Consider the following 57671-nt stretch of genomic DNA (forward strand, 5'->3'; position numbering starts at 1 on the left):
TTGCGCCAATGAGCAAACATGCATAACCTGATCGCACGTGAGTGTGTCCGCAAAGGATACGCAGGCCTTGGCCTCACCGAAGCCTGCAAACTGAAAACCGTCTCCTCAAGGCGGTTTTTTTTCGCCTCGAAATTGGTTGACCGCTTTCCCGCAACATCCAGTGAAAGTTCGCCCCCGCCTGATCGCCCTTCCCCAACTACCCTTCAAAAACCCGCAGGAAGCGGTCCCCGATTCAGCTCAAGGAACGACCATGTCCCTCTCCATCGTCCACAGCCGCGCCCAGGTTGGCGTGGATGCTCCCGCTGTCACCGTCGAAGTCCATCTCGCCAACGGTCTGCCCTCGCTGACCATGGTCGGCCTGCCTGAAGCGGCGGTAAAGGAGAGCAAGGATCGCGTGCGCAGCGCGATCATCAATTCCGGGCTGCAGTTTCCGGCGCGGCGGATCACCTTGAATCTGGCGCCGGCGGACTTGCCCAAGGATGGCGGGCGCTTTGATATGGCGATTGCCCTGGGGATTCTGTCGGCGAGTGTGCAGGTGCCGTGTCTGACGCTGGATGATGTGGAATGCCTTGGTGAACTGGCGTTGTCCGGCGCTGTGCGGCCGGTACGCGGGGTGTTGCCGGCGGCACTGGCGGCGCGCAAGGCCGGGCGGGCACTGGTGGTGCCGCGGGCGAATGCCGAGGAAGCGTGCCTTGCTTCGGGTTTGAAGGTGTTTGCGGTGGATCATCTGCTGGAGGCAGTGGCGCATTTCAACGGGCATACGCCGGTCGAGCCTTATGTCTCGGACGGGCTGATCCATGCGGCGAAACCTTATCCCGACCTCAATGAGGTGCAAGGACAGATGGCCGCGAAACGGGCGCTGCTGATCGCGGCGGCGGGCGCACACAACCTGTTGTTCAGCGGGCCGCCGGGGACCGGCAAGACCTTGTTGGCAAGTCGCTTGCCGGGCCTGCTGCCGCCACTCTCCGAATGCGAGGCGCTGGAAGTGGCGGCGATTCAATCGGTCGCCAGCGGCGTGCCACTGACCCATTGGCCGCAGCGACCATTCCGTCAACCGCACCATTCTGCATCGGGGCCGGCGCTGGTCGGTGGCAGCTCGAAACCGCAACCCGGCGAGATCACCCTCGCCCACCACGGTGTGCTGTTTCTCGACGAGCTTCCGGAATTTGATCGCAAGGTGCTGGAGGTGCTGCGCGAGCCGCTGGAATCCGGGCATATCGTGATTGCCCGAGCCAAGGATCGCGTACGCTTTCCCGCGCGTTTCCAGTTGGTGGCGGCAATGAATCCTTGCCCCTGTGGATATCTTGGCGAGCCGAGCGGCAAGTGCTCTTGTACACCGGACATGGTGCAGCGCTACCGCAACAAGCTATCGGGGCCGTTGCTGGATCGGATCGATCTGCACCTGACGGTGGCGCGGGAAGCGACGGCGTTGAATCCGGCAGTGAAGCCAGGCGAGGACAGCGCCAGTGCGGCAGCCGTGGTGGCCGAGGCACGCGAACGCCAGCAAAAGCGTCAGCGTTGTGCCAATGCGTTCCTCGATCTGCCAGGCCTGAAGCGGCACTGCCAGTTATCCACAGCCGATGAGAAATGGCTGGAGTCAGCCTGCGAACGGCTGACCTTGTCACTGCGCTCAGCCCATCGTTTGCTCAAGGTCGCCAGAACCCTGGCAGACCTTGAGCAAGTCGATGCAATCAGCCGTGAGCATCTGGCCGAGGCGCTGCAATACCGGCCGGCGACGCCTTAATGCTCGGTCAGATCCACCAGCGGCGCCTGTCGCACTTCGGTTTCACGCCCGGCCTGGATTTCGCTCACGCGCTTCAAGGCGTTATCCACAGCGCCTTTGTCTGCCAGCAGGCTGTAGCTGATCTGAAACTGTTGGCTGGCCTTTGGCGCAATGGTCGGCACCAGATTCAGCGGACGCTGATAGCGGCGGTTGTAGGAAAAGCTGGTGCCCGGCTCAAGCCCAGTGACATAGCCCTGCCCTTGGGTATCGGTATTTTTCCACAGGGAAAACACTGGCAGCTGCTGTGTATTGAAGCCAACAGAGACACCGAGGCTGCCAGCCTTGTTGTGCAAAACAGTCAGGGTTTCGCCTTTTGCGTCGGCGTAGGGCACGACGTTATAGACGGTTTCGTCGTAGTCCTTGGTTGGACCGCGATAAGTCTGCCAGTCCGCCAACTCGGCTTTGGCCTTGTCGTTGAACGGCGAGACCTGTTTCACCGGCGCCGCGAACCGCGCGCCCTGCTCAAGGAACGGTGTACTGAAGTTACTGTGATACAGCGCCTGGTATTCCTTCGGATAATCGCCGTTGTTGGTCAGCGTATCGTTGAGGGCAAAGCGCACGCTGCCCGGCTCGGTGACCAGCTCAGTGACGACCGAGAAGTCGACTTTCTTGAACGCCTGTTCCTTCAGTTCACCGCGCAGACTGATGGCGTAGGGTGGTTTTTCATCGATGTGCAGCGTGACAGTGCTGGCCGGAATGTTCGCGGCGCGGCCGTGCAGGGTCAGCAACTCGCCATTGTCCATACCGGGATGGCCGACCCATTCGTAACCGCAGCGGGTCACCAACTCATTGAAGCCTTCCAGCCAGCCCAGGCCACCGCGTCCATTGAGTTCGATGAAGGCCGGGTTGACCACTTCCTTGACCGGCGAATCCCAACCCATGCGCACGTTACCAACCGACGCCTGCAGGACATTCATGCCGCGGGTCGGCACCACCGAGAGTTTCATCGTGCCGTTATCGATATCGACGATGCTGACACCTTCCTGTCGTCCGCCGTGCAAGGTTCGCAGACTCACGGAGAAAGGCTTGTCGGTTTTCAACCCGAGTTGCTCACTGGTAATGCTCCAGTTTTGCGCGGGCTTGTTGGTATCGAGGAGTACGTAATCCCAGGCCATGGCGTGGGAAGCAGCAGAGAGTGCGCCGAATGCAACGGCGAGTTTGAACGGGGTCATGGCAGCAGCCTTTATTGGAGTTGTGCCATTTTTATAGCGCTGCGGAAACGTTTCAGCAAGAAAAGATGAGAGACATATAGGATGATTTGCCATGGATCGGCGGCGTTGCATTCGCGAGCAGGCTCGCTCCCACAGAGTATTCGGGTGCTCAAACGATTTATGAGCTACCCCGGAAACTGTGGGAGCGAGCCTGCTCGCGAAAGCTATATCAAGGCTGTATCAACGGAAGCGATCAACCTCGGAACGCAAATCCGCCGCCAGCTTTTCAAGCTCTTTGGCGGTGACCGCGAGGTTCGACACCACCTCACGCTGCTCACTGTTGGCCAGCGCAATGCTCTGCAGGTTACTGCTGAGCAAAGTAGCCGTGCTGCTCTGCTCCTGGGTCGCGGTGGTAATCGCGGCGAACTGCTGCCCTGCCGAACGGCTCTGCTCATCGATCCGCGCCAGCGCCGACGCCACGTTGGCGTTGCGCGACAGTCCTTCCTGCATCAGCAGGTTGCCCTGTTCCATGGTGCTGATGGCATTGCCGGTTTCCTGCTGGATGCTGTGAATCATCCCGGAGATTTCATCAGTGGCCTGACGGGTGCGCGACGCCAGGTTACGCACCTCATCGGCGACCACGGCAAAACCACGGCCCTGTTCACCGGCACGGGCCGCTTCGATGGCCGCGTTGAGCGCCAGCAGGTTGGTCTGTTCGGCAATCGAGGTGATCACACTGACAATGCCGCCGATTTCCTGGGAACGCTGGCCAAGGGTGTTGATCACGGTAGCCGTGGTGTTCAGCGCGCCAGCGATTTGCTCCAGCGAGGAAGAGGCCTCGTCCATGGAAGTACGACCGATCTGCGTCTGCTGAGCGTTTTCCTGGGCCAGACGCTGGGTGGCACCCATGTTGTCGGCAATGTTCAGCGAGGTGGCGCTGAACTCTTCAACTGCGCCGGCCATGCTGGTGATTTCGCCGGACTGCTGCTCCATGCCTTCGTAGGCACCACCGGACAAACCGGACAATGCCTGGGCGCGGCTGTTGACCTCTTCCGAGGAGCGGCGGATGTGTTCGACCATCGTCGACAGCGCCTGGCTCATCTGGTTGAACGCACGGGACAACTGTCCGATCTCGTCGTTGCTCGACACGTTCAGGCGCACGCTCAGATCACCTGCGCCCAGCGCTTCGGCCTGACGCACCAGATCACTCAGCGGTGCCAGTTTGCTGCGCAGCAGCCAGACCACCGAACCGACCGCCAGCAGCATCGCGAGCAAACTGCCGATCGCCAGTTGGGTGCCGACGCTCCAGGTCACCGCGCGAATCTCGGCTTTCGGCATGCTCGCCACTACCGCCCACGGCCCACCGTCAAATGGCACCGAAACGCTGTAGAAGTCTTCGTTCTTGTCGCCCCAGAACTGACCTTTGCCAGGGGTCTTGGCCAGAGCGCCAATCACCGTAACCGCCTGATCCAATGCCTGGACGCCCGCCGGGGCCACCAACCATTTGTTCTGCTCATCCAGCAGCGCCAGCGAACCGGTCTGGCCGATGCGGAAGCGCTTGAGGTTGTCGAACTGGGCGTTCTGCGCATCGGTGTAATCAAAACCAACGAACAACACCGCAATCACTTTGCCGCTGCCATCGCGCACCGGGGTGTATTGGGTCATGTAGGAACGATCGAACAGCAGCGCGCGGCCGACGTAACCCTGACCCGCCATCAACTTCGCGTAGGCCGGGTGTGCGTGATCGAGCAGAGTGCCGATAGCGCGCGTGCCGTCCTGTTTGGTCAGCGAGGTGCTGACCCGCACGAAGTCTTCGCCGCTACGCACGAACAGCGTGGCAACGCCGGCGGTCATCTGCTTGAACTCGTCGACTTCCTTGAAGTTGTTGTTCAACACTTCGCTGCCCAAGTGCAGGCCCGGGGTCTGGGTGCCGGCGACGTTCACCGGTTCATCCGGGTGAATGCTCAGGCCCGCGCTGAAGCGTTTCTCGAACAGCCCGCTCAGGCGCTGGGTGCTTTCGCGCAGCGTGCCGTGGAAAGTGCTCAACTGGTCGGCCAGCAGCCGCGCCTCACTGGCGAGGTGCTCTTCACGGGTGGCGAGGTTGGCGGAATCCAGCGAACGCAGGGCGAACACCGTACTGCCGCTGATGACGATCGCCAGTATCACGGCGAGCGCGAGGCCCAGCTGCGAGGCGATCCGAGCGCGAGGTTGAGACATGGACAGCTCCTGGCCGAACTTGCCGATCCTCCTTGATCGCAGCTCGGATAATTTTCTAATGGGGGTGAATCGTGGATACCTGCACGAGGGTTCCACATGCACGTATTCGGCGGTAAAGCCGAATACTTGAGCGAACAGCAGGGTTATGGCACAAGGCCGGCATTGTGGCGGCTCTAACGTTTCAGCTCAAGCGCTTGACCACCGGCAACGCCATGGCTCGCACTTCGCCTTGCAGGAAGTCGCTGAGACGGCGCAAACGTTCACCTCCCGGACGGGTTTTTGGCCACACCAGGTAATAATTCAGTCCGCTGGCGACCGCGGTCGGCCATGGCAGGCTCAGTCTTCCTTGCGCCACATCTTCGGCGACCATCAGCAGATCGCCCATCGACACCCCGTAGCCTCGCGCCGCGGCGATCATCCCAAGTTCGAGGGTATCGAACACCTGCCCACCCTTGAGCGACACCTGATCGGACAGGCCCATGTGCTCCAGCCAACTGCGCCAGTCACGCCGATCCGGGGTCGGATGCAGCAACTCCGTGGAGGCCAGCCGCGCCACATCCCACGGCTGGTCATTCAGCAGGTTCGGCGCGCCGACAGGAATCAATTCCTCGGGAAACAGCAGGCTGGCCTCCCAGTCCGGCGGGAAGTGCCCATCGCTCAGCAGCACCGCGCAGTCGAACGGCTCGTTGTTGAAGTCCACCGAATCCACGTCCATCCAGGCACTGGTCAGTTGCACTTCGTTGCCGGGCTGTAAGTGACGAAAACGGCTGAGCCGGGCCAGCAGCCAGCGCATGGTCAGGGTCGACGGCGCTTTCATGCGCAGAATGTCGTCTTCGGCGCGCAAGGTGTTGCAGGCGCGCTCCAGCGCCGCAAAACCATCGCGAATGCCGGGCAACAGCAGCCGCGCCGACTCCGTCAGTTGCAGGTTGCGCCCACTGCGATGAAACAGCTTGCAGGCGAAATGTTCTTCCAGCGTCTTGATGTGCCGGCTGACTGCACTCTGGGTGATCGACAATTCCTCGGCCGCCCGGGTGAACGAGCTATGCCGCGCCGCCGCTTCGAATGCGCGCAGGGCATACAAGGGAGGAAGACGACGGGACATACACAAAGCTCCTTTAGCGGCATCCGGCCACCCCGGCGAGGTTTACTCATGATGAGTTTTAATCATGCCACCCATCCTTTTTATCCTTTTGTGCAAACCCTGCCAAGCGCCGAGAATCGACGGTCTCTTGTTCCCTCTGATTGATGGGTGGTGATGACCATGCAGCATCCTGTGCGTACCGAACTCTGGGCCATCCTGCGGCTGGCAGGGCCGTTGATCGCTTCACAGTTGGCGCACATGTTGATGGTGCTGACCGACACCCTGATGATGGCGCGCCTCAGCCCCGAAGCCCTGGCCGGCGGCGGACTGGGCGCGGCGAGTTACTCGTTCGTGTCGATTTTCTGCATCGGCGTGATTGCAGCGGTCGGCACGCTGGTGGCGATCCGTCAGGGCGCCGGCGACATCATCGGCGCGGCACGCCTGACCCAGGCTGGGCTGTGGCTGGCGTGGCTGATGGCGCTCGGCGCCGGGTTGCTGTTGTGGAATCTGAAACCGGTGTTGCTGCTGTTCGGCCAGACCGAAACCAACGTCCATGCCGCCGGGCAATTCCTCATCGCCCTGCCCTTCGCCCTGCCCGGCTACCTGAGCTTCATGGCCCTGCGCGGTTTCACCAGTGCGATCGGCCGGGCGACCCCGGTGATGGTCATCAGCCTCGGCGGCACCGTGGCCAACTTCCTGCTCAATTACGCACTGATCACCGGCATGTTCGGCCTGCCGAAACTGGGGTTGACCGGCATCGGTCTGGTCACGGCAATCGTTGCCAACTGCATGGCGCTGGCCCTCGCCTGGCACATTCGCCGGCACCCGGCCTACGACGCCTACCCATTGCGCGCCGGCCTGTCACGACCAAATCGTCAGTACCTGAAAGAACTGTGGCGCCTCGGCCTGCCGATTGGCGGTACCTACGCGGTGGAAGTCGGCCTGTTTGCCTTCGCGGCGCTGTGCATGGGCACCATGGGCAGCACGCAACTCGGCGCACACCAGATCGCTCTGCAGATCGTTTCGGTGGCGTTCATGGTGCCGGCGGGGATGTCCTACGCGATCACCATGCGCGTCGGCCAGCACTACGGCGCCGGGCAACTGAGCGATGCGCGGATGTCCGGCCGGGTCGGCATCGTTTTCGGTGCGGTGGTGATGCTGGGTTTTGCCATGGTGTTCTGGCTGTTGCCGAATCAGTTGGTCGGGTTGTTCCTTGATCACAACGATCCGGCCTTTGCCGAAGTGATTCGTCTGGCGGTGAGCCTGCTGGCGGTGGCGGCGTGGTTCGAGCTGTTTGACGGCACGCAGACCATCGCCATGGGCTGCATCCGTGGACTCAAGGATGCGAAAACCACGTTTCTGGTTGGCCTTGCTTGTTATTGGTTGATTGGCGCACCGGCGGCGTGGTGGATGGCGTTCCACCTAAACTGGGGGCCGACGGGCGTCTGGTGGGGATTGGCGCTGGGCCTGGCCTGCGCGGCGGTGAGCCTGACGCTGGCGTTTGAATGGAAGATGAAGCGGATGATTCAGCGCGAACCTCTGTCATCAAACCAGTACACAGTCGCTCAGGCAGACTGAGATTCCCTTGTGGGAGCGGGCTTGCTCGCGAAAGCGGTGGGTCAGGCAGCCTATGCTTTGACTGACACGACGCCTTCGCGAGCAAGCCCGCTCCCACAGGGATTCATGCCTAACCCGGAGATTGCGTTCAACTGACGATTTCGAGGGCTGGCTGCTGGCTAGAGCCGAAGGTCAGGTATTCAACCAGCTCTGCCAACGGCAACGGCCGGCTGATCAGATAGCCCTGCACCTGATCACAGCCAAACCCGCGCAATAACTCCAGTTGCTCCGGGGTCTCCACGCCCTCCGCCACCACTTCCAGATGCAGGTTATGCGCGAGGTTGATCATCGCGTGCACCAGTTTGCGATTCTCTTCGCGCTGCTCCATGCCGCCGACAAAGCTTTTGTCGATCTTCAGCAAGGTGATCGGCAGGCTGTTGAGGTGCACGAACGAGGAGAACCCGGTGCCGAAGTCATCCAGCGAGAAACGCACGCCGAGACGGCCGAGGGCGTCCATGGTCTGTTTGACCAGATCGCTGCGCCGCATGACGGCGGTTTCGGTGAGCTCAAACTCCAGCCACTGCGCCTCGACCCCGCGCTCGGCAATCAGCCGGCTGAGCGTCGGCAGCAACTGGCTGTCCTGAAACTGGCGGAACGACAGGTTGATCGCCATGTGCAGCGCCGGCAGCCCGCGCTCGCGCAGTGCCTGCATGTCGCGCAACGCGCGGGAAATCACCCAGTAGCCCAGCGGCACGATCAGACCGCTCTGCTCGGCCAGCGGCACGAATTCGCTCGGCGGTAGCAGACCGCGCTCGCCATGGCGCCAGCGCACCAGGGCTTCGAGGCCGACGATCTGCCCGTCTGCAAGATTCAGCCGTGGCTGGTAGTGCAACTCCAGCTCATCGCGGCGCAAGGCCCGGCGCAGCTCACTTTCGAGGTCGGCCATGCTCCGGGCGTTGCGGTTGATGCGTTCGTTGAAGATATGGAAGGTGCAGCCCTGCGTACTCTTGGCCTGCTGCATGGCAATGTGCGCGTGCCACATCAGCGGGTCGGCACCACCCTGTGCACGGGCATGGGCGATGCCGAGGCTGGAGCCGATCAACAGGCTTTCGCCATCGACCCAATACGGTTCGGCGAGGGCTTCGGTAATGCGTTCGGCCATCCACTCGGCGCGTTGCGGCGCGCGGCGGGTGTCGATCAGCAAGGCAAACTCGTCGCTGCCCAGCCGCGCCAGTTGATCCCCGGCCTCAAGCTGACTTTTCAGCCGCGCGACGACTTGCAGGATCAACCGGTCGCCGGCCTGATGACCGAGGGCGTCGTTGGCGTGACGGAAGTTGTCGAGATCGAGATGCCCGAGGGCCAGACCACGGCCGTCGTTTTCCGCCAGGCGCGCCGCGAGCAGGGTCTGGAAGCCCTGGCGGTTGGCGATGCCGGTCAGCGGATCCTGTTCGGCCAGGCGTTGCAGGGTGTTTTCGAGGACGCCGCGTTCACGCACATGGCGCAGACAACGGCGGAGCATGCCGGCGTCGAGGGCGTCGAACACCAGCCAGTCACTGACGCCAACCGGCGCGGTGGCCGGTTCGTGATCCAGCAGCAACACCGTCGGCAGGCTGCAACGGCCCGGGGCCGGCTGCAACGCGGGAACGGTCAACAACACCGCGTGACGATTGTCTTCGAACAGACTGCTGACCGACTCCCAGCTCGGCGCACTGATCAGCACCGCCGCGCTCCCCATCGGAGCCAGACACTCGCGCAATAACGCTGTCCACGCTGGCTCTTCGGCCAGTAGCAGCAAACGCAAGGGTTCGACAGGCGTAGACAAGCTAGCTCCCTAGACTCTGCAATGATGTGGGCGGGGCATTATGCCGTTGCGATGTTCAATGACAACGATTATCAGAACGTTATTTTGTGTCACGAATGAGAACATTAGCCGCAAAATCACCGTGTATCCTCCGCGAAAGTAACAAAACCGGCAAATTTGAGTCGCGTGGTACGTCACAAGTCGGACAGAGCAGCACAAATCGCTGAGCCTGTTAAAATGCCGGCCCATTTCGTCAACGACTCCCGAATTTTCGTATGTCCCGACTCAATCCCCGGCAGCAAGAAGCCGTGAACTACGTCGGCGGCCCTCTATTGGTGCTCGCCGGCGCTGGCTCCGGCAAGACCAGCGTGATCACCCGCAAGATCGCGCACCTGATCCAGAACTGCGGCATCCGTGCGCAGTACATCGTCGCCATGACCTTCACCAACAAGGCTGCGCGCGAGATGAAGGAGCGGGTCGGCACCCTGCTGCGTGCCGGCGAAGGTCGCGGCCTGACGGTCTGCACCTTCCACAACCTGGGCCTGAACATCATCCGCAAGGAGCATGCGCGGCTGGGCTACAAACCCGGTTTCTCGATCTTTGACGAGACCGACGTCAAAGCCCTGATGACCGACATCATGCAGAAGGAATACGCAGGCGACGACGGCGTCGACGAGATCAAGAACATGATCGGCGCCTGGAAAAACGACCTGATCCTGCCAGCCCAGGCGCTGGAAAACGCGCGAAATCCGAAAGAACAGACTGCCGCCATCGTCTACACCCATTATCAGCGCACGCTCAAGGCGTTCAACGCGGTGGACTTCGACGACCTGATCCTGCTGCCGGTAAAGCTCTTCGAAGAGCACGCCGACATCCTCGAAAAGTGGCAGAACAAGGTGCGTTACCTGCTGGTCGACGAATACCAGGACACCAACGCCAGCCAGTACCTGCTGGTGAAGATGCTGATCGGCAAGCGTAACCAGTTCACCGTGGTGGGTGACGACGACCAGTCGATCTACGCCTGGCGCGGCGCACGGCCGGAAAACCTGATGCTGCTCAAGGATGACTACCCGTCGCTGAAAGTGGTGATGCTCGAGCAGAACTACCGCTCCACCAGCCGCATCCTGCGCTGCGCCAACGTGCTGATCTCGAACAACCCGCACGAATTCGAAAAACAGCTGTGGAGTGAGATGGGCCACGGCGACGAGATCCGCGTGATCCGCTGCCGCAACGAGGACGCCGAAGCCGAGCGCGTGGCCATGGAAATCCTCAGCCTGCACTTGCGTACCGACCGCCCGTACAGCGATTTCGCGATCCTCTATCGCGGCAACTACCAGGCCAAGCTGATCGAACTGAAGTTGCAGCACCACCAGGTGCCGTACCGCCTGAGCGGCGGCAACAGCTTCTTTGGCCGTCAGGAAGTGAAGGACCTGATGGCCTACTTCCGCCTGATCGTGAACCCGGACGACGACAACGCCTTCCTGCGCGTGATCAACGTGCCGCGCCGGGAAATCGGCTCGACCACCCTGGAAAAACTCGGCAACTACGCCACCGAACGCAAGATCTCGATGTACGCCGCCACCGACGAAATCGGTCTGGGCGAGCATCTGGACAGCCGCTTCACCGATCGCCTGTCGCGCTTCAAGCGCTTCATGGACAAGGTCCGTGAGCAGTGTGCCGGCGAAGACCCGATCTCGGCGCTGCGCAGCATGGTCATGGACATCGACTACGAGAACTGGCTGCGCACCAACAGTTCCAGCGACAAGGCTGCGGACTACCGGATGAGCAACGTCTGGTTTCTGATCGAGGCCTTGAAGAACACCCTGGAAAAAGACGAAGACGGCGAGATGACCGTCGAGGACGCCATCGGCAAACTGGTCCTGCGCGACATGCTCGAGCGGCAGCAGGAAGAAGAGGACGGCGCCGAAGGCGTGCAGATGATGACCCTGCATGCGTCCAAGGGCCTGGAATTCCCTTACGTGTTCATCATGGGCATGGAAGAGGAAATCCTCCCGCACCGCTCCAGCATCGAAGCCGACACCATCGAAGAAGAACGCCGCCTGGCCTACGTGGGTATCACCCGCGCCCGTCAGACCCTGGCGTTCACCTTCGCCGCCAAGCGCAAACAGTACGGCGAGATCATCGACTGCGCGCCAAGCCGCTTCCTCGATGAGCTGCCACCGGACGACCTGGCGTGGGAAGGCAACGACGACACACCGACCGAAGTCAAAGCCGTGCGCGGCAATAGCGCATTGGCTGATATACGCGCGATGTTAAAGCGCTAGAATTGACCACTTTTTTAAAGCTTAGGGCGCACAGGCGCTGAACGAGGACAGCTTCATGGAAGCATTGCAGCAGAAAATCCGCGAACAAGGCATCGTGCTTTCCGACCAGGTCCTGAAAGTCGACGCCTTCCTGAACCACCAGATCGACCCGGCCCTGATGAAGCTGATCGGCGACGAATTCGCCACGCTGTTCAAGGATTCGGGCATCACCAAGATCGTCACCATCGAAGCCTCGGGCATCGCTCCGGCGATCATGACCGGTCTGAACCTGGGCGTGCCGGTGATCTTCGCCCGCAAGCAACAGTCCCTGACCCTGACCGAAAACCTGCTGTCGGCGACCGTTTACTCGTTCACCAAGAAGACCGAAAGCACCGTGGCCATCTCGCCGCGTCACCTGACCAGCAGCGACCGCGTGCTGATCATCGACGACTTCCTGGCCAACGGTAAGGCTTCGCAGGCGCTGATCTCGATCATTAAACAGGCTGGCGCCACCGTCGCCGGTCTGGGCATCGTGATCGAGAAGTCGTTCCAGGGCGGCCGTGCCGAGCTGGATTCGCAGGGCTATCGCGTTGAATCGCTGGCCCGCGTGAAATCGCTGAAGGATGGCGTCGTTACCTTCATCGAATAAGCCACACCGCATTACCCCCTGTGGGAGCGGGCTTGCTCGCGAAGGCGTCGTGTCAGTCGAGCTATTCTTTGACTGACACGACGCCTTCGCGAGCAAGCCCGCTCCCACAGTTGGTTTTGGGGTGAGCCGTTACTGCGCGGTGGCCTTCAGGCCGGTAAGGAGCAAGCGCTGGAACAGGTCTTCTTTCAGGCCTTCCGGGTGGGTCAGTTGCATACGTTCAAGGTGTTCGGGGAACGTCGAAGCCTCCGGCGCATCCAGCGCAGCCTTGCCCAGCTCCAAGATCTCGCTCAGCTTGAACTTACTTTTCAGCCAGTTCAGCGCCCGCAGCAGATCCCGTTCGATCGCGGTGAAATCACAACCCAGCGGATACTCGGGAAACAGATTCGGATGCTTCGCGGCGATCGCCTGCAAGCGTTGCGGGGTGTTGTCGGCAAAGCGTGGATCGAGGCGGAAATCCTTCGGCAGTTTGCCGACCTTCTGCGCCTGTTCGATCAGCCCCGGTTGAAAGCGTGAATCGCTGATGTTCAGCAACGACTCGATTACCACCGCATCGGTCTTGCCGCGCAGATCGGCGATGCCGTACTCGGTGACCACGATGTCGCGCAGGTGCCGTGGAATCGTGCAATGGCCGTACTCCCAGACGATGTTCGAGCTGACCTCGCCGGCGGACTCGCGCCAGCTGCGCAGGATCAGAATCGAGCGCGCATCGTGCAGCGCGTGGCCCTGGGCGACAAAATTGTATTGCCCGCCGACACCGCTGAGCACCCGCCCGTCTTCCAATTGATCGGCCACACCCGCGCCCATCAGCGTCATAGTGAACACGGTGTTGATGAACCGGGCATCGAGACGCTGCAAGCGCTTGAGCTCTTCCTGCCCGTACAGCTCGTTGATGTAGCTGATGCGGGTCATGTTGAATTCGAGGCGCTTGCTCAGCGGCAGCTCGCGCAGGCGCTCGTAGAAACTGCGCGGGCCGAGGAAGAAGCCGCCGTGCACCGAGATGCCATCGGTCTGCGCCGACTCATCGAGGGTGCCGGCGTTGGCCTGCTCCTGAGTGTGCACGTCGGGGTAGACCTTGCGCCGGATGATCCCGGCATCCGCCAGCACCAGCAGACCGTTGACGAACATTTCGCTGCAGCCATACAGGCCTTTGGCGAATGGCGCAGTGCCGCCCTCGCGCTCGATCAACTGCGCCCACTGGCTGAGATTGATGTCGTTGAGCAAGGCTTGGTAACCAGCGTTGTCCGCCTGCCGCGCGAGCAATGCGGCCGTGAGCGCGTCGCCCATCGAACCGATGCCGATCTGCAAGGTGCCGCCGTCGCGCACCAGGGTGCTGGCGTGCAAACCGATGAAGTGATCCTGAAAACCCACCGGCATGTTCGGCGTGGAAAACAGCGTGCTGCTGTCCTTCGCGTCGATCAGCAGGTCGAAGGTGTCGATATCGACTTCGGCATCGCCGGGCATGTACGGCAGATCGGTGTGCACCTGACCGACCAGCAGAATGGTCTCCCCGGCGTCGCGGCGCTTGGTGATCATCGGCAGCAGGTCAAGGGTGATGTCCGGGTTGCAGCTCAGGCTCAGGCGATCGGGATGCTCGCTGCTGCTGGCGAGCAATTGCGCCACCAGATTGAGGCCGGCGGCATTGATATCGCGGGCGGCGTGGCTGTAGTTGCTGCTGACGTAATCCTGCTGGGCCGGCGCGCTGTTGAGCAGGCTGCCGGGCTGCATGAAGAACTGTTCGATGCGGATGTTGGCGGGCAGGCTGTCACGCTGCAGATCGGCGAGGAAATCGAATTCGGGGTAGTCGCCGAACACGCGCTCGACGAAGGGTTCAATGAAGCGCTTCTGCAGACCGTCGCCCAGCGTCGGCCGCCCCAGGCATAGCGCGGTGTACATCGTCAGCTGTCGTTCGGGCAAATCCTTGATCCGCCGGTACAGCGCGTTGACGAAGTGATTGGGCTTGCCCAGCCCCAGCGGCATGCCCATGTGGATGTGCGCCGGCAAGCGTGCAAGCACATCGTCCACTGCCTGTTCGATCGAACACAACTGCACCATCTGAAGCCTCCTGCCCGTTCCGTGAATAGGGGTAGACCGAGCTTGCCTCGACTTTGCTGCAAAGGACAGCGAAAGCCGTGAATCGCAGGCACAAAAAAACCGTCCGAAGACGGTTTTTTTCGTCAGAAGCGCGCCTTGTTACAGGCCGGACATCTTCTTGATCGCGCCCTTGAGCTCGTCATCCGAGCAATCGGCGCAGGTGCCTTTTGGCGGCATGGAATTGATGCCGGTGATGGCTTTGGCGAGAATGCCATCGAGGCCGCCCTGATGATCGGCGCGGTCTTTCCAGGCGGCGGTGTCACCGATTTTCGGTGCACCCAGCAGGCCGGTACCGTGGCAAGCGTTGCAATGTTTTGCAATCACTTCATCAGGGGATTTCGCACCGCCACCGCCGCCGGCAGTCGCAGCCACTTCCATCCCCTTGCATTCCTGCCCCTGAACGCACACCTGGCCGACCGGCTCGAGGCGCTTGGCAATGTCGTCATTCGTCGCAGCTTGAGCGCTGACAGCCCAGAGGGCCAGTACGGTTGCTGGTGCGGCCAGCATTTTCATAATTAGGTTCACGCGTTCACCCTCAATGGTGGCTATTCACGCCTGCGGCCACGGTTCGCAGGCGGGCGCAAGTATAGCGGGTAGCCCGCCACACTGAAACAACCCCATAGTCGAAGGGGTTATACCGCGCTGTGGAAAAACTCATCGGATGCCTTCACCGTCATGGCCTGGCACCTCTGTCTTTAAAAATTCGCCGGCGTGGCTGCGCTGATTAGTCGCGCGGGCGCGTCGAACGGATTACGGAAACGGTGCGGCTTGGTACTTTCAAAATAGTAGCTGTCGCCGGCTTCGAGAATAAAAGTTTCCAGACCCACCACCAGTTCCAGACGCCCTTCCACCAGAATCCCGGTTTCTTCGCCTTCATGGGTGAGCATTTCTTCGCCGGTATCAGCGCCCGGCGGGTAGATCTCGTTGAGAAACGCGATGGCCCGGCTCGGGTGCGCGCGGCCGACCAGTTTCATGGTCACCGCGCCGTCGGAGATGTCGATCAGCTCGTTGGCCTTGTAGACGATCTGGGTCGGGACTTCCTGCAGGATTTCTTCGGAAAAGAACTCGACCATGGACATGGGAATCCCGCCCAGAACCTTCCTCAGCGAACTGATCGAAGGGCTGACGCTATTCTTTTCGATCATCGAAATGGTGCTGTTGGTGACGCCCGCGCGTTTGGCGAGTTCACGCTGGGAAAGCCCTTTGAGCTTGCGGATCGATTGCAGTCGTTCACCGACGTCCAAGGCGGGAGCCTCCTGATGTTGTAAGAATATTGAGCGTTATCATGGCGACAGCGTTCAGTATTTACAACACTTGGCCCCCGTGCTGGCCTCAACCCTCGGAATAGAGCCTTGGCACGCGACGCAGGTTGCAGAAGATCTGGTACGGAATGGTGTCCGCCCACTGCGCCACTTCGCTGGCGAGGATGCTTTTGCCCCACAGTTCGACGGTCGAACCGAGGTCCGCTTCCGGCACATCGGTGAGGTCGATGCAGAGCATGTCCATCGATACGCGGCCAAGCAGGCGGCTGCGTTTGCCGGCCACCAGCACCGGCGTGCCGGTCGGGGCATGACGCGGGTAGCCATCGGCATAGCCCATGGCAACCACGCCGATGCGCATCGGCTTGTCGGTGATGAATTTGGCGCCATAGCCGATCGGCTCGCCGGCGGGCAGTTCGCGCACGCAGATGACTTTCGATTCGAGGGTCATCACCGGTTGCAGACGCTCGGCCACGGCGTTGGCTTCTTCGAACGGGGTCGCGCCGTAGAGCATGATGCCCGGGCGGACCCAGTCGCTGTGGATCTGCGGCCAACCGAGCACGGCCGGCGAGTTGCGCAGGCTGACTTCGGCAGCCAGACCCTGACGCGCCGCTTCGAACACCGCGACCTGATCGGCGCTGCTCTGCTCATGCAGTTCATCGGCGCGGGCGAAGTGGCTCATCAGCACGATTTTCGCCACTTTGCCGCTGGCCAGCAGGCGCTGGTAGGCCGCCGCGTAGTCCTTCGGATGCAGGCCGACGCGGTGCATGCCGGAATCGAGCTTGAGCCACACGGTGATCGGTTTGCTCAATGCCGTCTGCTCGATGGTTTCGAGCTGCCACAGCGAATGCACCACGGTCCAGAAATCATGTTCGACGATCAGTGCCAGCTCGTCAGCCTCGAAGATGCCTTCGAGCAACAACACCGGGGCCTTGATGCCGGCCGCGCGCAGCTCCAGCGCTTCTTCAATGCAGGCGACGGCAAACCCGTCGGCCTCGGTTTCCAGCGCCTGGGCGCAACGCACCGCGCCGTGACCGTAGGCATCAGCCTTGATCACCGCCAGCGCCTTGGCGCCGGTGACTTCGCGGGCAATTCGGTAGTTGTGGCGCAGGGCTTCTAGGTCGATCAGGGCACGGGCAGGACGCATGGCGGCAGACTTCTAGGCGGTCATGGAAATAAAAACCGGCGCCGACTGACGACGTGAACCGCCAACAGCGCCGGGAGAGGGATCTTTGAATCGGTTACGGCAACGCGGCGACGATGGAGACCTCGACCAGGATGCTCGGCTTGGCCATCTTCGCTTCGACGGTGGCCCGGGCCGGCGCGGCGCCTTTGGGCAGCCACTGATCCCACACCGAATTCATCCCGGCAAAGTGCGCCTCGATGTCATTCAGATAAATCGTCGCCGACAGCAGATGTTGCTTGTCAGTCCCGGCCAGATCGAGAAGGCGCTCGATATTGGCCAGGACTTCGCGGGTTTGTTGTTCAATCCCGGCGTTGAAGTCGTCGCCGACCTGTCCGGCCAGATACACCGTACCGTTGTGGCTGACGATCTGACTCATGCGCTCATTGGTGAGCTGGCGCTGGATTGCCATGTTTTGCGGACTCCTGAGGCTTGTTGCCGTAACGGGAAATATCGAGGCCTTCGGCGCTGATCTGCGGTTTTTTCTTCGCCATCAGATCGGCCAGCAAACGACCGGAACCGCACGCCATGGTCCAACCCAGGGTGCCGTGACCGGTGTTGAGGAACAGGTTCTTGAACGGCGTGGCGCCAACGATCGGCGTACCGTCCGGGGTGGTCGGACGCAGACCGGTCCAGAAGCTCGCCTCGGCCAGATTGCCGCCCTGAGGATAAAGGTCGTTGACGATCATCTCCAGGGTTTCGCGCCGACGCGGGTTCAGCGACAGGTCAAAACCGGCGATCTCCGCCATGCCGCCGACGCGGATGCGGTTGTCGAAACGGGTGATCGCGACTTTGTAGGTCTCGTCGAGAATGGTCGAAGTCGGAGCCATGTCCGGGTTGGTGATCGGCACGGTCAGCGAATAACCCTTGAGCGGATACACCGGCGCCTTGATGCCCAGCGGCTTGAGCAATTGCGGCGAGTAGCTGCCGAGGGCCAGCACATAGCGGTCGGCGGTTTCCAGCTTGCCGTCGATCCACACGCCGTTGATGCGGTCACCGGCGTAGTCGAGGCGCTGGATGTCCTGGCCGAAGCGGAACTCCACACCGAGTTTCACGGCCATTTCCGCCAGACGCGTGGTGAACATCTGGCAATCGCCGGTCTGGTCATTCGGCAGACGCAGGGCGCCGGCGAGGATGTCGGTGACATTGGCCAGGGCCGGCTCGACGCGGGCAATGCCGGCGCGGTCGAGGACTTCAAACGGCACGCCGGACTCTTTCAGCACGGCGATGTCTTTAGCGGCGCCATCGAGCTGTGCCTGAGTGCGGAACAGTTGCGTGGTACCGAGGCTGCGGCCTTCGTAAGCGATGCCGGTTTCGGCGCGCAGTTCATCGAGGCAGTCGCGACTGTACTCGGACAGACGCACCATGCGCTCCTTGTTCACTGCGTAACGGCTAGCGGTGCAGTTGCGCAGCATTTGCGCCATCCACAGGTACTGGTCGATGTCGGCAGTGGCCTTGATCGCCAACGGCGCGTGGCGCTGCAGCAACCACTTGATGGCCTTGAGCGGTACACCCGGCGCAGCCCATGGCGAGGCATAACCCGGCGACACCTGGCCGGCGTTGGCGAAACTGGTCTCCATGGCCACGGCTGGCTGCCGGTCGACCACCACCACTTCAAACCCGGCACGGGCCAGATAGTAAGCACTGGCGGTACCGATGACGCCGCTACCCAAGACCATTACGCGCATTTTTGTATCCCTCATCGCGGCGGGGCCGCGTACGTCTGTTGTTAGAGCAATGATGCGCGCAGTGTAAAAAAGAATGGCCAGTGCATTTCACTATATAAGCGCCTATATTTGGCGACAATTCTCGGCAAAAACCCTTTTCACGGAGGCGCATCCCCTATGCGTACCAACACTCAGACCAAACGTGAGCTGGACAAGATCGACCGCAACATCTTGCGGATCCTGCAGGCGGACGGGCGCATATCGTTTACCGAACTCGGGGAGAAGGTTGGCCTGTCCACCACACCGTGTACGGAGCGAGTGCGGCGACTGGAGCGCGAAGGGATCATCATGGGCTACAACGCCCGCCTGAACCCGCAGCACTTGAAGGGTAGCCTGCTGGTGTTCGTGGAGATCAGCCTCGATTACAAATCCGGCGACACCTTCGAAGAGTTCCGCCGCGCGGTGCTGAAACTGCCGCACGTGCTGGAATGCCATTTGGTGTCAGGGGATTTCGACTATCTGGTGAAGGCGCGGATCTCCGAGATGGCCTCGTACCGCAAGCTGCTGGGCGACATTCTGTTGAAGCTGCCGCATGTGCGTGAGTCCAAAAGCTATATCGTGATGGAAGAGGTGAAGGAGAGCCTGAGCCTGCCGATTCCGGACTGAGATTTGTGCTGCCTGATCCGGCCCCATCGCTGGCAAGCCAGCTCCCACAGGTTCAGTGATTAACACATATTCTGTGAACGACAACGATCACTGTGGGAGCTGGCTTGCCAGCGATTGGGTCGACTCGGTTCCAGCAATTGCGCTAAACCAGCACCTGCCGATTCGCCGCCATGTATTCGAAGATCTGCTTTTCAACCCGTGGATGAATCAACTCCACCGGCCCCCGCCCGTTCGGGCATGGCAGGGTTTTGGTGGTACCGAACAACCGGCAAATCAGCGGTCGCTCGCCATACACCGTGCAGCCATTCGGCCCCAGGTGTACACAGTTCAGTTCTTCCATCGCCGCATCCTGCTCGGCGCGGGTCTTGCGCGGCAGGCGTGACATTTCTTCCGGCGAGGTGGTCACCGGCCCGCAGCAGTCATGGCAGCCCGGCACGCACTCGAACGTGGGGATCTGCTGACGCAGGTCGCGAATGGTCTGGCGGTTGCAACTCATCGAAACGGTAATCCACATGAAATAGGCGGCAATTGTGCCGCAAAAGCCGAGATCCACACAGCAACGGCCGACCAGTGTTGCCCGTCTTCGGCCGTGCGGCTTATGCTCCGTCAAATTTTCTCGACACCCAGCCGTTGGATGATGCCCATGAATGCCCGCGCCCGAACCTTCGCGAGCCAACCCCACGTTGCCTCTTACTACGCCGCCAGCAGCCTGCCGCAGCCCGAGTATCCGGTGCTGCAAGGCGAGCTGAGCGCAGACGTGTGCGTGGTCGGCGGCGGCTTCTCGGGGCTGAACACCGCGCTGGAATTGGCCGAACGCGGCCTCAGTGTGGTGTTGCTGGAAGCGCACCGGGTCGGTTGGGGCGCCAGCGGCCGCAACGGCGGGCAGTTAATTCGCGGGGTCGGCCACGGCCTCGACCAGTTCAGCAACGTCATCGGCGCTGACGGCGTTCGCCAGATGAAACTGATGGGCCTGGAAGCGGTGGAAATCGTCCGCCAGCGCGTCGAGCGTTTCCAGATCCCGTGCGATCTGACTTGGGGCTACTGCGATCTCGCCAACAAACCGGCCGATCTCGAAGGCTTTGCCGAAGATGCCGAAGAGCTGCGCAGTCTCGGCTATCGCTACGAAACCCGCCTGTTGCAAGCCGATGAAATGCACACCGTGGTCGGCTCCAAACGTTACGTCGGCGGCTTGATCGACATGGGTTCCGGGCATCTGCACCCACTGAACCTGGCGCTGGGCGAAGCCGCTGCCGCACAGCAATTGGGCGTGCAGCTGTTCGAGCAATCGGCGGTGACGCGTATCGATTACGGCCCCGCAGTTCGCGTCCACACCGCTCAAGGTTCAGTGCGGGCGAAAACCCTGGTGCTGGGCTGCAACGCTTACCTCAACGACCTCAATCCGCAACTCAGCGGCAAAGTACTGCCCGCCGGCAGTTACATCATTGCGACCGAACCGCTGTCCGAAGAACTGGCGCACAGCCTGCTGCCGCAAAACATGGCGGTCTGTGACCAGCGGGTGGCGCTGGATTACTACCGGCTCTCGGCGGATCGGCGCCTGCTGTTCGGCGGTGCCTGCCACTATTCCGGGCGCGACCCGAAGGACATCGGCGCCTACATGCAGCCGAAGATGCTCGAAGTGTTTCCGCAACTGGCGGGCGTGAAAATCGACTATCAATGGGGCGGCATGATCGGCATCGGCGCCAACCGTCTGCCACAGATCGGCAGGCTCAATGATCAACCGAACGTGTATTACGCCCAGGCCTATTCCGGGCACGGAGTGAATGCCACGCACCTGGCGGGCAAGCTGCTCGCCGAGGCGATCAGCGGGCAGCACAGCGGTGGCTTTGATCTGTTTGCCAAGGTGCCGCACATCACCTTCCCCGGCGGCAAGCATTTGCGCTCGCCGTTGCTGGCGTTGGGGATGTTGTGGCATCGGCTTAAAGAGTTGGTCTGATGTTTTTTTGAGGCCCTGAATACGCCTTCGCGAGCAAGCCCGCTCCCACAAGTGACCGCGCTCCACCTTGAGAACACGGTCGAATGTGGGAGCGGGCTTGCTCGCGAAGGGGCCGAAACAGGCGCTAAAACGTCAGATCCGCCAGAACGGCTTCAACCCCTCTTCATTTGCCTGCTCTCGGGTCAACCCGACGTCCTTGAGCTGCTCCGGTGTCAGGTTCAACAGCGCCTTGCGCGTGTGCAGACGATGCCAGAACAGGCCCCAGCGACTCAGGCCGGATGGCGCGTTACGCATGGCGCTATTCCATGCACTGTCCTCCTGCCCTGCCGCCAGTTCCTGACTGCGTAACGTCAGCCGCACATCGCTCAAGCCGTTCATTTTTGTTGCTCCTGTTTACTTGGGTAGCCAGAGATTCCATGATGCGCGGGTCGGCAAAAGCATTACAGATTCAACACATCTGTATTAATTCCATACAGATTTGCCATTCCTGAGACTGAATTACCGATTTTTGCTGCATCTGTACTGGTTTAACGAATCACCTGCATCGAGGCAGTGCCATGACCCTGTATGTGAACCTCGCCGAACTGCTCGGCACCCGCATCGAACAAGGCTTCTACCGTCCTGGCGATCGCCTGCCTTCGGTGCGCGCCTTGAGCGTAGAACACGGGGTCAGCCTGAGCACGGTGCAACAGGCCTATCGCATGCTCGAAGACAGCGGTCTGGCAACGCCGAAACCCAAGTCCGGCTACTTCGTGCCGGTGGGTCGCGAGCTGCCGGAGTTACCCGCGGTCGGGCGGCCGGCGCAGCGGCCGGTGGAGATTTCGCAGTGGGATCAGGTGCTGGAGCTGATTCGCGCGGTGCCGCGCAAGGACGTGGTGCAACTGGGTCGCGGCATGCCCGACGTGACCACGCCCACCATGAAACCGCTGCTGCGCGGACTGGCGCGGATCAGCCGCCGCCAGGACATGCCCGGTCTGTATTACGACAACATTCACGGCACCCTCGAACTGCGCGAACAGATCGCCCGGTTGATGCTCGATTCCGGCTGCCAGTTGAGCGCCAGCGACCTGGTGATCACCACCGGTTGCCACGAAGCACTGTCCACCAGCATCCACGCGATCTGCGAGCCGGGCGACATCGTCGCGGTGGATTCGCCAAGCTTTCACGGCGCCATGCAGACGCTCAAAGGGCTGGGCATGAAAGCTCTGGAGATCCCCACCGATCCGCTGACCGGCATCAGCCTCGAAGCGCTGGAACTGGCGCTGGAGCAATGGCCGATCAAGGTCATCCAGATCACCCCCAACTGCAACAACCCGCTCGGCTACATCATGCCGGAGGCGCGCAAACGCGCGTTGTTGACGCTGGCGCAGCGTTTCGACGTGGCGATCATCGAGGACGATGTGTATGGCGAACTGGCCTACACCTACCCGCGTCCGCGCACGATCAAGTCCTTCGACGAAGATGGTCGAGTGCTGCTGTGCAGCTCGTTTTCCAAGACCTTGGCCCCAGGCCTGCGCATCGGCTGGGTCGCGCCGGGTCGTTATCTGGAACGGGTGCTGCACATGAAATACATCAGCACCGGTTCCACCGCACCGCAGCCGCAGATCGCCATCGCCGAATTTCTCAAGGGCGGCCATTTCGAACCGCACTTGCGGCGGATGCGCAGCCAATACCAACGCAATCGTGACGCGATGATCGACTGGGTTACCCGCTACTTCCCGGTCGGGACCCGCGCCAGTCGTCCACAGGGCAGCTTCATGTTGTGGGTCGAATTGCCGGAGGGTTTCGATACGCTGAAACTCAATCGCGCGCTGCACGATCAGGGCGTACAGATTGCCGTCGGCAGCATCTTTTCCGCCTCGGGCAAATACCGCAATTGTCTGCGGATGAATTACGCGGCCAAACCGACACCGCAGATCGAAGAGGCGGTGCGCAAGGTCGGCGCAGCGGCGATCAAACTGCTGGCCGAAGCCTGATCATTCCAGCTGAAACGTACCGAATCCCTCAAATCGCTGAAGGTCGGCGACACGACTTGAGGCATCACTGACGCGCGCTTCGATTTCCAGCTCCACCTCCAGATGGCGCCCGGCGGCGATACTGCCTGCGCGCCATGCGGTGATGCGATCGCCAGGCTGCAACAGGCCCGCCTCGCCATCATCGCGCTGCCATTGCACCGGCGCGCCATCCAGACGCGCCGCCACAATGCGTATCTGCAACCGTCCCGGTGCCCAGCGGTAATGCAGCGCATCGCTGCTCGGAGCAGCAAAGTTCCACCTGATGGCGCGCGCAGCCGGACATTGAATCCGTAGATGAACCGTGCGCACACCAAAACTGCCTTCATTGCCCGATGGCCGGGCGAGCAGCTCCGCCCGCGTCGAAACGCCATAGTCCACAGCGCTCGGTGAGAGTGTCATCTGGCAGGCCTCGCTGGCCATGACCGAGGTCGATGCCAACGATGCCAGCGTGATCAGGACAATCCATCGATGCATGCGCAATAACTCGGTCATGTAAGGTTCAAAGGCTGACAGAGCGCGTCGACGGGCTCGATCAATGCTTGCTCGTCCGGCGCTTCAGCCAGATTGAATTGCAGGTCGCAGTGCGCGCTATCCGACAGTTGCACCCGCAGCGACTGACCGGGTTTGATGTCCGGCAGAAAGATCGCCCCGGCCTCAAGCACCGTGGTCACGTATTCGCCTTGCCCGTTCTGTACGGCGAGGCCACTGGGCAACCATTGCCGGTCAAGCGTCCTGGCCTTCAACAGCACACGCCGCACGCGGGTGATGGAAAAATCCATATGCTGAACCGAGCCACGCCCGGCCTCGACCTCCTGATAACCGTCGAGCACCTCGACGTTGCGCGGCAAACTCAACGGATCGACTTCCAGCCGGGCTGTGGAATAGGCCGGCAAACTCGCCACCACCGCCCGGCCCAATCCATCCGTCCACACCGGGCCTTGCGGCGTGTACAGCTTCAGACCCGCACGGTCGCCAGCCTTGAGCACGGCAAAGGTCTCGCGCAGCGGATACGGCGACAGCGTCACACCGTCGCGATGCAACGCCATGCCGCCGCGCAGCCCCAGGTCGAATTCGCTTGCCCCGGCTCGCTGGTTCAGGCCCAGATCCAGACTGGTGTAATGCGCCAGTGCGTTGACCCGCAAACCCAGCGATGGCGCCGCAGCTTCACGCTGTTCGGCACTGGCGCTATAGGCCAGGGTTTCACTGAGCACTTCGCTCATCGACACGCCACGGCGCATCCCGGATCGCGGATCGCTGCGCAGGTAGCTGCGAGCCCTGCGCTGATCGCCCAATGGCATCCCGGCCGTCAGATAGACCGAGGTGCCCCGTCGCCTCGCGTCGGCATCGCCGATCCCCCGCTCCAGACTCAACGACAGGCTGATGCGCGCGGGCAGTGTCTGCGACCAGGACAATCCCAGGCGCATGTTGGGTGGCTCGTCCACGCTGGAGTAGCGCGACCAGGTCATGCCGAATGCCCCCCAGCGCTCGACAGTACCGTTGAGCGAAAATGTCCAGTGATCGCGCCCGGAGGCGTCGGCCCGTCCCTGCTGCTGGCTCCAACCGGTGTCCGACAGGCTGCGAAAGCCCTGGCCACGGTGCACCGCAACCACACTGGTGGACAGATTCGGCGACAACACGGCACTGACGGTCATTTGCACCTCATGACCTGCAATGCCTGTGTCTCGATCGCTGGACAGCACCTGGCGCACACCGGTGCTCAGATTGCCCGGCCATTGACGCTGCAGCCCCCAGCCTGCCGACAGATAATCCGCCCCACCGAGGAACCCGCCGCTCACGCGCAACGCTCGTGACAGACTCCACTCCCGGCCAAGGGTGGCAAATGACGGCGCCTGACGATCATCCGAACCCTGGCGTCGCACCGTGCCAAGCGCCAGATTGAAGCCGTCGGCGCGATCGAATTGTGGATCCTGCAGGCTGGCTGCCGGGACGCGAAAACGCCGCACTTGCCCTTCCTGCTCGTGCACGCTGACTTCGAGGTCGAGCTGGTTGCTCAACAACGGCAGCGCGCGCAAGGTGAAGGGGCCGCCGGGAACCAGTGTGGTGTAGATCAGCACGCCGTTCTGCCGGACTTCGATTCGCGATGGCGACCAGGCAATGCCCTCGACCTCGCCACGTGCACCCTCCTGTGCTGCGCGCATTTGCGCGAACGCACCTTCCGGCAGAATCTGCACTCCGTTGAACGATTCGCCGGCGAACAATGGCGACTGCAAGTTCAACTGGCCGATCTGCACGTTGGCTTCGTAAGCTTCCAGAGTGCGCGTGCCATAGGCATACAGATGCTCGAAACGCGTGCTGTCGGGCAACTGCGTATAGGACTGGCGACTGCGCAAGACCCAGTTGCCGGCATTCAGGCCGAACTCCGAACCCAGCCTGCGAAAATCGCTACGTTGCCCCTCGTGCTGGCTGCCCATGACCAAAACATCGTAGTTGAACACGCCGCCCACTCCGCCATTGGCGAAACTGCGTGGCTGAAATTCCGGCAATGCCAACAGGTCCGTCGGCAGCAGCAGGTCGATCTGTTCCTTGCCGGGATGCAATGCAACGGTGGACGCTGGCAGACCTTCGCCCAGCGTCAGGCACTGCTGCGGTTGAACGGGGGGCAAAGCCGCTTGCGCGCGCACACCAGCAGCCTTGAGCAAGGCCGGTTGCAGGCACGGCTCGCCCTGTTCATTGAATGTCACGAACACCCGCCCCCGTGGCTGTCCATTGACCTCAAGCGCGACCAGCCATGTGCCTTGGGAGAAACGCGGTGCCTGGCGAAAGTACTCAGCCAATGCGGGGTCGAGCCCGCGCTCGCGAAGCACCTGCGCATCGAATTCCACCCCTTCACTGGCCATCGTCATGCCGATCGCATTCGCCATCAGCAGTGCCAGTCCCTGACGGGCACACGTGCGCATCAGTGCGTAACCGGGGCATCAAAGTGATCGACCGCAAAGCCATATGTGGTCGCCGGAAAGATCCGCACTGCCATGGTTCGCACTGTTACGTTCAACGGCAAGCCGACAGACAGGCGCTCCCCTGGCAGGATCCAGGTACGCGGCAGATCCACCGCCTGCGTGCCCGGCAGCGGAACAATCGCTTTAGCCAGGCGCACCACGTAAGGACTGGGATTACTGACCAGCAAACCTTCAGCCGTGGCTGACCAGCTCAGGCGTTTCCATGGCTCGCGCTCCACTGGCAGACCGGCGGGGCGCAGGATCACCGGCAGGTTTTGCCGAACACCCAGATTGACCCGGGCACCGTCGACACCTGCCACAGGATTGATCCCCTCAAAAATCACCCGTTTCAGACGCTCGGTCTGCAATGGTTCGGCGCTCTGCAACATGAACCGTACCTGCTGCACCGCACCAGGCTCGACACGGGCAATCGGCGGACTGAACAGCAACAGCTGTTGATCGTGCGGCTCGATATTTTCGACCGTGGTGTGCAGCAGGGCCGGACGCGTTTCGGTGTTTCGCACATTCATCGTCGCTTCACCGACACCCTCATCCACCACCAGCACAGGGGTTTGCGGCACCATTCCGGCAGCGTGAACCCCGGGCATCAAAATCAAGACGAGCAGGCACAGTGGCAACGCCCGCAAGCCTGGGCGGCACATTGAAATCGGCATCGGTATTGCTCCGCAGGGGGCAGCGCACCCGGCAAAGGGCGCGCTGAATGAACCTGAAAGAACCCGGTAATGGCCGGGTTCTGACGATCAGAGGTAGAACATCTCGAAGGTCACCGAGCCATCGAGCGGGATCTCGCTGGTGATCGGCAGCGCGTTGCTCGGGCCGATGATCGGCAACAGGCTCATCGGAAACCCGTGGTGACGGGCCGCGACCGGGCCAGCTGCCACGCCGGAACCCCATGAGTAGAGCGCCGGGGCATTGCCCACCAGCGGCGAAGCAGGCAGTTGCCACGCCGGTGCTGCCAGAGTGCGTGTCATCAGAGTCTGCGGCGCACCGTCGGCTTCCGGACGACCGTGACGCAGCGCAAATCCGCCGATACGGATGCCGTTGATTTCACCCAGGCCGTAGAACAAAGCCGGATCGTTATTACCGGCACCATCGTTGATGCCCGGCAATTTGGTGGCTGTACGATTGTCTCTGACCGACACCTCGACCGATGCCTCTGCATCACAGTTGATGTGCAGCGAAATGTCGTGGGTCGGCAGCAGCGTCTGCGTGGTCTTGTTCAGGGTGGCTGCGGATATCTTGCGCAAATCTACCGTGCCGCCACCGGCAAATGCAGGGATGCACGAGGTCGGAATAATGGTTCCGATCACGCTCAGATCCACGCTCTCGGCGACCACCAGGGTGGGTAATACTGCAGCCGCGACGGCTGCCATCCATGTTGTTTTTTTCATCAGTCCCTACTTCATCGGTTATTGATCAATGGCAGTTGTTCAGCGCATTGCCTTCACAAGACGCTGAACACCGGGGCGATGATTTCGTTTTTTGCAGGATCCGTATGTAGGAATCGGCGCCGACCAAGAGCTGAAAAAACAACAAAACAAATAGTCCAAAACCACAGGCGAACTCATTCCTACTTTTGAACGACTAATTGTTTACACAGTGTGGCGAGGATCCGCCGGAAACGGTCTTGGAAATCCTCTGCGTGCCATACTCCGTCACCCCCTGCCTCCAGCCGAGAAAGCAACGTGCGACCCGGAAAAAAATTGCTCGCTGTCTGTGTGTTGTGCTCGTTGGCCAGTGGTTGCGCCACCCTCGATGCGCCGCGCGAACCCAGCCAGGCGTTGCCGGCCGCGGGCTCCGCATTCGGTCGCTCGATTCAGACCCAGGCAGCGCCCTGGCAGGGCCGTTCCGGCTTCCGCTTGCTGTCCAACAGCACAGAAGCCTTCACCGCCCGCGCCGAGCTGATTCGCAATGCGCAAACCAGCCTCGACTTGCAGTACTACATCGTCCATGACGGCGTCAGCACGCGGATGCTGGTGGAAGAACTGCTCAAGGCCGCCGACCGCGGCGTGCGCGTACGCATCCTGCTCGACGACACCACCAGCGACGGCCTCGACACGATCATCGCCACGCTGGCGGCGCATCCACAGATCCAGATCCGCCTGTTCAATCCGCTGCACCTGGGCCGCAGCACCGGCGTGACCCGCGCCGCCGGACGCCTGTTCAACCTGTCGCTGCAACACCGGCGTATGCACAACAAACTGTTCCTGGCGGACAACAGCGTGGCCATCGTTGGCGGGCGCAATCTGGGCGACGAGTATTTCGATGCCGAGCCGAATCTGAATTTCACCGACATCGACATGCTCAGCGTCGGCCCGGTGGCCGAGCAACTCGGGCACAGTTTCGACCAGTACTGGAACAGCGCGCTGAGCAAGCCGATCAATGAATTCCTCTCCAGCAAACCGAGCATCAAAGACCTGCAAAACACCCGCACGCGCCTGGAAGAGTCGCTGGATGAAACCCGTAAACAGAATCACGCGCTGTATCAACAGTTGATGACGTTCAAGACCGCGCCACGCATGGACATCTGGCGCAAGGAACTGATCTGGGCCTGGAACCAGGCGCTGTGGGATGCGCCGAGCAAAGTGCTGGCCAAGGACGAACCGGACCCGCAACTGCTGCTGACCACGCAACTGGCGCCGGAGCTGCGCGGCGTCAGCAAAGAGCTGATCATGATCTCGGCGTACTTTGTGCCCGGCCAGCCGGGGCTGGTGTACCTGACCGGGCGCGCCGACGCCGGGGTCTCGGTGAGCCTGCTGACCAACTCGCTGGAAGCCACTGATGTGCCGGCGGTGCACGGCGGTTATGCGCCGTATCGCAAGGCGCTGCTGGAGCACGGGGTAAAACTGTATGAGCTGCGCCGTCAGCCTGGGGATAACTATGGCAGTGGCCCGCACCTGTTTTACAGCAAGTCTTTCCGTGGTTCGGATTCCAGCCTGCACAGCAAGGCGATGATTTTCGATCGGCAGAAAGCGTTTATCGGCTCATTCAACTTCGATCCGCGCTCAGTGCTGTGGAACACCGAAGTCGGGGTGCTGGTGGACAGCCCGGAACTGGCCGAACACGTGCGCGAACTGGCGCTGCAAGGCATGGCGCCGGCCCTGAGTTATCAGGCGAAACTGCAGGATGGCGAGATCGTCTGGGTGACCGAGGACAATGGTCAGATGCACACGCTGAGCAAGGAACCGGGGAGTTGGTGGCGGCGCTTCAACGCGTGGTTCAGCACCACTGTCGGCCTGGAGCGGATGCTGTAGTCGAATTGAAAACTCATTTGTGGCGAGGGAGCTTGCTCCCGCCTGAGTGCGCAGCGCTCACGAAGTCTTTGGGGCCGCTGCGCAGCCCAGCGGGAGCAAGCTCCCTCACCACAAGAATTCTTTCGCTTTAAGAGCTGACTTAAGCAGGCTCGGCCACTGTGCCGAATGCCCCTTGACGCATCAGTAGAATCACCAATCCAAACGCCCCCGCCGCCATCAACAACGGCAACGCATGCCCGCTGATCCACTGACTGCCCGCCCCCGCCAGCAACGGCCCGATCAGACAGCCCACACCCCACAGCTGCGCAATGTGCGCATTGGCCCGCACCAGCGCATCGTCGCGATAACGCTCGCCGATCAGAATCAGTGACAAGGTGAACAGGCCACCGGCACTGGCGCCGAACAACACCCACAACGGCCAGATCAGCAGCGTGTCGATCAACAGCGGAATCGCCAGACTCGACAGCATCAGGATCACTGCGCAACCGGCGAACAACGTGCGCCGCGACAGGTAATCTGCCAGCGCGCCGATCGGCAGTTGCAACAGTGCGTCGCCGACCACCACCGTGCTGACCATCGCCAACGCAATCTCGGCGGTGAAGCCCTGTTGCAGGCAATACACCGGCAACAGCGTGAGGATCATCGCTTCGAACGCGGCGAACAGTGACACCGCCCAGGCAATCGCCGGCAGCTCCCGGGCAAAACCCCACAGATCGCTGAACGTCACACTGCTGGCTTCACTGCTCGGCGCACCGCTGCGGCCCATCAACAGCAATGGCGAGACTGTCAGCAGCCCGACACCGACCCAGAAACCATAATCGTGCTCAGTGCCTAGCGCACCCAGCAGCAGCGGACCAGACAGTTGGCTCAGCGCGTAGCTGCTGCCATACAGAGCGACGAGACGACCGCGCCAGTGTTCGACGACCAGTTGATTGATCCAGCTCTCGCCGAGGATGAATACGATGGTCAGGATCACCCCGATCATCAGGCGCAGCACCAGCCAGACCGGATAACTCGGCAACAGCGCGAGCAAGCCGATCGACAACGCCCCGGCCCACAGGCAAAGACGCATGAGGTTCGCGGTGCCGAAACGTGCCGCCAGATGACTGGAAATCTTCGCGCCCAGCAATACGCCAATCGCCGGCATCGCCGCCATCACGCCGATGGCGAAAGAGCCGTAACCCCAGCTCTCCAGACGCAACGACACCAGCGGCATGCTGACCCCCAGGGCCAGGCCGACACTCAAGACAGACGCCAACACGGCGAAATACGTCGCCCAACGCATGGTCCACGCTCCTGTGGATATTCTTATGTGCGCCACAAAATCAAATGTGGGAGCAAACCCTGTGGTGAGGGGATTCATCCCCGACAGGTCGCGCAGCGACCTCAAAACCTGCACCCTCGCATGCACTGGTTTTGCGACTGCTTCGCAGCCGATCGGGGATAAATCCCCTCACCACAGAGACTTGCTCCCACAGGGGATCTCCGTAAGTTCGAAAGCCTGAACGAATCAGGCTCCCGCTAACGGCTTACAGCTTGATCCACGTCGCCTTCAGCTCGGTGTATTTGTCGAACGCGTGCAGCGACTTGTCGCGACCGTTGCCCGACTGCTTGAAGCCGCCGAACGGTGCGGTCATGTCGCCGCCGTCGTACTGGTTGACCCACACGCTGCCGGCGCGCAGTGCTTTGGCAGTCAGGTGCGCCTTGGAGATGTCCTGAGTCCATACCGCAGCGGCCAGGCCGTACGGCGTGTCGTTGGCGATCTGGATCGCTTCTTCGGCGGTATCGAAGGCGATGACCGACAGCACCGGGCCGAAAATCTCTTCCTGAGCGATCTTCATCGCGTTGCTCACGCCGTCGAAAATCGTCGGCTCGACGTAAGTGCCACCGGTTTCCTGGAGGATGCGCTTGCCGCCCGCCACCAGTTTGGCGCCGTCGGTGTGACCGGATTCGATGTACGACAGCACGGTGTTCATCTGTTGGGTATCGACCAGCGCACCGACATTGGTTGCCGGGTCCAGCGGATTGCCCGGCTTCCAGGCTTTCAGCGCCTCGATCACCATCGGCAGGAATTTGTCCTTGATCGAGCGTTCGACCAGCAGACGCGAACCGGCGGTGCAGACTTCGCCCTGGTTGAAGGCGATGGCGCTGGCGGCGGATTCGGCAGCGGCTTGCAGGTCCGGCGCATCGGCGAAGACGATATTCGGGCTCTTGCCGCCAGCTTCCAGCCACACGCGCTTCATGTTCGATTCGCCGGAGTAGATCATCAGCTGCTTGGCGATCTTGGTCGAACCGGTGAACACCAGCGTGTCGACGTCATTGTGCAGCGCCAGCGCCTTGCCGACGGTGTGGCCGTAGCCCGGCAACACGTTGAGCACGCCTTTCGGAATGCCGGCCTCAACCGCAAGCGCAGCGATGCGGATGGCGGTCAGCGGGGATTTTTCCGACGGTTTGAGGATCACCGAGTTACCGGTCGACAGCGCCGGGCCGAGTTTCCAGCAGGCCATCATCAACGGGAAGTTCCACGGCACGATGGCGCCGACCACGCCCACCGGCTCGCGGGTCACCAGACCCAATTGATCATGCGGAGTGGCGGCGACTTCGTCGTAGATCTTGTCGATTGCCTCACCGCTCCAGCTCAGCGCTTGCGCCGCGCCCGGTACGTCGATGTACAGCGAATCGCTGATCGGCTTACCCATGTCGAGGGTTTCGAGCAGCGCCAGTTCTTCAGCGTGCTGCTTGAGCAAGCTGGCGAAACGAATCATGGTGGCTTTGCGTTTGGTCGGCGCCAGGCGCGACCACACGCCGGAATTGAAGGTGGCGCGGGCGTTTTCCACGGCGCGTTGGGCGTCGGCGGCGTCACAGCTGGCGATCTTGCCCAGCAGACGGCCATCGACCGGGCTGATGCACTCGAAGGTTTCGCCGGAGACGGCGTCGGTGTATTCACCGTTGAGGTAGGCGCGGCCTTCGATCTTCAGGTCGCGAGCACGTTGTTCCCAATCGGCACGAGTCAGGGTGGTCATTCGAGTGTCCTCCTCTTGTTGAATAGAGCGCCGCGTTCTTCGCGGACGTCTTCAGGAATGCTGCCCGGCCAGCCTGCTTTTCGGCCCAAGGCACCCGCCACCCTAAACCAGCGGCCGGGGTTGTTTCAATATATTTGACATAAGCGCGCCATACGCCCTTGCGGTGTTCATTTTAATAAACATAGACTTTGGCCCTTTCAAGCCACCGCGCCGTCATCACGGGAGAAAACAACAATGAACATCCAGAACGTCGTCGATATCAGCCTGACCAGCAGCGAAGCCGAACGCTATCGCCCGGACCCGGCCAAAGTGCTCAAGGGCGATCCCGAGCAAGCGGTGTTCAATCAGTACGACAGCCCTTGTGGGCAAATGGGTGTTGGCGTGTGGGAAGGTGCGGTCGGGCAGTGGACGGTGAACTACACCGAGCATGAATACTGCGAAATCCTGCAAGGGGTTTCGGTGCTGCGTGACAGCGATGGAAATGCCAAGACCTTGCGTGTTGGCGACCGCTTTGTGATTCCGGCCGGTTTCCGTGGTACCTGGGAAGTGCTGGAGGCTTGCCGCAAGATCTATGTGATCTTCGAACAGAAGGCCTGAGGATTTTCGCTGGCTGATCCGGCCCCATCGCTGGCAAGCCAGCTCCCACAGGTTTTGTGGTGAACACAAATTTTGTGCCTACCGACGATCATTGTGGGAGCTGGCTTGCCAGCGATGAGGCCCGGCCGGATACCGCAGAAATCCGAGGCAACAAAAAAGGCCCGCATCTCACGATACGGGCCTTTTTCGTAAGTCGGGAAAAATCAATTACTTGATTTTGCCTTCCTTGTAGATCACGTGCTTGCGAACAACCGGATCATATTTCTTGATCTCGATTTTGTCCGGGGTAGTACGCTTGTTCTTGTCGGTAGTGTAGAAGTGACCAGTACCGGCGCTCGAGATCAAACGAATCAATTCACGCATGATTAGCTCCCTTAAATCTTGCCATCGCGGCGAAGTTCGGCGAGCACGACACTGATGCCACGCTTGTCGATGATGCGCATGCCTTTGGCAGATACGCGCAGACGCACAAAACGTTTCTCTTCTTCAACCCAGAAGCGGTGATGCTGCAGGTTCGGCAGGAAACGACGACGGGTTTTGTTGTTTGCGTGGGAAATGTTATTCCCGGTTACCGGACCCTTACCGGTAACTTGACATACTCTCGACATGCCTCAGCCCTCTAAAACCACATGCCCAACCCGGCATGGGTTGGCCGCTTAATCTCTCAGTCATTTGGCGCCAGGCGCCGCGTTTCTTTAGAGGTCTTACCGGCTACACCTACAGTGAAGGAACCGGGCCCCTAGAAAAGAGCGCTGCTTTATACCAGAAAGACCGGGGTGCAACAACAATGGATGTGCAATCGACCGGTAAAAAGGCGCATTTTCCGCCTGCAGACGCTTTGGATAAAGGCTGAGGCGAGTTTTGACCACTCGTCGCAGAAAACCGCTCTAACAGACGTTTCCGACTTTTCCTCGTGCACCGCGGTCTGAAAAACGTCACTGGGCTGCCCCAAAAATGCAAAAAGGGGATAGTCATTTGCAATCCAGCCCTCTAGGGTAACCCTTTTCCAGACTGCACCTGCAGATGGCCTTCGATCTGTAAAGGAAGCCGACCATGCGCCTCGCTGCCCTACCCCTGTTGCTCGCCCCGCTTCTGCTGAGCCCCCTGGCCCAGGCTGCCGCCCTGAGCGTGTGCACCGAGGCCAGCCCTGAAGGGTTCGACGTGGTGCAATACAACTCGCTGACCACCACCAATGCCTCGGCCGATGTGCTGATGAATCGCCTGGTCGACTTCGACACCGCCAGCGGCAAAGTCGTGCCGAGCCTGGCCGACAGCTGGGAAGTCAGCACCGACGGCCTGACTTATGTGTTCAAGCTGCACCCGCAGGTGAAGTTTCACAGCACTGACTATTTCAAGCCGACCCGTACCCTGAGCGCCGAAGACGTCAAATTCAGCTTCGATCGCATGCTCGATCCAGCCAACCCATGGCACAAAGTGGCGCAAAGCGGCTTCCCGCACGCCCAGTCCATGCAGTTGCCGGCGCTGATCAAGAAGATCGACGCGCTTGACCCGCTGACCGTGCGCTTTACCCTCGACCACCCGGACTCGACGTTCCTCGCGACCCTGAGCATGGGCTTCGCCTCCATCTATTCCGCCGAATACGCCGACAAGCTGCTCAAGGCCGACGCCACCGACAAGCTCAACAGCCAGCCGATCGGCACCGGTCCGTTCGTGTTCACGCGCTTTCAGAAAGACGCCTCGGTGCGCTACAAGGCCAACCCGGACTATTTCGGCGGCAAGCCGGCGGTCGACCCGCTGATCTTCGCCATCACCCCGGACGCCAACGTGCGCCTGCAAAAGCTGCGGCGCAACGAGTGCCAGATCGCCCTGTCGCCAAAACCGCTGGACGTGAAGGCTGCGCAGGAAGAGCCGACGCTGAAAGTAGAAAAGACTGACGCCTTCATGACCGCTTTCGTCGGCATCAACAGCCAGCACCCACCACTGGACAAACCAGAAGTGCGCCAGGCGATCAACCTCGCCTTCGACAAGGCCAACTACGTCAAAGCCGTGTTCGAAGACACCGCCGAACCCGCCAATGGCCCTTACCCGCCGAACACCTGGAGCTACGCGAAGAACCTGCCGGGCTATCCGCACGACGTGGCCAAAGCCAAGGCGTTGCTGGCCAAGGCCGGACTCAAGGACGGCTTCCAGACCACCATCTGGACGCGTCCGTCCGGCAGTCTGCTCAACCCGAACCCGAGTCTGGGCGCGCAGTTGCTGCAATCGGATCTGGCGGAAATCGGCATTCAGGCGGAAATCCGCGTGATCGAGTGGGGCGAGCTGATTCGCCGCGCCAAGGCTGGCGAGCATGACCTGCTGTTCATGGGCTGGGCCGGCGACAACGGCGACCCGGATAACTTCCTCACGCCGCAGTTTTCCTGCGCGGCGGTCAAATCCGGCACCAACTTCGCCCGCTACTGCAATGCCGACCTGGACAAGTTGATCAGCGCCGGCAAGACCACCAGTGAGCAAGGCGTGCGCACCAAACTTTACGAACAGGCACAGGCGCAGATTCAGCAGCAGGCGCTGTGGCTGCCACTGGCGCACCCGACCGCCTATGCGCTGACGCGCAAGGATGTGCAGGGTTATTCCGTCAGCCCGTTCGGGCGGCAGGACTACTCGAAGGTCACCCTGAAATAACCCGTCACAACACAATTCACCTGTGGGAGCGGGCTTGCTCGCGAAGGCGTCGGATCAGCCAAACTCTTATTGACTGACACACCGCCTTCGCGAGCAAGCCCGCTCCCACAGGGGTTGGTGTTTGTTGTTGAAAGCTACATCCAGCCACACTCCGCCATCGACAGCGGCTCGCCGTCGCCAATGATGAAGTGATCCAGCACCCGTACATCAATCAGGTCCAGAGCCTTCTGCAAGCGCTTGGTCAGTTGGCGGTCCGCCTGGCTCGGATCGCTGTTCCCCGACGGGTGGTTGTGGCAGAGAATCACCGCCGCCGCGTTGTTGGCCAATGAGCGTTTCACCACTTCCCGAGGATGCACGCTGGTGTTATCGATCGAGCCGCGAAACAGTGCCTCGAACGTCAGCACCTGATGCTTGGAATCGAGAAACAGGCAGCCAAACACCTCGTGTGGCTCGTGGCGCAGCATGGATTTCAGATAGTCCCGAACTGCCTGCGGATTCTCCAGCGCCGGTTTTTTACGCATGCGCTCGGCCAGGTGTCGCCGCCCCATTTCCAGCACCGCCTGCAACTGCGCGAATTTCGCAGGCCCCAATCCCAACTGTCCGCTGAACGCCGCAAGATCGGCCTCCAGCAACGCGCGCAGGCTGCCGAATTGCGTCAACAGGTGTCGCGCCAGATCCACCGCGCTTTTTCCCGTGACCCCGGTTCGAAGAAAAATCGCCAGCAACTCGGCGTCCGAAAGACTTCCCGAGCCCTGTTCAAGCAGCTTCTCCCGCGGCCGCTCCGCCGCAGGCCAATCGCGAATACTCATACACCTTCCTTGTCTGTGGGCACCGCTGTTCCGTAGCGGTCGCTGTGATATCGTAGCCCATCTTTTTTGCGGGCGAATTCACCCTGGGGAGGGGGTTTCGCCACGTATGTCACCCACGAAATGTAAAGGCAGACCTATGCAGCGGCTGTATCGGAAACGCATCGTTCTGGGCGTCGGCGGCGGCATTGCGGCCTACAAGAGCGCCGATCTGGTTCGTCGCCTGATCGACCAGGGCGCCGAAGTGCGTGTGGTCATGACCCATGGCGGCGCCGAGTTCATCACCCCGCTGACCATGCAGGCCCTGTCCGGGCACCCGGTTCACCTCGACTTGCTCGACCCGGCCGCCGAAGCGGCGATGGGCCACATCGAACTGGCCAAATGGGCCGATCTGGTGTTGATCGCCCCGGCCACCGCCGACCTGATCGCCCGTTTGGCCCAAGGCATCGCCAATGATTTGCTGACCACTTTGGTTCTTGCTACCGACGCCGTGGTGGCCGTCGCGCCAGCAATGAATCAGGCGATGTGGCGCGATCCGGCAACCCAGGCCAACCTGCAACTCCTTGAAAGCCGTGGCCTGAAGACTTTCGGCCCGGCCTCTGGCAGCCAGGCCTGCGGCGACGTCGGCATGGGCCGGATGATGGAAGCCACCGATCTGGCGCAGTGCGCGGCGGACTGCTTCCAGCGTCAGGCGCTGACCGGCAAGCACGTGGTGATCACCGCCGGCCCGACCCAGGAAAACATCGACCCGGTGCGCTACATCACCAACCACAGCTCCGGGAAAATGGGCTTCGCTCTGGCCGAAGCCGCGGTGGAAGCCGGCGCCCGCGTGACCCTGATCAGCGGCCCGGTGCACCTGCCGACGCCGGATCGCGTCACGCGCATCGATGTGGTCAGTGCCCGCGACATGCTTGCAGCGTGCGAATCGGCCATCCCGTGTGATGTGTTCATCGCCTCGGCAGCGGTGGCGGACTACCGTCCGGAAGTGGTTGCCCCGCAAAAACTCAAGAAAGACCCTACAAGCGGCGACGGCTTCGTCCTGCAAATGGTGCGTAACCCGGACATCCTGGCCACCATCGCGACCCGCCCCGACCGCCCGTTCAGTGTCGGCTTCGCCGCCGAGACCGAACACCTGCTCGACTACGCTGCACGCAAGCTGAAAGACAAGAATCTCGACCTGATCGTCGCCAACGACGTCGCCAACCCGAGCATCGGTTTCAACAGCGAAGAAAACGCCTGCAGCGTGATCGACCGTGAGCTTCATGCCACTGTTTTCGCCCAGACCAGCAAGAGCAAGATCGCTCGCCAACTGGTCACTTTTATCGCCGAACGTCTGAACCAGGTTTAATTTACATGCACGCTTTGCAAGCCAAGATCCTCGACCCACGCATCGGTACCGAATTCCCGCTGCCGCAATACGCCACCCCAGGCTCCGCCGGCCTCGACCTGCGCGCCATGCTGGAACAGGACATCGTGATCAAGCCAGGTGAAACCGTGCTGATCCCAACCGGTCTGTCGGTTTACATCGGCGACCCGAACCTCGCCGCCCTGATCCTGCCGCGCTCGGGCATGGGCCATAAGCACGGCATCGTGCTGGGCAACCTCGTTGGCCTGATCGACTCGGATTATCAGGGCCCGCTGATGGTGTCCTGCTGGAACCGTGGCCAGAGCGACTTCACCATGACCGTCGGCGAGCGTCTGGCGCAACTGGTGTTGGTGCCGGTGGTGCAGGCGCATTTCGAAATGGTTGAAGAGTTCGTCGAAACCGAACGCGGCGCGGGCGGATTTGGCCATACCGGCACTAAATAACCCTGAAATATTATTGTGGCGAGGGGATTTATCCCCGATGGGCTGCGAAGCGGCCCCAAGGCTTTTGGATCTGCTGCGCAGCCATCGGGGATAAATCCCCTCACCACAAAATTTGTGCTTTTTCGGCAGCAGGTTTTAGCACCGAAAATCAAGGTTTTGCCGGCCGCAGGCCACGCCAGCCGAGGCGTCATGGCCCTTTCACACCACGAACTCTCTGCGGAAAACGCCGTCATACCCTTCAGTTTGAGCCTGCCGCCGAGTGAATCGTCGGTGTGTCCCGCCACTTTCGAGATGGAGCATTTGTGCAGATGAGCACCCCCGCCAAGATCGCCCCGAAGCTTCCCGACAGCATCTTCCGCGCCTATGACATTCGCGGCACCGTGCCGGAATTCCTCAATGCCGAAACCGCTTACTGGATCGGTCGCGCCATCGGCTCACAGAGCCTGGCCCAAGGTGAACCGAATGTTTCCGTCGGTCGCGACGGTCGCCTGTCCGGCCCGGAGCTGGTTGCAGAACTGATCCGCGGTATCGCCGAGAGCGGCTGCCACGTCAGCGACGTCGGCCTGGTGCCGACACCGGCGCTGTATTACGCGGCCAACGTGCTGGCTGGCAAGTCGGGGGTAATGCTCACCGGCAGCCACAACCCGTCGAACTACAACGGCTTCAAGATCGTGATCGCCGGCGACACCCTGGCCAACGAGCAGATCCAGGTGCTGCACGAGCGCATCAAGACCAATGACCTGACCAGCGGTCAGGGCAGCGTGACCCAGGTCGAAATCCTTGACCGCTACACCACCGAAATCGTCAAGGACGTCAAACTGGCCCGCCGCATGAAAGTCGTGGTCGACTGCGGTAACGGCGCGGCCGGCGTGATTGCCCCGCAACTGATCGAAGCGCTGAACTGCGAAGTCATCCCGCTGTTCTGCGAAGTCGACGGCAACTTCCCCAACCACCACCCGGACCCGGGCAAGCCCGAGAACCTCGTCGACCTGATCGCCAAGGTCAAGGAAACCAATGCCGACCTCGGTCTGGCCTTCGACGGTGACGGCGACCGCGTCGGCGTGGTGACCAATACTGGCAGCATCGTCTACCCGGATCGCCTGCTGATGCTGTTCGCCCGCGACGTGGTGGCGCGCAACCCGGACGCGGAAATCATCTTCGACGTCAAATGCACCCGCCGTCTGGTGCCGCTAATCAAGGAATACGGCGGTCGCCCGCTAATGTGGAAGACCGGTCACTCGTTGATCAAAAAGAAAATGAAACAATCCGGTGCTCTATTGGCCGGTGAGATGAGCGGCCACATCTTCTTCAAGGAGCGCTGGTTCGGTTTCGACGACGGCATCTACAGCGCCGCACGGCTGCTGGAGATCCTCAGCAAGGAAAAATCCACCGCCGAAGAGCTGTTTGCGACCTTCCCGAACGATATTTCTACGCCGGAAATCAATATCCATGTGACCGAAGAGAGCAAATTCAGCATCATTGATGCACTGCACGACGCACAGTGGGGCGCAGGCGCCGACCTGACCACCATCGACGGCGTGCGAGTCGATTACGCCAAAGGCTGGGGCCTGGTGCGCGCCTCCAACACCACACCGGTGCTGGTGCTGCGTTTCGAGGCCGATGACGAGGCAGAACTTGCGCGTATCAAGGCTGTGTTCCACGCCCAACTGAAACGCGTTGCACCTGATCTCCAACTACCGTTCTGATTCACCCGGAGCCCTGAATGACCCTCGAACGCGAAGCCGCCGCCCACACCGCCCAGGTCCTGTCCGAAGCGTTGCCTTACATCCGACGTTATGTCGGCAAGACCCTGGTGATCAAATACGGCGGCAACGCGATGGAAAGCGAGGAGCTGAAAACCGGCTTCGCCCGCGACATCGTCTTGATGAAAGCCGTGGGCATCAACCCGGTGGTGGTTCACGGCGGCGGCCCGCAGATCGGTGATCTGCTCAAGCGCCTGTCGATCGAAAGCCACTTCGTCGATGGCATGCGCGTCACCGACGCCGCGACCATGGACGTGGTGGAAATGGTCCTCGGCGGTCAGGTCAACAAAAGCATCGTCAACCTGATCAACCGTCACGGCGGCAGTGCCATCGGCCTGACCGGTAAAGACGCCGGGCTGATTCGTGCGAAGAAACTGACCGTCACCCGCCAGACCCCGGAGATGACCCAGCCGGAAATCATCGACATCGGTCAGGTGGGCGAAGTGGTCGGGATCAACACCGAGCTGCTGAACCTGCTGGTCAAAGGCAACTTCATCCCGGTGATCGCGCCGATCGGCGTCGGTGAGAACGGCGAGTCGTACAACATCAACGCCGACCTGGTGGCCGGTAAAGTCGCCGAAGCGCTGAAAGCCGAGAAGCTGATGCTGCTGACAAACATCGCCGGCCTGATGGACAAGTCCGGCACCGTGTTGACCGGCCTGAGCACCCAGCAGGTCGACGATCTGATCGCCGACGGCACCATCTACGGCGGCATGCTGCCGAAGATCCGTTGCGCACTGGAAGCGGTTCAGGGTGGCGTTGGCAGCTCGCTGATCATCGACGGTCGCGTACCGAACGCGATCCTGCTGGAAATCTTCACCGACACTGGTGTGGGCACGCTGATCAGCAATCGCAAGCGTCCGTAAGCCGTCGCGGAAACGAAAAGACCCCGCTCAGCCTGACTGAGCGGGGTCTTTTTTTGCCTGCGGCCTTCCATCTATTGTGGCGAGGGAGCTTGCTCCCGCTTGAGTGCGCAGCGCTCACAAGCTTTTCGGGTCTGCTACGCAGCCCAGCGGGAGCAAGCTCCCTCGCCACAAAAGCTCATTCCACAGTTCAGACGCCGAACTGGGCGCGATACGCTTCCACGGCTGGCAGATGCTGCTTGAGCTGCGGATCGTCGGCGAGGAATTCCAGCACCTGGTTCAGCGAAACGATGCTGATCACCGGAATACCGAAATCACGCTCGACTTCCTGGATTGCCGACAATTCGCCGTTGCCACGCTCCTGACGGTTCAGGGCGATCAGCACGCCGGCGGCCTTGGCGCCGTCCTGGGAAGCGATGATCTGCATCACTTCGCGGATCGCGGTGCCGGCAGTGATCACGTCGTCGATGATCAGCACTTCACCGGTCAACGGCGCGCCGACCAGGCTGCCGCCTTCGCCGTGGGCCTTGGCTTCCTTGCGGTTGAAGCACCACGGCAGGTCACGGTTGTGGTGTTCGGCCAACGCGACAGCGGTGGTGGCTGCCAGCGGGATGCCTTTGTAGGCCGGGCCAAACAATACGTCGAAAGGAATGCCGCTTTCGGCGATGGCTGCCGCGTAGAAACGCCCCAGCTGCGCCAGGGCCGAACCCGAGTTGAACAGGCCGGCATTGAAGAAGTAAGGACTGGTGCGCCCGGACTTCAGGGTGAACTCACCGAAGCGCAAAACGCCGCGATCGATGGCAAAACGAATGAAATCGCGCTGATACGCTTGCATGAAAAAAACCCCAAATACCACGGATTTAGCTAATTAGCTTGACGCCGTGTATCATACACGCACGCGATTTTTGGGGCCATTTATGCGGATCATCAGTGTGAACGTCAATGGTATTCAGGCTGCAGTCGAGCGTGGTTTGCTCAGTTGGCTGCAAGCACAGAATGCCGACGTCATCTGCCTGCAGGACACCCGTGCCTCCGCCTTTGAACTGGATGACCCAGCCTTCCAACTGGATGGCTACTTCCTTTATGCCTGCGATGCTGAAGTCCCTGCCCAAGGTGGCGTGGCTTTGTATTCGCGGTTGCAACCGAAGGCTGTCATCAGCGGTCTCGGTTTCGAGACGGCCGACCGCTACGGGCGCTACCTGCAAGCAGATTTCGACAAAGTCAGTATTGCCACCTTGCTGCTCCCTTCGGGGATGAACGGCGATGAGGACTTGAACCAGAAGTTCAAGCTCATGGACGACTTCGGCAAGTACCTGGACAAGCAGCGGCGTAAACGTCGCGAGTACATTTATTGTGGCTCGCTGTACGTTGCGCAGCAGAAGCTCGACATCAAGAACTGGCGCGACAGCCAGCAATCCCCGGGCTTCCTGGCGCCAGAACGCGCCTGGATGGACGAGATTGTCGGCAACATGGGCTATGTCGATGCCCTGCGCGAAGTCAGCCGCGAAGGTGACCAGTACAGCTGGTGGCCGGACAACGAACAGGCCGAGATGCTGAATCTGGGCTGGCGCTTCGACTACCAGCTGCTGACCCCAGGCTTGCGCCGTTTCGTACGCAGCGCGCGCCTGCCACGTCAGCCACGGTTCTCGCAGCACGCGCCGCTGATCGTCGACTACGACTGGACGCTGACCATCTAAGCGTCGATCCGTCGTTAAAAAAATGCCCGTATCGCGAGATACGGGCATTTTTTATGCCGCGCCTGAAGCCGTCCTGACCTCAGACGGCGACAAAAAACGGCAAGGCCAGGTAAAGCTTGATGACGATCACGTTGATGATGTCGATGAAGAATGCACCGACCATCGGCACCACCAGAAACGCAATCTGCGAAGGCCCGAAACGCTGCGTCACCGCCTGCATGTTGGCAATGGCGGTTGGCGTTGCGCCCAGGCCAAAACCGCAATGCCCCGCCGCCAGGACCGCCGCGTCGTAGTTACTGCCCATCACTCTGAATGTCACAAAAATCGCAAACAGCGCCATGACCAACGTTTGCGCAGCCAGGATGATGAATATCGGCAGTGCCAACGCTGCCAGATCCCAGAGTTTGAGAGACATCAAGGCAATTGCCAGAAACAGCGACAGGCTGACATTGCCCAGCACCGACACTTCACGCTCGAATACCTGATACAGGCCCAGCGCCGATAGCCCGTTACGCAGCATCACCCCCACAAACAAAACGCAGACAAACGTTGGCAACTCGAATGCGGTTCCGTGCAGAAAGCCATTCAGAAGATTGCCAGCCAATAAACTGACCGCGATCAATGCAAGTGTCTCGATAAACGAAAAGGGCGTAATCGAGCGCTCTTTGTTCGGCTGCTCAAAACCCTTTGGCATCCGTGGCGTTTCTTGAAACTGGCAACCGGGCACCTCAACGCGTTTGATGAGCAGGCGGGCCACAGGCCCACCTATCAAACCGCCCAGGACCAAGCCGAAGGTTGCCGAGGCGATTGCAAGCTCGGAGGCCGAAGCAAGACCGTACTTTTCACTGAATACCGTGCCCCACGCCGCCCCCGTACCATGACCGCCCGCAAGCGTGATCGAACCCGTCAGGAGCCCCATCAACGGATCAAGACCCAACGTTTTGGCAAGGCCAATGCCCAAAGCGTTCTGAACCACCAGAAGCCCGGTAACCGCCAGTAGAAATATGCCGACTACGCGACCACCCTTTTTCAGGTTGGCAAAGTCTGCGCTCAAACCGATAGTGGCAAAGAACGCCAACATCAACGGCGCCTGCAGTGAAGTATCGAATCTGATTTCTATATCAAAAGTTCGCAATATCAATAAACCCAGCGCAACCACCAGTCCACCGGCGACGGGTTCAGGAATATTGTAATTACGCAGAAATCCGACTCGTGCAATAAGTCCGCGCCCCAGTAATAGCACCAGAGAGGCGGCCACGAGCGTTCCATAAAAATCGAGCTGGATCATTGGGGATATTCTTGGCTATTTATTCATCAGGCGCACTTTTACCCGCGCACGCCTATTGAATCGGCTGATTGTCTCAACACTGATTGATGTGGAATTCAAGGGCCTTTGATGGCTTGAATATATCGAGATATTTCTGAAGCAATGTTGCGCGGAGCAACCTTAACAATCGACAAGTCCTGTTGCCAAGGACTGAGATCGCGTTAAAGCATTGCAGTTGTGACTAAAAGTGTAGGCGTTAGATATATAAAAATATCCACTACCGCTTGTCGCAGATAGAACTGCTCCTACACGAAAGAGTAATTATTCGAGTTGCAAAAACACAAATGCCCTGACAAGTCAGGGCATTTACATTAAAACTTTACGAGTCACGGAGGCTTTGCATTGATCGTTATTTGATCAGTCGCCAAGTGAATGGATAACGGTAGGGAAAGCCTTCGTTCGCCTTCACCCCGGCAATGATCGTCAGCACCAACGCGCCGATGGCCAGCAGGCCCAGCAAGAAGAAGCCGATGATCAACACCATCAGCAGCAGACAGATCGCGGCAGCAATCGCCACGGTGATTTGAAAGTTCAGCGCTTCCTTGCCCTGAGCGTCGATGAATGGATCGGTCTCGCGCTTCATTTGCCACAGGATCAGCGGCCCGATCAGGTTGCCGAACGGAATCCAGATCCCCAGCAAGGCGGACAAGTGACAAAACATCGCCCATTGACGAACCTCCTGGCTCGGCTTGGGCAGCAACTCTTGCTCATCACTCATCACGTCCTCCTTGCGGGTTGCGAACCTGCTCAGTCGGCCAGTGCAGCCTTTTGCAGTTCGAAGATTTCGTTCATGCCTTTCTTCGCCAGTTCCAGCATGGCGTTCAGATCTTCAGGCTGGAACGGCGCGCCTTCGGCGGTGCCCTGGACTTCGATGAAGCCACCGGTGCTGGTCATCACCACGTTGAGGTCGGTCTCGGCGGCGGAATCTTCAAGATAGTCCAGATCCAGCACTGGCTCGCCCTGATACATGCCGACCGATACCGCGCCGATCATTTGCTTGAGCGGGTCGCCGCCTTTCAGGCCGCCGCGCTTCTTGATCACTTTCAGTGCATCGACCAGTGCCACCATGGCGCCGGTGATAGAGGCGGTGCGGGTGCCGCCGTCAGCCTGGATCACGTCGCAGTCGACGTACAGGGTCACGTCGCCCAGCTTGGACATGTCCAGCGCAGCGCGTAGCGAACGGCCGATCAGGCGCTGGATTTCCAGGGTGCGGCCGCCCTGCTTGCCACGGCTCGCTTCACGCTGGTTACGCTCGCCGGTCGCGCGCGGCAGCATGCCGTACTCGGCGGTCAACCAGCCCTGGCCTTGCCCTTTGAGGAAGCGCGGCACGCCGTTTTCGACGCTGACGGTGCAGATGACCTTGGTATCACCGAATTCGACCAGTACGGATCCCTCGGCGTGTTTGGTGTAGTTGCGGGTAATGCGGATCGAGCGAAGCTGATCGGCAGCGCGACCACTTGGACGTTTCATAGGGAACACCTGTACTGGGGACGGAAAACTGCCGAGCATTATAGAGCGCTGCACCGCGCCTGGGCACGGGTTAAAAATTCCGACCGTCGACCCAGAGGCCTGAAACGCGCATAACCGACGGCCTGCAGCCCTTTGTCACACCGTGTGTTTGGGCGCATCCGCCGCACTGCGCTACAATCCTGCGCCTTTGCTGCCAGTCGGCTTAAATTCATTGATATCGAGCCTGCGGAACATCCCTTCTGCGCCGATCTGCATTGCGAGGTCACCGCCATGGTGCACAGCATGACCGCCTTCGCCCGCGTCGAGAAAGCCGGCGTCCAGGGCACCCTGAGCTGGGAGCTGCGCTCGGTCAACAGCCGCTATCTGGAACCGCACCTGCGCTTGCCGGAGTCGTTCCGCGACCTCGAGGGCGCCGTGCGTGAAGCCCTACGTCAGGGCCTGTCGCGGGGCAAACTGGAATGCACCCTGCGCTTCACCGAAGAAAGCACCGGCAAGCCGTTGCAGGTCGACCGCGAGCGCGCCGCGCAACTGGTCGCCGCCGCCGAAACCGTTGCCGGCCTGATCAAGAACCCGGCAGCACTCAACCCGCTGGAAGTGCTGGCCTGGCCCGGCGTACTGGTGGCCGACGCCACTGATCCACAGGCGCTGAACGCCGAGGCGCTGGCGCTGTTCAATCAAGGTCTCAAGGAACTCAAGGCCGGCCGCGAGCGCGAAGGCGCGGAGCTGGCACGCCTGATCAACGAGCGCCTGACTTCCATTGAAGAGGACGTCGTGACCTTGCGTGAACTGGTGCCGCAGATGCTCGCGACCCAGCGTCAGAAAGTCCTCGACCGCTTCACCGACATGAAGGCCGAACTGGATCCGCAGCGCCTGGAACAGGAAATGGTCATGCTCGCGCAAAAGAGCGATGTGGCCGAAGAACTGGATCGCTTGAGCACCCACATCATCGAAGTTCGCCGGGTGCTCAAGTCCGGCGGTGCCGCCGGTCGGCGCCTGGACTTCCTGATGCAGGAACTCAACCGCGAAGCCAACACACTGGGCTCCAAGGCCTTCGACCCGCGCAGCACCCAGGCCGCCGTCAACCTCAAGGTGTTGATCGAGCAGATGCGCGAACAAGTGCAGAATATTGAGTAAGGCAACAGACATGACCCACAGCACCGGCACCCTGTACATCATTTCCGCGCCATCGGGCGCAGGCAAGAGCAGCCTGGTCAAGGCTTTGACCGATGCCAATCCGGAGATCCGCGTCTCGATCTCCCACACCACCCGCGCCATGCGTCCGGGTGAAGTGGACGGCGTGAACTATCACTTCGTGACCCGCGAAGAGTTCGTGAAGATGGGCGAGCACGGCGATTTCCTCGAGCGCGCCGAAGTCTTCGGCAACTTCTATGGCACCTCGCAAAGCCGCCTGCAGCAGACGCTGGACGAAGGTCACGACCTGATTCTGGAAATCGACTGGCAAGGCGCCGAACAAGTGCGCAAGCTGATGCCGCAGGCACGCTCGATCTTCATCCTGCCGCCGTCGTTGCAAGCATTGCACCAGCGCCTGACCAACCGTGGCCAGGACAGTGACGAGATCATTGATGGCCGGATGCGCGAAGCCGTCAGCGAGATGAGCCACTATGTCGAGTACGACTATCTGATCATCAACGACGATTTCGCCCATGCACTGGACGATCTTAAGGCGATTTTCCGCGCCAATCAGCTGCAACAGAAACGCCAGCAGGTACGTTTCGGCAAATTACTGGCCGAACTGCTCGGTTAATCAGCACTTCCCAAAACCGCTGCAAGCGCTTTACATTGGTGCTTGCAGCGCGTTGAAGGGTCTGGTCAAAAAATCAGCGCTTCCCTAATCGCTGGTGATTTTTTAAACTGCTCAGTCCGCTCGCCCAACCGGGCAGCGCGCATATTGCATTCGCTCCGAGGAATACCATGGCCCGCGTAACCGTTGAAGACTGCCTAGAACACGTGGAAAACCGCTTTGAGCTGGTCATGCTCTCTACCAAGCGTGCCCGTCAACTGGCCACCGGCGGCAAAGAGCCACTGGTCCAGTGGGAAAACGACAAGCCGACCGTTGTCGCCCTGCGTGAAATCGCAGAAGGCCTGATGAGCTACGAGTTCATCGCCGAGCAGGAAATCGTCCACGAAGACCCGGTCTTCGCTGCGTTCGAGGACGAGTCCAACGAGGCCGTCTAAGCCTATGCCTGGTCGACGTAGCACGGCGCGGGAACACAGCCTACGGCAGGAGTCATCATGCCGAGCATAGACGCCCTCGCCGATCGCTTATCGACCTACCTCGGCAACGACCAGGTCAACCTGGTCCGCCGAGCGTATTTCTACGCCGAACAAGCCCATGACGGTCAGCGCCGTCGCAGCGGCGAGGCGTACGTCACGCATCCTCTTGCGGTGGCGAATATTCTTGCCGACATGCACATGGACCATCAGAGCCTGATGGCCGCGATGCTGCATGACGTGATCGAAGACACCGGTATCGCCAAAGAGGCGCTGCAAGCGCAGTTCGGTGAAACCGTGGCCGAACTGGTCGACGGGGTCAGCAAACTGACCCAGATGAACTTCGAGACCAAGGCCGAAGCCCAGGCCGAAAACTTCCAGAAAATGGCCATGGCCATGGCGCGCGACATTCGCGTGATCCTGGTCAAGCTCGCCGACCGCCTGCACAACATGCGCACGCTGGAAGTGCTGTCCGGGGAAAAACGCCGCCGGATCGCCAAGGAAACCCTCGAAATCTACGCGCCCATCGCCAACCGGCTGGGCATGCACGCCATTCGTATCGAATTCGAAGACCTCGGCTTCAAGGCGATGCACCCGATGCGTTCCGCGCGGATCTACCAGGCGGTCAAGCGCGCCCGGGGCAACCGCAAGGAAATCGTCAACAAGATCGAAGAGTCCCTCGGCCACTGCCTCGCGATCGACGGCATCCAGGGCGAAGTCAGCGGTCGCCAGAAACACCTCTACGGCATCTACAAGAAAATGCGCGGCAAGCGTCGGGCCTTCAACGAGATCATGGACGTCTATGCGTTCCGGATCATCGTCGACAAGGTCGATACCTGCTACCGCGTGCTGGGTGCTGTGCATAATTTGTACAAACCGTTGCCGGGACGCTTCAAGGATTACATCGCGATTCCCAAGGCCAACGGCTATCAGTCGCTGCACACCACGCTGTTTGGCATGCACGGCGTACCGATCGAGATCCAGATCCGCACCCGCGAAATGGAAGAGATGGCCAACAACGGCATTGCCGCACACTGGCTGTACAAATCCAGCGGTGACGAGCAGCCGAAAGGCACTCACGCCCGCGCCCGCCAGTGGGTCAAAGGCGTGCTGGAAATGCAGCAACGTGCCGGCAACTCGCTGGAATTCATCGAGAGCGTGAAGATCGACCTGTTCCCGGACGAGGTCTACGTGTTCACGCCCAAAGGCCGGATCATGGAGCTGCCCAAAGGCTCCACGGCGGTCGACTTTGCCTATGCGGTGCACACCGACGTCGGCAACAGCTGCATCGCCTGCCGGATCAACCGCCGTCTCGCACCGCTGTCCGAACCGCTGCAAAGCGGCTCCACGGTCGAGATCGTCAGCGCACCCGGCGCGCGGCCGAATCCGGCGTGGCTCAACTTCGTGGTCACCGGCAAGGCACGTACGCACATCCGCCATGCACTGAAACTGCAACGTCGCTCCGAGTCCATCAGCCTCGGCGAACGCCTGCTGAACAAGGTGCTCAACGGTTTCGACAGCTCACTGGAGAAAATCCCGGCCGAGCGCGTCAAGGCGATGCTCACCGAATACCGCCTCGAACTGATCGAAGATTTGCTCGAAGACATTGGTCTGGGCAACCGCATGGCCTATGTCGTGGCGCGCCGTCTGCTCGGCGAAGGCGAGCAGCTGCCGAGCCCGGAAGGCCCGTTGGCGATTCGCGGTACCGAAGGTCTGGTGCTCAGTTACGCCAAATGCTGCACGCCGATCCCGGGCGACCCGATTGTCGGGCACCTGTCGGCGGGCAAAGGCATGGTCGTGCACCTGGACAACTGCCGCAACATCAGCGAAATCCGGCACAACCCGGAAAAATGCATCCAGCTCTCGTGGGCCAAGGATGTCACCGGCGAATTCAACGTCGAGCTGCGCGTCGAGCTGGAGCACCAGCGCGGCCTGATCGCCCTGCTGGCCAGCAGCGTCAACGCGGCCGACGGCAATATCGAGAAAATCAGCATGGACGAGCGCGATGGCCGCATCAGCGTCGTCCAACTGGTGGTCAGCGTCCACGACCGTGTGCACCTGGCCCGCGTGATCAAGAAACTGCGCGCCCTGACCGGGGTCATCCGCATCACCCGCATGCGTGCCTAATTCACACCTAACAAGGAGTCATACATGACCAAGACCGTTATCACCAGCGACAAGGCCCCAGCCGCCATCGGTACCTACTCCCAGGCGATCAAGGCCGGCAACACCGTCTACATGTCGGGCCAGATTCCTCTGGACCCAAAGACCATGGAACTGGTTGAAGGCTTCGAAGCCCAGACCGTCCAGGTGTTCGAGAACCTCAAAGCCGTGGCTGAAGCCGCTGGCGGTTCGTTCAAGGACATCGTCAAGCTGAACATCTTCCTCACCGACCTGAGCCACTTCGCCAAGGTCAACGAGATCATGGGCAAGTACTTCGACCAGCCGTACCCAGCGCGCGCCGCCATCGGCGTTGCTGCCCTGCCGAAGGGTTCGCAAGTCGAAATGGATGCCATCCTGGTCATCGAGTAATGCGCACGGCGCAGCCTTCAAACGCTGCGCCGACTGCTCTGCGGTAAAGAAAAGGTTTTGAAAGGATTCCACCATGCGCAAAGCGCTTGCTCTCTCGCTGCTCGCCATTTTCCTCGGCGGCTGTGCCAGCGACCCCGCCGACCGTGACATCAGCGGCACCTGGATCAACCAGGTGGCGATCGACGCTGCTGCCAAGGGCGGCCCCCTGCGCGAAGCGCTTCAGGCCTATGGCCCGAACCTGGAGTGGGACGTCAACACCAAGGCCGGTCAGGCCCGCTACACCAACGGTTTCGAGAACGTCGAAGGACGGCTGCAGGGCGAACAGTCCGGCGCCTGGAAAGTCGACTTCTATGGCAGCTCCGGCAGTGAGCTGAAGCGCGACGGCGGACGGATGAAACAAGCCGCCACCGAGAACGAGCCGGATCAGTTGTTCGACCGCGCACAAATCCCCGTGCCGGAAGGCGCACCGATTGGCGCCAGTTTCGAACGCGCACTGTATTCGGCCTATCTGGGCGGCAGCTGGAAGATTGCCAGCGGCGACGGCGAAGGCAACACCGTGCAGTTCCAGGCCGATGGCCAGGTCTCCGGCCTGCCCGGCGCCGACCGCTATGCCCTGTGCCTGGCAGGCGACTGCGCCTCGATGAACAGCGACCACGACAGCATGTGGCTGCAACTCAACGGCCAGGGCAACAACTGGATCTTTGCCCGCAAAGGCAAGGCGCTGGAGATTTTCCAGGCAGTGAATACCGCACTGGCGGATGAAATGCCGCAGTTCACCCCGGGTGAACGCAAGTGGTTGCTTGAAAAGCAGTAAGCTTCCCCGAGACAGCACATAACCTTGTAGGAGTGAGCCTGCTCGCGATGACGGTTTAACAGCCAACATAAGTGTTGAATGTTATAGCCACATCGCGAGCAGGCTCACTCCTACAGTTGTTTTTGGGTGTCTGGAAGTCAGCACTTACCTTCAAGAATCGCCGCATAGCCTTCACGGTAACTCGGATACTTCGGCGTCCAGCCCAGCGCCTTCGCCCGGGCATTGCTGCAGCGCTTGCTGCCGGTGCGGCGTACGCTGGCGTTTTCCGCCCAATCGGTGACACCCAGATACTCGCGCAACCAGGCGACCACTTCGGCCAGCGGTGCCGGCGCATCGTCCACACCGATATAAATATCCTGCAACGGCGTGCCCTGATGGGCCGCCTGCAGCAGAAACGCCATCAGCCCCGCCGCGTCATCAGCATGAATGCGATTGCCGTACAGCGGCGGCTCGACCGCCACCCGATAACCGCGACGCACCTGGGTCAACAGCCATTCACGTCCGGGGCCGTAAATGCCGGTCAGGCGCACGATGCTCGCCGGGATACCGCTTTTCAGCGCCACTTGCTCAGCCTCAAGCATCACCTGCCCGGAATAGCCGCTGGCGACGGTCGCTGAATGCTCGTCGACCCACTCCCCTTCCTGCTGCCCGTACACACTGCTGCTGGAAACGAACAGCAGCCGCTCAGGGGTCTGCCCATAGTCGTCCAGCCAGCTCAGCACGTTCTGCAAACCCTGCACGTAAGCCGCACGATAACCGGCCTCATCGTGATCGGTTGCCGCTGCGCAATACACCAGATAATCCACCGCCCCGAACGGCCAGTTTTCCGGGCAATCTTCCTTGAACAGGTCACCGGCGACGCCGATGACGCCATCCGGCAAACGCGAAACATCACGGCGCAGACCATGCACCTCCCAGCCGGCGGCCAACAATTGCGTAGCCAGACGACTGCCGACGTCACCGCAACCGGCAATCAAAACAGAAGGCGCGGACATGAAAAAACTCCCAAACGAAAGGAACAGACTAGCCCTCGCAAAGGACGAACGGCTAGCAATGAAGGAAAAAAAGAAACTCTATTACTTTTGTTAACAAGAATTACTTGCAATAATGCACCCCACTTTTGTTCTCGGCCTCACGAGGCCTGGAAGAGCATCACCGTTTTTCTACCTCAGGTCCGGCCAGCATGACACGTAATCAATTCCCCGCTTCGCCAACCACACGACCTCGCGCCTGGAGCGCGGTGGCGGCCCTGCTGCTCAGCCTGATGCTGGCGCCGACCGCTGCTTTCGCTGACGCACAAGCGCCAGCCGCTCCGGCTGCCACCGAACAGCACGCGCCTGCTACCGCCGCGCCAGCCGCCACCGACCCGGTACAGGCTGTAGACGCCAGCGCAGCAGACGCGCCTGAAGTGCTCGAACCTGACAACAGCTTGGGCATGGCCCACGACCTGTCGCCATGGGGCATGTACCAGAACGCGGACATCATCGTGAAAATCGTGATGATCGGTCTGGCCATCGCTTCCATCATCACCTGGACCATCTGGATCGCCAAAGGCTTCGAGCTGATGGGCGCCAAGCGTCGTCTGCGCGGTGAAATCGCTGCCCTGAAAAAAGCCGCGACCCTCAAGGAAGCCAGCGCCACTGCGGCAAAGGAAGGCACCCTCGCCAACCTGCTGGTGCACGACGCCCTCGAAGAGATGCGCCTGTCGGTCAACAGCCGCGAGAAAGAAGGCATCAAGGAGCGCGTCAGCTTCCGTCTTGAGCGTCTGGTCGCTGCCTGTGGCCGCAACATGAGCAGCGGCACCGGCGTTCTTGCCACCATCGGTTCCACCGCGCCGTTCGTCGGCCTGTTCGGTACCGTGTGGGGCATCATGAACAGCTTCATCGGCATCGCCAAGACCCAGACCACCAACCTTGCCGTCGTGGCGCCGGGCATCGCCGAAGCGCTGCTGGCCACCGCGCTGGGCCTGGTTGCTGCGATTCCTGCGGTGGTGATCTACAACGTGTTCGCCCGCTCCATCGCCGGCTACAAGGCGCAGGTGTCCGACGCTTCGGCGCAGGTCCTGTTGCTGGTCAGCCGTGACCTCGATCACCAGCCTGAGCGCAGCAGCTCGCAACCACACATGGTGAAAGTGGGGTAATCGGCCATGGGCCTGCATTTGAAAGAAGGCGCAGACGACGATCTGGCCGAGAACCACGAAATCAACGTCACGCCGTTCATCGACGTGATGCTGGTACTGCTGATCATCTTCATGGTGGCCGCGCCGCTGGCTACCGTGGACATCAAAGTCGACCTCCCTGCTTCGACCGCCAAACCGGCGCCGCGCCCGGAGAAACCGGTGTTCCTCAGCGTTAAAGCTGATCAGCGCCTGTACATCGGCGACGACGAAGTCAATGCCGATACCCTTGGCGCCGTGCTCGACGCCAAGACCCAGGGCAAAAAAGACACCACCATCTTCTTCCAGGCCGACAAGGGCGTGGACTACGGCGACCTGATGAGCGTGATGGATAAATTGCGCTCGGCCGGTTACCTGAAGGTCGGTCTGGTGGGCCTCGAGAGCGCAGCCAAGAAATGATCACGACGCGCCATAAGCTGACGCGTTACAGCGGTAGCCTGGCCGTGGTGCTGGGCGTTCACGCGCTGGCCATCGCGCTGGCGCTGAACTGGACCGCCCGCCCGCCCATCGAACTGCCGCCGCAGGCAATGATGGTTGAGCTGGCACCGGTTCCGACCCCGCCACCGCCTGCTCCGCCGAAAGTCGTCACACCGCCGCAGCCACCGGCTCCGGTCGAAGAGTTGCCGATTCCGAAACTGGCTGAAGCACCCAAGCCCGAGATTGCCGTACCGAAGCCCAAACCCAAGCCAAAGCCGAAACCGCAGCCGCCCAAACCGGTGGAGAAAAAACCGGAACCGGTGAAGGAAAAACCTTCCGAGGAAAAACCGGCGGAGACGCAGCCGACCCAGGCCCCGACGGAGAAATCCGCCCAGCCGGCACCGGGACCGTCGCCCGCACAAATGGCCGCCAAGGCCAGCTGGCAAAACACCCTGCTCGCGCACTTGGGCAAGTACAAAAAGTACCCGCAAAGCGCACAGGCACGGGGCAAGGAAGGCCTGAACCGTCTGCGTTTCGTGGTGGATGCCGAAGGTAATGTGCTGTCGTTCGAACTGGTGGGCCGCTCGGGCAACGCCGATCTGGACCGGGCCACCCTGGAAATGATCCGCCGCGCACAACCGCTGCCCAAGCCACCGGCCGACATGCTCAACAACGGCTCGATCGAAATTGTCGCGCCGTTTGTGTACTCGCTGGATAAACGCCGCTGATCCATTGTGGGAGCGGGCTTGCTCGCGAAAGCGTCGTGTCTGTCGACATCCATGTATCTGACACACCGCATTCGCGAGCAAGCCCGCTCCCACAGGGTCGACAGTGAGATCGAAAAGGCACCGAAAGGTGCCTTTTGCCTATCTGGCAACGGCAAACTCACATTGCCCGGTGTCGCATTCCTCACTCAGTCTGATAACGTGCGTCTATCGATTGCAGCCGTTATGCTTGGCCCGCAACTTCATGGACGCTTGCTATGACCCTCACAGAATTACGCTACATCGTTACCCTCGCCCAAGAGCAGCACTTCGGCCACGCCGCCGAGCGTTGCCACGTCAGTCAGCCGACCCTGTCGGTGGGCGTGAAAAAACTTGAAGACGAACTCGGTGTGCTGATTTTCGAGCGCAGTAAAAGCGCCGTGCGCCTGACCCCGGTCGGCGAAGGCATCGTCGCCCAGGCGCAGAAAGTCCTGGAGCAGGCCCAAGGCATCCGTGAACTGGCCCAGGCCGGCAAGAACCAACTGACCGCCCCGCTGAAAGTCGGCGCGATCTACACCGTCGGGCCGTACCTGTTCCCGCACCTGATTCCACAACTGCACCGGGTCGCCCCGCAGATGCCGTTGTACATCGAAGAAAACTTCACCCACGTGCTGCGCGACAAACTGCGCAATGGCGAGCTCGACGCGATCATCATCGCCCTGCCGTTCAACGAAGCCGACGTGCTGACCCTGCCGCTGTACGACGAGCCGTTCTACGTCTTGATGCCGGCCCAGCACCCGTGGACGCAAAAGGAATCCATCGACGCTGCCCTGCTCAACGACAAGAGCCTGCTGCTGCTCGGCGAAGGCCACTGCTTCCGCGACCAGGTGCTTGAGGCCTGCCCGACCCTGACCAAGGGCAACGACGGCGCCAAGCACACCACGGTGGAATCCAGCTCGCTGGAAACCATCCGCCACATGGTCGCGTCCGGTTTGGGCATCTCGATCCTGCCGCTGTCAGCGGTGGACAGCCACCACTACGCCCCGGGCGTGATCGAAGTACGCCCGCTGTCGGCGCCGGTGCCATTCCGCACCGTGGCGATTGCCTGGCGCGCGAGCTTCCCACGGCCGAAAGCCATCGAGATCCTCGCCGACTCCGTTCGCCTGTGCTCGGTGGCCAAGCCCGCCGCACCGGTCACGGCCGGTTAAGCCAGCGTCATGACTGAGCTGTCGCAGGTGTCGGTCACCGCACTCAAGGGTGTCGGCGAAGCCATGGCCGAGAAACTGGCCAAGGTCGGCCTGGAGAATCTCCAGGACGTGCTGTTTCACCTGCCGCTGCGTTATCAGGATCGCACCCGCGTGGTGCCGATCGGCCACTTGCGACCGGGCCAGGACGCCGTGGTCGAAGGCACCGTCAGCGGCGCCGACGTGGTCATGGGCCGGCGTCGCAGCCTGGTGGTGCGCATGCAGGACGGCACCGGCGGACTGAGTCTGCGCTTCTACCATTTCAGCAACGCGCAGAAAGAAGGCCTCAAGCGCGGTACGCGGATTCGCTGCTACGGCGAGGTGCGGCCCGGCGCTTCGGGGCTGGAAATCTACCACCCGGAATACCGCGCCATCACCGGTGACGAACCGCCGCCGGTGGATGAAACCCTGACCCCGGTTTACCCGCTCACCGAAGGCCTGACCCAACAGCGCCTGCGCCAGTTGTGCATGCAGACCCTGACGCTGCTCAAGCCAAACACCCTGCCCGACTGGCTGCCGACCGAACTGGCCCGCGACTACCAACTGGCGCCGCTGGCCGACGCGATCCGCTACCTGCACAACCCGCCCGCCGACGCCGATGTCGATGAGCTGGCCCTCGGTCATCACTGGGCCCAGCATCGGCTGGCCTTCGAAGAGCTGCTGACCCATCAACTGTCGCAACAACGTCTGCGCGAAAGCATGCGTTCACTGCGCGCGCCAGCGATGTCGAAGGCGAAAAACCTGCCGCCGAAATACCTGGCCAACCTCGGCTTCAACCCGACCGGCGCGCAACAACGCGTGGGCAACGAAATCGCCTACGACCTCAGCCAGCACGAACCGATGCTGCGGCTGATTCAGGGCGATGTTGGCGCGGGAAAAACCGTGGTCGCCGCCCTCGCGGCACTGCAAGCACTGGAGGCCGGTTATCAGGTCGCACTGATGGCGCCGACCGAGATCCTCGCCGAGCAACACTTCATCACCTTCAAGCGCTGGCTCGAGCCGCTGGGCATCGACGTGGCGTGGCTGGCCGGCAAGCTCAAGGGCAAAAATCGCGTCGCCGCACTGGAACAGATCGCCAGCGGCACGCCGATGGTGGTTGGCACCCACGCGCTGTTTCAGGACGAAGTGCAGTTCAAGAATCTGGCACTGGTGATCATCGACGAACAACACCGCTTCGGCGTGCAGCAGCGTCTGGCGCTGCGGCAGAAAGGCGTCGGCGGGCGCATGTGTCCGCACCAACTGATCATGACCGCCACGCCGATCCCACGCACGCTGGCGATGAGCGCCTACGCCGATCTCGACACCTCGATCCTCGACGAACTGCCGCCCGGTCGCACCCCGGTCAACACCGTGCTGGTCACCGACACCCGTCGCGTCGAAGTCATCGAACGGGTGCGCAGCGCCTGCGCCGAAGGGCGTCAGGCCTACTGGGTGTGCACGCTGATCGAAGAGTCGGAAGAGCTGACCTGTCAGGCCGCCGAAACCACGTTCGAAGACCTCACCGCCGCACTCGGCGAGCTGAAAGTCGGGCTGATCCACGGGCGCATGAAGCCTGCCGAGAAAGCAGCGGTCATGGCCGAATTCAAGGCCGGCAACCTGCAACTGCTGGTCGCCACCACCGTGATCGAAGTCGGCGTCGACGTGCCCAACGCCAGCCTGATGATCATCGAAAACCCCGAGCGCCTCGGCCTCGCACAGTTGCACCAGTTGCGCGGCCGGGTTGGCCGGGGCAGCGCGGTCAGCCATTGCGTGCTGCTCTACCATCCGCCGCTGTCGCAGATCGGCCGCCAGCGCCTGGGCATCATGCGCGAGACCAACGACGGTTTCGTCATCGCCGAAAAAGACCTCGAACTGCGCGGCCCCGGCGAAATGCTCGGCACGCGCCAGACCGGTCTGCTGCAATTCAAAGTCGCCGACCTGATGCGCGACGCCGATCTGCTGCCCGCCGTACGCGATGCCGCGCAAGCGCTGCTGGAACGCTGGCCGA

51 protein-coding genes and 1 pseudogene (1 of these 52 only partly in view) are annotated in these 57671 nt (G+C 61.1%); 26 read left to right on the forward strand and 26 right to left on the reverse strand.

What is annotated here, in order from left to right:
• Window positions 1–250 precede the first annotated feature (250 nt).
• A complete protein-coding gene (locus tag E4T63_RS27385; protein ID WP_135296825.1) occupies window positions 251–1744 on the forward strand; it encodes a YifB family Mg chelatase-like AAA ATPase in 1494 nt (497 codons plus the stop codon).
• On the opposite strand, the gene E4T63_RS27390 is transcribed toward E4T63_RS27385, so the two are convergent.
• The 3 genes from E4T63_RS27390 to E4T63_RS27400 form a co-directional block, all read right to left on the reverse strand.
• Window positions 1741–2955: an aldose 1-epimerase family protein gene (locus E4T63_RS27390; RefSeq protein ID WP_135296826.1), complete on the reverse strand. Its 1215-nt coding sequence runs from the start codon at window positions 2953–2955 to the stop codon at window positions 1741–1743. The genes E4T63_RS27385 and E4T63_RS27390 overlap by 4 nt on opposite strands.
• 219 nt (window positions 2956–3174) lie before the next feature.
• Complete coding sequence (locus E4T63_RS27395) at window positions 3175–5151, reverse strand: methyl-accepting chemotaxis protein (RefSeq protein ID WP_027610434.1); 1977 nt, start codon at window positions 5149–5151, stop codon at window positions 3175–3177.
• Window positions 5152–5332: 181 nt separating this feature from the next.
• Window positions 5333–6253, reverse strand: a complete 921-nt coding sequence (locus E4T63_RS27400; RefSeq protein WP_047596753.1) for a LysR substrate-binding domain-containing protein — start codon at window positions 6251–6253, stop codon at window positions 5333–5335.
• A gap of 159 nt (window positions 6254–6412) precedes the next feature.
• Between E4T63_RS27400 and E4T63_RS27405 the strand changes: the two genes are divergently transcribed.
• Window positions 6413–7810, forward strand: a complete 1398-nt coding sequence (locus E4T63_RS27405) for a NorM family multidrug efflux MATE transporter (protein ID WP_135296827.1) — start codon at window positions 6413–6415, stop codon at window positions 7808–7810.
• A 127-nt stretch (window positions 7811–7937) separates the two neighbouring features.
• On the opposite strand, the gene E4T63_RS27415 is transcribed toward E4T63_RS27405, so the two are convergent.
• Window positions 7938–9611: a putative bifunctional diguanylate cyclase/phosphodiesterase gene (locus tag E4T63_RS27415; protein WP_027610431.1), complete on the reverse strand. Its 1674-nt coding sequence runs from the start codon at window positions 9609–9611 to the stop codon at window positions 7938–7940.
• A 254-nt stretch (window positions 9612–9865) separates the two neighbouring features.
• Between E4T63_RS27415 and rep the strand changes: the two genes are divergently transcribed.
• The gene (gene rep / locus E4T63_RS27420) at window positions 9866–11875 is read left to right on the forward strand and encodes a DNA helicase Rep (RefSeq protein ID WP_027610430.1); all 2010 of its coding nucleotides are present in this window, start codon (window positions 9866–9868) and stop codon (window positions 11873–11875) included.
• 55 nt (window positions 11876–11930) lie between these two features.
• Window positions 11931–12503 (forward strand): xanthine phosphoribosyltransferase, encoded by a 573-nt coding sequence (locus E4T63_RS27425; protein WP_007962388.1) that lies wholly within the window; start codon window positions 11931–11933, stop codon window positions 12501–12503.
• 129 nt (window positions 12504–12632) lie between these two features.
• Here E4T63_RS27425 and E4T63_RS27430 read toward each other — a convergent pair whose 3' ends face one another.
• From E4T63_RS27430 to dadA, 6 genes are all read right to left on the reverse strand, one after another.
• Window positions 12633–14555, reverse strand: a complete 1923-nt coding sequence (locus E4T63_RS27430; RefSeq protein ID WP_135296828.1) for an acetyl-CoA hydrolase/transferase C-terminal domain-containing protein — start codon at window positions 14553–14555, stop codon at window positions 12633–12635.
• A gap of 138 nt (window positions 14556–14693) precedes the next feature.
• Window positions 14694–15107 carry a c-type cytochrome gene (locus tag E4T63_RS27435; RefSeq protein ID WP_135296959.1) on the reverse strand — a complete coding sequence of 138 codons (414 nt, stop codon included), beginning with the start codon at window positions 15105–15107 and terminating at the stop codon, window positions 14694–14696.
• 182 nt (window positions 15108–15289) lie between these two features.
• Entirely contained in the window at window positions 15290–15838 is a 549-nt protein-coding gene (locus E4T63_RS27440) for a cupin domain-containing protein (RefSeq protein WP_007920393.1), read from the reverse strand.
• An 88-nt stretch (window positions 15839–15926) separates the two neighbouring features.
• Window positions 15927–17000 carry an alanine racemase gene (gene alr, locus E4T63_RS27445; RefSeq protein WP_135296829.1) on the reverse strand — a complete coding sequence of 358 codons (1074 nt, stop codon included), beginning with the start codon at window positions 16998–17000 and terminating at the stop codon, window positions 15927–15929.
• 94 nt (window positions 17001–17094) lie between these two features.
• Entirely contained in the window at window positions 17095–17448 is a 354-nt protein-coding gene (locus E4T63_RS27450) for a RidA family protein (RefSeq protein ID WP_135296830.1), read from the reverse strand.
• Window positions 17420–18724 carry a D-amino acid dehydrogenase gene (gene dadA / locus E4T63_RS27455; protein WP_025112723.1) on the reverse strand — a complete coding sequence of 435 codons (1305 nt, stop codon included), beginning with the start codon at window positions 18722–18724 and terminating at the stop codon, window positions 17420–17422. The genes E4T63_RS27450 and dadA overlap by 29 nt, the downstream gene beginning before the upstream one ends.
• 156 nt (window positions 18725–18880) lie before the next feature.
• Between dadA and E4T63_RS27460 the strand changes: the two genes are divergently transcribed.
• Window positions 18881–19369: an Lrp/AsnC ligand binding domain-containing protein gene (locus E4T63_RS27460; RefSeq protein WP_003177284.1), complete on the forward strand. Its 489-nt coding sequence runs from the start codon at window positions 18881–18883 to the stop codon at window positions 19367–19369.
• Window positions 19370–19511: 142 nt separating this feature from the next.
• On the opposite strand, the gene E4T63_RS27465 is transcribed toward E4T63_RS27460, so the two are convergent.
• A complete protein-coding gene (locus tag E4T63_RS27465) occupies window positions 19512–19865 on the reverse strand; it encodes a YkgJ family cysteine cluster protein (protein ID WP_027610425.1) in 354 nt (117 codons plus the stop codon).
• A 147-nt stretch (window positions 19866–20012) separates the two neighbouring features.
• Between E4T63_RS27465 and E4T63_RS27470 the strand changes: the two genes are divergently transcribed.
• A complete protein-coding gene (locus E4T63_RS27470) occupies window positions 20013–21323 on the forward strand; it encodes an NAD(P)/FAD-dependent oxidoreductase (RefSeq protein WP_134784979.1) in 1311 nt (436 codons plus the stop codon).
• Between the two features lie 132 nt (window positions 21324–21455).
• Here E4T63_RS27470 and E4T63_RS27475 read toward each other — a convergent pair whose 3' ends face one another.
• Window positions 21456–21701, reverse strand: coding sequence for a DUF1127 domain-containing protein (locus E4T63_RS27475; RefSeq protein ID WP_027610423.1), 246 nt, complete (start codon window positions 21699–21701; stop codon window positions 21456–21458).
• A gap of 179 nt (window positions 21702–21880) precedes the next feature.
• Between E4T63_RS27475 and E4T63_RS27480 the strand changes: the two genes are divergently transcribed.
• Complete coding sequence (locus tag E4T63_RS27480; protein ID WP_135296831.1) at window positions 21881–23299, forward strand: PLP-dependent aminotransferase family protein; 1419 nt, start codon at window positions 21881–21883, stop codon at window positions 23297–23299.
• Here E4T63_RS27480 and E4T63_RS27485 read toward each other — a convergent pair whose 3' ends face one another.
• From E4T63_RS27485 to E4T63_RS27500, 4 genes are all read right to left on the reverse strand, one after another.
• A complete protein-coding gene (locus E4T63_RS27485) occupies window positions 23300–23830 on the reverse strand; it encodes a hypothetical protein (protein WP_135296832.1) in 531 nt (176 codons plus the stop codon).
• Window positions 23827–26256: a fimbria/pilus outer membrane usher protein gene (locus tag E4T63_RS27490; protein ID WP_135296833.1), complete on the reverse strand. Its 2430-nt coding sequence runs from the start codon at window positions 26254–26256 to the stop codon at window positions 23827–23829. Before E4T63_RS27490 ends, E4T63_RS27485 begins: the two co-directional genes overlap by 4 nt.
• Entirely contained in the window at window positions 26256–26969 is a 714-nt protein-coding gene (locus tag E4T63_RS27495) for a fimbria/pilus chaperone family protein (protein ID WP_103368151.1), read from the reverse strand. The genes E4T63_RS27490 and E4T63_RS27495 overlap by 1 nt, the downstream gene beginning before the upstream one ends.
• An 87-nt stretch (window positions 26970–27056) precedes the next feature.
• The gene (locus E4T63_RS27500) at window positions 27057–27707 is read right to left on the reverse strand and encodes a DUF1120 domain-containing protein (RefSeq protein WP_098966262.1); all 651 of its coding nucleotides are present in this window, start codon (window positions 27705–27707) and stop codon (window positions 27057–27059) included.
• 312 nt (window positions 27708–28019) lie between these two features.
• Here E4T63_RS27500 and E4T63_RS27505 point away from each other — a divergent pair, with 312 nt between their 5' ends.
• Window positions 28020–29570 (forward strand): phospholipase D family protein, encoded by a 1551-nt coding sequence (locus E4T63_RS27505; RefSeq protein WP_432431699.1) that lies wholly within the window; start codon window positions 28020–28022, stop codon window positions 29568–29570.
• A gap of 139 nt (window positions 29571–29709) precedes the next feature.
• On the opposite strand, the gene E4T63_RS27510 is transcribed toward E4T63_RS27505, so the two are convergent.
• Together E4T63_RS27510 and E4T63_RS27515 are read right to left on the reverse strand one after the other, a co-directional pair.
• Entirely contained in the window at window positions 29710–30855 is a 1146-nt protein-coding gene (locus E4T63_RS27510; protein ID WP_098966265.1) for an MFS transporter, read from the reverse strand.
• Between the two features lie 244 nt (window positions 30856–31099).
• Complete coding sequence (locus E4T63_RS27515) at window positions 31100–32593, reverse strand: aldehyde dehydrogenase (RefSeq protein ID WP_047596781.1); 1494 nt, start codon at window positions 32591–32593, stop codon at window positions 31100–31102.
• Window positions 32594–32827: 234 nt separating this feature from the next.
• On the opposite strand from E4T63_RS27515, the gene E4T63_RS27520 reads away from it, so the two are divergent.
• Window positions 32828–33190, forward strand: a complete 363-nt coding sequence (locus tag E4T63_RS27520; RefSeq protein WP_097089496.1) for a cupin domain-containing protein — start codon at window positions 32828–32830, stop codon at window positions 33188–33190.
• A 207-nt stretch (window positions 33191–33397) separates the two neighbouring features.
• Here E4T63_RS27520 and rpmG read toward each other — a convergent pair whose 3' ends face one another.
• On the reverse strand, window positions 33398–33553 hold the full coding sequence (gene rpmG / locus E4T63_RS27525; RefSeq protein WP_003177274.1) for a 50S ribosomal protein L33: 156 nt from the start codon (window positions 33551–33553) through the stop codon (window positions 33398–33400).
• Between the two features lie 11 nt (window positions 33554–33564).
• Entirely contained in the window at window positions 33565–33798 is a 234-nt protein-coding gene (rpmB, locus tag E4T63_RS27530) for a 50S ribosomal protein L28 (protein WP_003229474.1), read from the reverse strand.
• 445 nt (window positions 33799–34243) lie between these two features.
• Between rpmB and E4T63_RS27535 the strand changes: the two genes are divergently transcribed.
• Window positions 34244–35830, forward strand: coding sequence for an ABC transporter substrate-binding protein (locus E4T63_RS27535; protein WP_135296835.1), 1587 nt, complete (start codon window positions 34244–34246; stop codon window positions 35828–35830).
• 134 nt (window positions 35831–35964) lie between these two features.
• On the opposite strand, the gene radC is transcribed toward E4T63_RS27535, so the two are convergent.
• Window positions 35965–36639 carry a RadC family protein gene (gene radC / locus E4T63_RS27540; RefSeq protein ID WP_098966267.1) on the reverse strand — a complete coding sequence of 225 codons (675 nt, stop codon included), beginning with the start codon at window positions 36637–36639 and terminating at the stop codon, window positions 35965–35967.
• Window positions 36640–36775: 136 nt separating this feature from the next.
• On the opposite strand from radC, the gene coaBC reads away from it, so the two are divergent.
• The 4 genes and pseudogenes from coaBC (at window position 36776) to argB (ending at window position 41074) form a co-directional block, all read left to right on the forward strand.
• Entirely contained in the window at window positions 36776–37984 is a 1209-nt protein-coding gene (gene coaBC / locus E4T63_RS27545; RefSeq protein ID WP_003229480.1) for a bifunctional phosphopantothenoylcysteine decarboxylase/phosphopantothenate--cysteine ligase CoaBC, read from the forward strand.
• Between the two features lie 5 nt (window positions 37985–37989).
• Window positions 37990–38445, forward strand: a complete 456-nt coding sequence (gene dut, locus E4T63_RS27550) for a dUTP diphosphatase (protein ID WP_003229483.1) — start codon at window positions 37990–37992, stop codon at window positions 38443–38445.
• 329 nt (window positions 38446–38774) lie between these two features.
• Window positions 38775–40151, forward strand: a pseudogene (locus E4T63_RS27555) (phosphomannomutase/phosphoglucomutase); the annotation flags it as partial.
• A 17-nt stretch (window positions 40152–40168) separates the two neighbouring features.
• Entirely contained in the window at window positions 40169–41074 is a 906-nt protein-coding gene (gene argB, locus E4T63_RS27560) for an acetylglutamate kinase (RefSeq protein WP_003229488.1), read from the forward strand.
• 187 nt (window positions 41075–41261) lie between these two features.
• On the opposite strand, the gene pyrE is transcribed toward argB, so the two are convergent.
• Window positions 41262–41906, reverse strand: a complete 645-nt coding sequence (gene pyrE / locus E4T63_RS27565; protein ID WP_007954442.1) for an orotate phosphoribosyltransferase — start codon at window positions 41904–41906, stop codon at window positions 41262–41264.
• An 82-nt stretch (window positions 41907–41988) separates the two neighbouring features.
• On the opposite strand from pyrE, the gene E4T63_RS27570 reads away from it, so the two are divergent.
• On the forward strand, window positions 41989–42768 hold the full coding sequence (locus E4T63_RS27570; RefSeq protein ID WP_003229491.1) for an exodeoxyribonuclease III: 780 nt from the start codon (window positions 41989–41991) through the stop codon (window positions 42766–42768).
• Window positions 42769–42847: 79 nt separating this feature from the next.
• Here the strand turns inward: E4T63_RS27570 and gltS are convergent, their stop codons facing one another.
• The 3 genes from gltS to rph form a co-directional block, all read right to left on the reverse strand.
• Window positions 42848–44056, reverse strand: a complete 1209-nt coding sequence (gltS, locus tag E4T63_RS27575; RefSeq protein ID WP_098966275.1) for a sodium/glutamate symporter — start codon at window positions 44054–44056, stop codon at window positions 42848–42850.
• A 388-nt stretch (window positions 44057–44444) separates the two neighbouring features.
• Entirely contained in the window at window positions 44445–44813 is a 369-nt protein-coding gene (locus E4T63_RS27580; RefSeq protein ID WP_003229492.1) for a DUF4870 domain-containing protein, read from the reverse strand.
• Between the two features lie 29 nt (window positions 44814–44842).
• Complete coding sequence (gene rph, locus E4T63_RS27585) at window positions 44843–45565, reverse strand: ribonuclease PH (protein WP_027610407.1); 723 nt, start codon at window positions 45563–45565, stop codon at window positions 44843–44845.
• Window positions 45566–45835: 270 nt separating this feature from the next.
• On the opposite strand from rph, the gene E4T63_RS27590 reads away from it, so the two are divergent.
• The 6 genes from E4T63_RS27590 (at window position 45836) to E4T63_RS27615 (ending at window position 51143) form a co-directional block, all read left to right on the forward strand.
• Complete coding sequence (locus tag E4T63_RS27590) at window positions 45836–46699, forward strand: YicC/YloC family endoribonuclease (RefSeq protein WP_102356281.1); 864 nt, start codon at window positions 45836–45838, stop codon at window positions 46697–46699.
• A gap of 10 nt (window positions 46700–46709) precedes the next feature.
• On the forward strand, window positions 46710–47330 hold the full coding sequence (gene gmk / locus E4T63_RS27595) for a guanylate kinase (protein ID WP_003229498.1): 621 nt from the start codon (window positions 46710–46712) through the stop codon (window positions 47328–47330).
• Window positions 47331–47497: 167 nt separating this feature from the next.
• Window positions 47498–47761 carry a DNA-directed RNA polymerase subunit omega gene (gene rpoZ, locus E4T63_RS27600; RefSeq protein ID WP_003229503.1) on the forward strand — a complete coding sequence of 88 codons (264 nt, stop codon included), beginning with the start codon at window positions 47498–47500 and terminating at the stop codon, window positions 47759–47761.
• Window positions 47762–47818: 57 nt separating this feature from the next.
• Entirely contained in the window at window positions 47819–49924 is a 2106-nt protein-coding gene (gene spoT, locus E4T63_RS27605; protein WP_007920338.1) for a bifunctional GTP diphosphokinase/guanosine-3',5'-bis pyrophosphate 3'-pyrophosphohydrolase, read from the forward strand.
• A 24-nt stretch (window positions 49925–49948) separates the two neighbouring features.
• On the forward strand, window positions 49949–50329 hold the full coding sequence (locus tag E4T63_RS27610) for a RidA family protein (RefSeq protein ID WP_003229509.1): 381 nt from the start codon (window positions 49949–49951) through the stop codon (window positions 50327–50329).
• A 73-nt stretch (window positions 50330–50402) separates the two neighbouring features.
• Complete coding sequence (locus E4T63_RS27615) at window positions 50403–51143, forward strand: hypothetical protein (protein ID WP_027610405.1); 741 nt, start codon at window positions 50403–50405, stop codon at window positions 51141–51143.
• 137 nt (window positions 51144–51280) lie between these two features.
• On the opposite strand, the gene E4T63_RS27620 is transcribed toward E4T63_RS27615, so the two are convergent.
• The gene (locus E4T63_RS27620; RefSeq protein ID WP_135296837.1) at window positions 51281–52138 is read right to left on the reverse strand and encodes an SDR family oxidoreductase; all 858 of its coding nucleotides are present in this window, start codon (window positions 52136–52138) and stop codon (window positions 51281–51283) included.
• Between the two features lie 188 nt (window positions 52139–52326).
• Here E4T63_RS27620 and exbB point away from each other — a divergent pair, with 188 nt between their 5' ends.
• From exbB to recG, 5 genes are all read left to right on the forward strand, one after another.
• The gene (exbB, locus tag E4T63_RS27625; protein ID WP_098966280.1) at window positions 52327–53283 is read left to right on the forward strand and encodes a tonB-system energizer ExbB; all 957 of its coding nucleotides are present in this window, start codon (window positions 52327–52329) and stop codon (window positions 53281–53283) included.
• A 6-nt stretch (window positions 53284–53289) separates the two neighbouring features.
• Window positions 53290–53718: a TonB system transport protein ExbD gene (exbD, locus tag E4T63_RS27630; protein ID WP_007962355.1), complete on the forward strand. Its 429-nt coding sequence runs from the start codon at window positions 53290–53292 to the stop codon at window positions 53716–53718.
• A complete protein-coding gene (locus E4T63_RS27635; RefSeq protein WP_135296838.1) occupies window positions 53715–54464 on the forward strand; it encodes an energy transducer TonB family protein in 750 nt (249 codons plus the stop codon). Before exbD ends, E4T63_RS27635 begins: the two co-directional genes overlap by 4 nt.
• A 254-nt stretch (window positions 54465–54718) precedes the next feature.
• Window positions 54719–55648, forward strand: a complete 930-nt coding sequence (locus E4T63_RS27640; protein WP_027610401.1) for a hydrogen peroxide-inducible genes activator — start codon at window positions 54719–54721, stop codon at window positions 55646–55648.
• A 9-nt stretch (window positions 55649–55657) separates the two neighbouring features.
• On the forward strand, window positions 55658–57671 hold the 5' portion of the coding sequence (gene recG / locus E4T63_RS27645; RefSeq protein WP_135296839.1) for an ATP-dependent DNA helicase RecG. The gene runs 62 nt beyond the window's last position; the window shows 2014 of its 2076 coding nt (coding positions 1–2014); it begins with the start codon at window positions 55658–55660; its stop codon lies off the right edge, out of view.

The sequence above is a fragment of the Pseudomonas fluorescens genome (assembly GCF_004683905.1).
Classification (GTDB): Bacteria; Pseudomonadota; Gammaproteobacteria; order Pseudomonadales; family Pseudomonadaceae; genus Aquipseudomonas; species Aquipseudomonas putida_A.

Coding starts and splice junctions, on each gene's coding strand:
- E4T63_RS27475 (WP_027610423.1), bottom strand. CDS start 21,701: ATGAACGGCTTGAGCGATGTGCGGCTGACGTTACGCAGTCAGGAACTG.
- E4T63_RS27610 (WP_003229509.1), top strand. CDS start 49,949: ATGACCAAGACCGTTATCACCAGCGACAAGGCCCCAGCCGCCATCGGT.
- E4T63_RS27430 (WP_135296828.1), bottom strand. CDS start 14,555: ATGGTGCAGTTGTGTTCGATCGAACAGGCAGTGGACGATGTGCTTGCA.
- E4T63_RS27535 (WP_135296835.1), top strand. CDS start 34,244: ATGCGCCTCGCTGCCCTACCCCTGTTGCTCGCCCCGCTTCTGCTGAGC.
- E4T63_RS27620 (WP_135296837.1), bottom strand. CDS start 52,138: ATGTCCGCGCCTTCTGTTTTGATTGCCGGTTGCGGTGACGTCGGCAGT.
- alr (WP_135296829.1), bottom strand. CDS start 17,000: ATGCGTCCTGCCCGTGCCCTGATCGACCTAGAAGCCCTGCGCCACAAC.
- pyrE (WP_007954442.1), bottom strand. CDS start 41,906: ATGCAAGCGTATCAGCGCGATTTCATTCGTTTTGCCATCGATCGCGGC.
- E4T63_RS27580 (WP_003229492.1), bottom strand. CDS start 44,813: ATGAGTGATGAGCAAGAGTTGCTGCCCAAGCCGAGCCAGGAGGTTCGT.
- rep (WP_027610430.1), top strand. CDS start 9,866: ATGTCCCGACTCAATCCCCGGCAGCAAGAAGCCGTGAACTACGTCGGC.
- E4T63_RS27590 (WP_102356281.1), top strand. CDS start 45,836: ATGGTGCACAGCATGACCGCCTTCGCCCGCGTCGAGAAAGCCGGCGTC.
- E4T63_RS27485 (WP_135296832.1), bottom strand. CDS start 23,830: ATGACCGAGTTATTGCGCATGCATCGATGGATTGTCCTGATCACGCTG.
- coaBC (WP_003229480.1), top strand. CDS start 36,776: ATGCAGCGGCTGTATCGGAAACGCATCGTTCTGGGCGTCGGCGGCGGC.
- E4T63_RS27425 (WP_007962388.1), top strand. CDS start 11,931: ATGGAAGCATTGCAGCAGAAAATCCGCGAACAAGGCATCGTGCTTTCC.
- E4T63_RS27480 (WP_135296831.1), top strand. CDS start 21,881: ATGACCCTGTATGTGAACCTCGCCGAACTGCTCGGCACCCGCATCGAA.
- E4T63_RS27615 (WP_027610405.1), top strand. CDS start 50,403: ATGCGCAAAGCGCTTGCTCTCTCGCTGCTCGCCATTTTCCTCGGCGGC.
- E4T63_RS27465 (WP_027610425.1), bottom strand. CDS start 19,865: ATGAGTTGCAACCGCCAGACCATTCGCGACCTGCGTCAGCAGATCCCC.
- E4T63_RS27435 (WP_135296959.1), bottom strand. CDS start 15,107: ATGAAAATGCTGGCCGCACCAGCAACCGTACTGGCCCTCTGGGCTGTC.
- radC (WP_098966267.1), bottom strand. CDS start 36,639: ATGAGTATTCGCGATTGGCCTGCGGCGGAGCGGCCGCGGGAGAAGCTG.
- E4T63_RS27515 (WP_047596781.1), bottom strand. CDS start 32,593: ATGACCACCCTGACTCGTGCCGATTGGGAACAACGTGCTCGCGACCTG.
- dut (WP_003229483.1), top strand. CDS start 37,990: ATGCACGCTTTGCAAGCCAAGATCCTCGACCCACGCATCGGTACCGAA.
- E4T63_RS27570 (WP_003229491.1), top strand. CDS start 41,989: ATGCGGATCATCAGTGTGAACGTCAATGGTATTCAGGCTGCAGTCGAG.
- E4T63_RS27390 (WP_135296826.1), bottom strand. CDS start 2,955: ATGACCCCGTTCAAACTCGCCGTTGCATTCGGCGCACTCTCTGCTGCT.
- exbD (WP_007962355.1), top strand. CDS start 53,290: ATGGGCCTGCATTTGAAAGAAGGCGCAGACGACGATCTGGCCGAGAAC.
- E4T63_RS27400 (WP_047596753.1), bottom strand. CDS start 6,253: ATGTCCCGTCGTCTTCCTCCCTTGTATGCCCTGCGCGCATTCGAAGCG.
- E4T63_RS27405 (WP_135296827.1), top strand. CDS start 6,413: ATGCAGCATCCTGTGCGTACCGAACTCTGGGCCATCCTGCGGCTGGCA.
- E4T63_RS27510 (WP_098966265.1), bottom strand. CDS start 30,855: ATGCGTTGGGCGACGTATTTCGCCGTGTTGGCGTCTGTCTTGAGTGTC.
- rpmG (WP_003177274.1), bottom strand. CDS start 33,553: ATGCGTGAATTGATTCGTTTGATCTCGAGCGCCGGTACTGGTCACTTC.
- rph (WP_027610407.1), bottom strand. CDS start 45,565: ATGAAACGTCCAAGTGGTCGCGCTGCCGATCAGCTTCGCTCGATCCGC.
- exbB (WP_098966280.1), top strand. CDS start 52,327: ATGACACGTAATCAATTCCCCGCTTCGCCAACCACACGACCTCGCGCC.
- gltS (WP_098966275.1), bottom strand. CDS start 44,056: ATGATCCAGCTCGATTTTTATGGAACGCTCGTGGCCGCCTCTCTGGTG.
- rpoZ (WP_003229503.1), top strand. CDS start 47,498: ATGGCCCGCGTAACCGTTGAAGACTGCCTAGAACACGTGGAAAACCGC.
- E4T63_RS27460 (WP_003177284.1), top strand. CDS start 18,881: ATGCGTACCAACACTCAGACCAAACGTGAGCTGGACAAGATCGACCGC.
- spoT (WP_007920338.1), top strand. CDS start 47,819: ATGCCGAGCATAGACGCCCTCGCCGATCGCTTATCGACCTACCTCGGC.
- E4T63_RS27500 (WP_098966262.1), bottom strand. CDS start 27,707: ATGAAAAAAACAACATGGATGGCAGCCGTCGCGGCTGCAGTATTACCC.
- E4T63_RS27490 (WP_135296833.1), bottom strand. CDS start 26,256: ATGCGCACGTGTGCCCGTCAGGGACTGGCACTGCTGATGGCGAATGCG.
- E4T63_RS27495 (WP_103368151.1), bottom strand. CDS start 26,969: ATGCCGATTTCAATGTGCCGCCCAGGCTTGCGGGCGTTGCCACTGTGC.
- dadA (WP_025112723.1), bottom strand. CDS start 18,724: ATGCGCGTAATGGTCTTGGGTAGCGGCGTCATCGGTACCGCCAGTGCT.
- E4T63_RS27640 (WP_027610401.1), top strand. CDS start 54,719: ATGACCCTCACAGAATTACGCTACATCGTTACCCTCGCCCAAGAGCAG.
- E4T63_RS27470 (WP_134784979.1), top strand. CDS start 20,013: ATGAATGCCCGCGCCCGAACCTTCGCGAGCCAACCCCACGTTGCCTCT.
- E4T63_RS27385 (WP_135296825.1), top strand. CDS start 251: ATGTCCCTCTCCATCGTCCACAGCCGCGCCCAGGTTGGCGTGGATGCT.
- rpmB (WP_003229474.1), bottom strand. CDS start 33,798: ATGTCGAGAGTATGTCAAGTTACCGGTAAGGGTCCGGTAACCGGGAAT.
- E4T63_RS27635 (WP_135296838.1), top strand. CDS start 53,715: ATGATCACGACGCGCCATAAGCTGACGCGTTACAGCGGTAGCCTGGCC.
- E4T63_RS27450 (WP_135296830.1), bottom strand. CDS start 17,448: ATGGCAATCCAGCGCCAGCTCACCAATGAGCGCATGAGTCAGATCGTC.
- E4T63_RS27520 (WP_097089496.1), top strand. CDS start 32,828: ATGAACATCCAGAACGTCGTCGATATCAGCCTGACCAGCAGCGAAGCC.
- E4T63_RS27395 (WP_027610434.1), bottom strand. CDS start 5,151: ATGTCTCAACCTCGCGCTCGGATCGCCTCGCAGCTGGGCCTCGCGCTC.
- argB (WP_003229488.1), top strand. CDS start 40,169: ATGACCCTCGAACGCGAAGCCGCCGCCCACACCGCCCAGGTCCTGTCC.
- gmk (WP_003229498.1), top strand. CDS start 46,710: ATGACCCACAGCACCGGCACCCTGTACATCATTTCCGCGCCATCGGGC.